This is a genomic window from Okeania sp. KiyG1, assembly GCF_014132355.1.
In the GTDB taxonomy this organism is placed as follows: domain Bacteria; phylum Cyanobacteriota; class Cyanobacteriia; order Cyanobacteriales; family Microcoleaceae; genus Okeania.
Genome location: NZ_BLZO01000109.1, coordinates 115,343 through 155,819, shown reverse-complemented (window position 1 = coordinate 155,819; position 40,477 = coordinate 115,343). Strand labels below are relative to the sequence as shown.

Genomic DNA, 40,477 nt, shown 5'->3' with positions numbered 1-40,477 from the left:
TGAGTATAGCAAGACATCTAACACAAACCAGGTTTCTATCTTCAATCATTGTCAAATTTTTCTCAATTCTCTTCCCTATTAGATATCTCCAAAAATCAAAAATAAAATCAACAGGACTTACGCAGAGACTCTACATATAGAATATAGAGAGGGCGAATGCCATTCGCCCCTACAGATGGTTGTTTCAAAGTCAATTTGCGTAACTCCTGTTACTTTTAACTTTTAACTTTTGACTTTTGACTTCCACAGATATCTGTACCAGGCAAAATACAAACAGATAGAAAGTACAAGCAGCAACAGAGATAGAATTAGGAAATTATCCCAACGTTTCATCATAAACATAATTCCCGTGAGACACAAAACTATTTGCCAGGGAATTGCGATCGCAGTTGCCAGCAAATCTCGCCTGTTCTCTAATGCAATATTGACCGTGAGATTGCGGGGAATATTAACAGCGATCGGCTTCCAGAAACCGAAGGGACGGGTGACAGTATAAAAATTCTCCAGAACTGACCGCTCTGTTGCCGGGGTTAACAGAGTGCCAACGATACATCCTGCCAAAGAACAACTGCTAGGAATTAGAAATTGGATAAATTCAGCAAGTTGCAGATTCGGGAAGGAAGGTAAGACGATCGCCTTAGTAACAATTGCGGCCACCATACCAGCAGCGATACCCGTGGCAAATCCATAACCATTAAACCGCCACCAATACCATCTTAACAGCAGAGGAACCGCTAGACCAGTGCCCAATCCCAGAGTCAACCATCCCCAAATTTCATTGATATTGGAGATACTGAAGCTAAATAGCAATCCCACCATAACTATGATAACCGATGCCCAACGACTTTGAGCCAGTAGTTTGCGGTTGTCAGCTTGCGGATTGAGATAAGCTTGATAAATATCCTTCACCCAGTAAGCAGCGCCACCATTAATTAAGGAGTCAAAAGTAGACATCCCGGCGGCGATAAAACAAGCTAATACCAATCCCTTGATTCCCACTGGTAGGTAAGTAGCAATAACTGTTGGCAACACCAGTTCCGGGTCGGGAATTACTTGGTTAGTAATACCGTAATTGATGCCCAGGATTGCAAAAGCAGTTACTAAAGGCCAGCGAAAGGAAAGCAAGAATATCCACCACAGAGACATTAACCCCACTTCCCGGTCGCTTTTAGCAGCAAAATAGCGCTGCATCATATAACCACCGATACCGCCAAACCCTTCCATCAATACTTTCAGCAGATAGAAACAAAGGATAGCGCCGAACAAATTGAAACGACCATAGTCTCCGGGTAAGTCTACTTCCATGGAGGGGAATATACTACTCCACTCGCTAAAATTCCACTCGTGCAATTGCTCGGTTCCTGGAATGGAAATGGCAAATGTCTCCGGGAGAGGAGGAAGTTGCAGAGCGATCGCGCAGATATAGATGATAGCTACAAAAATCAAAACACCTTGAAATAGGTCTGTTAACACCACCCCATAAAAACCGCTAAGGACAGTGTATATCAATGCCAGGAAGATAATTAAAATAGAGGCTATGCGGGCATCGACAGTAATAAATTCTCCTAAGAATTTGCCCCCACCGATGGCAAAGTAACTAATCCTACCAATAGTCAAGATAATAGCAGCAACAGCACTAACTATCCGGGCGATATTTCCTTCCCGTCCCACACCAAAACGCAAATGCATCCATTCCGCTAAAGTCATAACTTGGGCGCGGCGGTTCCACTTGCCCATAAAAATCATGAACATTGCTAGAATTAAGGCAATGCCACCCCGGAGTTCCAGAAAAAATCCCTTCGTTCCCAAGGCGTAGACTAAGGCTGTTATCAACATTGTCCCGGCAATGTCCGTATTGGAAGCCATCCCGGATGCCCCCAATACCCACCAAGGCATATTCCGATCGCCCAGAAAGTAAGAGTCTATGCCACCGGATGCTTTGCGCTGGAGAAATATGCCAAACAGGACAATCGCCAGCAGGTAGATGACGACAATAGTGTAATCAATTAAATGCATAAACTACTCAACTTTCCTTATCAGTACCATTGATTCTATTATATTATGTCTGGTTGATTACTTATAAATAAGGAGTCATATCAAATCCGGTAGCGTCGGTGTAATTAGATGGGGAGATGGGGGGATGGGGGGATGGGGGATGGGGGATGGGAACCCACCCCTAACCCCTCCGAGGAGGGGAATATGGAGAAATATTTGGTAATCGTTGAAGATGGAACATTTTTTACGTGCCGAATTAAACGGATTTGATATCAGGAGTCAGGAGGGAAGAAAGAAGAAGAAAGAGAAAGTTTTTTGATCGCGCTCTTCTGCGTATATAATATTAATTTCGGTTAAACCGCAATTATCTAATTACTTTGAAAATTACCTTCAGTAGGTCGGAGCGTATCTCGCAACCCAACAAATGCAACAAGAGTTGAACAGATACAACAAGTGTTGTTGGGTTTCTTTAACCTCAACCAAACCTACAAATTGCTAATTACTTTGAAAATTACCTTCAGTAGGTTGGGTTAAGCGTATCTCGCAACTCAACAAATGCAACAAGAGTTGAACAGATACAACAAGTGTTGTTGGGTTTCTTTAACCTCAACCAAACCTACAAATTGCTAATTATATCATGTCCGGATAATTAGTTATAAAAAACTTTCTCCTTCAACTCCAGTTCTTCTTCTTCTTTCTTTCCTCTTTCCTCCTGACTCCTGACTTCCCCTCCACCGGAGGGGTTAGGGGTGGGTTGACTCCTGAGGACTCCGTAGTTATTTATTTATCACTGTTCAACCGGACATGATATTACTTTGAAAATTACCTTCAGTAGGTTGGGTTAAGCGTATCTCGCAACCCAACAAATGCAACAAGCGTTGAACAGATACAACAAGTGTTGTTGGGGTTCTTTAACCTCAACCAAACCTACAAATTGCTAATTACTTTGAAAATTACCTTCAGTAGGTTGGGTTAAGCGTATCTCGCAACCCAACAAATGCAACAAGCGTTGAACAGATACAACAAGTGTTGTTGGGGTTCTTTAACCTCAACCAAACCTACAAATTGCTAATTACTTTGAAAATTACCTTCAGTAGGTCGGGTTAAGCGTATCTCGCAACCCAACAAATGCAACAAGAGTTGAACAGATACAACAAGTGTTGTTGGGTTTCTTTAACCTCAATCAAACCTACAAATTGCTAATTATATCATGTCCGGATAATTAGTTATAAAAAAACTTTCTCCTTCAACTCCAGTTCTTCCTCTTCCTTCCCCTCCTGGGAGGGGTTAGGGGTGGGTTGACTCCTGAGGACTCCGTAGTTATTTATTTATCACTGTTCAACCGGACATGATATTACTTTGAAAATTACCTTCAGTAGGTTGGGTTAAGCGTATCTCGCAACCCAACAAATGCAACAAGCGTTGAACAGATACAACAAGTGTTGTTGGGTTTCTTTAACCTCAACCAAACCTACAAATTGCTAATTACTTTGAAAATTACCTTCAGTAGGTTGGGTTAAGCGTATCTCGCAACCCAACAAATGCAACAAGAGTTGAACAGATACAACAAGCGTTGTTGGGTTTCTTTAACCTCAACCAAACCTACAAATTGCTAATTACTTTGAAAATTACCTTCAGTAGGTTGGGTTAAGCGTATCTCGCAACCCAACAAATGCAACAAGTGTTGAACAGATACAACAAGTGTTGTTGAGTTTCCGTAAACGTCAAACCAACCTACAAATTGCTAATTACTTTGAAAATTACCTTCAGTAGGTTGGGTTAAGCGTATCTCGCAACCCAACAAATGCAACAAGCGTTGAACAGATACAACAAGCGTTGTTGGGTTTCTTTAACCTCAACCAAACCTACAAAGTTCCAATTCACGAAAACGTTTAACGCATACTTTGTTTTTTCTCAGCTTTTAAGTCACGACTACCCACAGCAGCTAATTCTGCATCCATCAAAGTTTTTCCTGTTGCTGCCAGATAAACATCATCCAAACTTGGTCGCGCTTGAGCAATACCAAAAATTGGTAAACCTGCACCCCGCAATAACTGTTGAATTTCGATCAAAGCATCACTTTGGGGTGTCACCACTAAGTTTAAAGAATTACCCTGAGCAGCATTAACAATAACTTCTTGAACTATTGGTAAATTTCCTAGTAATGCTTTTACTTTTTCTGCTTCTTCAGTAGAAGAAAATTCCCTAACACGGAGAGTGATGCGATCGCCTCCCACCCTGTCTTTAAGTTCAAAAGGAGTACCCGAAGCAATAACCACACCTTGGTCAATAATAGCTACCCTATCTGCCAAAGCATCGACTTCTTCCAGATAGTGACTGGTAATCAAAACTGTTGTACCTGAGTCTCGTAACTGACGCAAAAAATCCCAAGCTGCTATCCGACTATCAATATCTAAACCCACTGTCGGTTCATCCAGAACTAAAACATCTGGTTGATGCAATAAACCTGCTGCTAAGTCTAGACGTTTGCGGATACCGCCAGAGTAAGTGCCTGTTTTTATCTGCCCAATCTTCTATACCCAAGAGGGCGATCGCTCCTTCGATTCTTTCTTTTGCCAATTTGCCTGGAATATGGTATATAGCTGCTTGTAGTTCCAGTAGTTCTCGGCCTGTCAGTACCTTGTCGATGGCCACTTCCTGAGCAACATAGCCAAGACGTTGTCTAGCTATTCTCGGTTGGTCAACTACTGAAATACCAGATACTTCTAAACGTCCAGCGTCTGGTGTAATTAAAGTACACAGAGCGCGTAGAGTTGTTGTTTTACCTGCACCATTAGGGCCAAGTAAACCAAATATTTCTCCAGGTTCTATCTGAAAAGAAACGTCCTTAACTGCTGTAACTGAACCATAACTTTTCTGAAGGTTTTCGATTAAAACTGCTGGTACCATGATTATTAGTAAATATAAAGTTTTCTTTGATAATTGTAATTGTTTATTTTATTCTTGGCAGAAAACCAGAAGTATAGCAGTGGAAAGAAAGGGCGCGGACATATCAAAAGCTTAAAACTCAGACGCAAAATTGTCCTTCTTCATTCAGCCATATTATGTTTGACCTGAGACACAGAAAAGCTTTTGTCACTGTTGCCAGATGAGCTGTTGCCTGTTGCCTATTTCCCAGTTCCCTTTTCCCTGCGATAAAATTGATGGTAGCTTCTCATAAATAGTAAATAGTTATGACCAAAAAATAAGGTCAATAGCCTCCTCTTTTAAGAGGATAAAAGCGGTCGTTTGCTTTTGCTTTTGCTTTTGCTTTTGCTTTTGCTTTTGCTTCGCAAAGCTGGCGCAACGCAAAGCTGGCGCAACGCAAAGCTGGCGCAACGCAAAGCTGGCGCAACGCAACGCTGACGCGAAACGCGCATCTCGGAACGGAGTTCTATCTTCGTAGCTTCCCGTAGGGTGGCATGGCTCCGAAACCTGCGCCATATCCAATGGACCAAGAGAAACTAAAGTTCAATATTTCAAGCCTCTGACTTTAACTAGAGGTACTGTTAACGCAGTTCCTCCGATAGGAGGCTAACTGATAACTGATAACTGATAACTGAAATGACCATAGATATTAAAGCCTTTTTTCAGGGAACAAACCCTGGCATTCCTCTGTTTATAGATAATGTAGAAATTGACAAGAAATACTACATTGACTTCTCGACCGTGCGTGGAGGAAAAGTTATAGAAAAATTAAAAAATACTATTACTCTCTGGTCTTCAGACCAACCTACTTGTCAGCTATTCACCGGACATATTGGTTGTGGTAAGTCTACAGAATTATGGCAACTCAAGCAACAGTTAGAAACAGAAGGCTTTCATGTTGTCTATTTTGAGTCTGACAAAAACCTGGAAATGGGAGATGTAGATGTAGGCGATATTTTTCTAACTATTGCACAACAGGTTAGCAGAAGTTTGGAGAAGTTGGAAAAACTTAACTTGGAGGAACCAAAAGGATTAAAAGGTCTACTTCAGGGAGCAGCCAAATTATTGCAGACAGAAATTGAACTCTCCGCAGAAGCTAATATTCCTGGTGTGGGTAAAGTGGCAGCTAGCAGTGAAGGTTCATTTTCAGCAGAAGTCGGTTTGCCTGGAGTTGGTCAAGTCAAAGCTGATGAAAAAGGATTAGAATTTGTAGCTTTAGGAATTGGTAAAATTACTGCCCAGGCAAAAGCTAGTCCCGAACTTCGTAGTAAACTTAGAGAATATCTCGGGCCCCGCACCAGCGGAATTATTGAAACTATTAACAAAGAATTGCTCGAACCCGCTAACGAAAAGCTGAAACAGTATGGCAAAAAAGGATTAGTGGTTATCGTTGACAACCTGGAAAAAGTTGATAGTTCACCTAAACCTTGGGGGCGACCTCAACCAGAATATCTATTTGTTGACCGGGGCGAACAACTGATGAGTCTCCATTGTCATCTGATTTATACTCTTCCTATGGCACTGAGGTTTTCCAATGACTACGCCACATTAACTCAAAGATTTAAGAGAGACCCTCAAATATTGCCAATGGTGGCCACACAGTTGCGCGATGGTAGTGAATGTGTTGAAGGAATGAACTTAATGCGACAGTTAGTGTTGGCAAGGGCATTTCCAGAATTAGACCCACAGCAACGTTTGGCAAAAGTTACCGAAATATTTGATAGTCAGGAAACCTTAGACTACTTATGTCGTTTTAGTGGTGGCCATGTGAGGAATGTATTGCGAATAGTTAATGAGGCTATTATGGAAGAAGGGGATATTCCCATCTCCCGCGCTAGTGTTGCCAATGTAATTAAAACTTATCGCAATCAACGACTTTTAGCTGTAGATGACCATGAGTGGGAATTATTGCGCCAAGTTGCTCAGACAAAAAAAGTAACGGGAGATGATGGATACCAAATTTTAATTCGGAGTATGTTTGTTTATGAGTATCAAGATGAACTTGGCCCTTGGTTTGATATTAATCCTATGTTGAAAGATGCGCCGGAGTTAAATAGGGTTTGCTGAAAAAGTCTTTTTTAAGGAGTAGGGGACCCACCCCTAACCCCTCCGGTGGAGGGGAAAAGGGGAGTAGGGGAGTAGGGGAGCGGGGAGTAGGGGAGTAGGGGAGTAGGGGAGTAGGGGAGTAATTTTTTTGCCCAACTCAGCAGCGAAAATACTAACTTTTTGAGCATTAAGAGCTGAAACAGGCATACTTTTTGCCGACAGAAAAAGGCTAAAACCTTTATATGTAAACGCTTTGACATTTAATAATAAAACCCTAAATATAAGGGAGTAGAGGGCGTAGGTTGGGTTGAGGCACCCCCCCGTTAGCGGAGCTTATCCGTAGGATAAACCCAACTTTAGGGTATGAAAAAGAATTTTTGGCGTTGCTGATTCTGGGTATGATTTGATAATTTTGGATTTTGGATTTTGGATTTTGGATGGTTTGAACTACTTGTTAATATTAACTGTTTCCTCCATACCTATAAACCTACTTTCATACCTTAATTCAGCAATGCCGAATTTTTTTATAATAGACATCTCCAAAAATTACAAATAAAATCAATTATTATCAGGACTTACGTATTAGGAACGAGTTTTCGGCGTTTGAGATTGCTTTCCTCCGGAATGCTCCGCAAACGCTGTCGCTCGCAATGACAGAAATACGATGTTTTGCCTAAGTCCTGATTATCATAAATTTTCAATTATTTCTCTCTGTTCCCTCTTTTTCTGGGGATGTCTAATTTTGAGCATTAATTAACTATATTTAAAAATTTATGCCTAGTTACAGGAAGTTAATCATCAAAAATTATTGCAGAAATTAATCCGAGGCATGGAAATGTCTCAAGGACAATTTCGCCTATTTCTGGCACAGTGCAATAATTTGAACCAGCGCGATCGCCTAATTTCACAACTCCGGGAATCTTTTTCTGAAGACTTAGCAAAGTTGCAGTTGGATGAGTCTGTCGATGAACTTTATGCAACTATCAGAAAACAGTTAGGAGACCAACAACCAGATGCTCTGATGGTTTGGGGTTTAGAGTCTGTCAGGGATATTGATAAATTGCTCGTATCAATGGGGTTAGTGCGCGAAGAGTTTAGGAAAAATTGTCCCTATCCCATAGTTTTATGGATAGACGCAGAAATTTCTCGTAAATTTATTCGGTTAATTCCTGACTTTGAAAATTGGTCAAGTCTGACCGTTTTTGAAACTGCCACTCAGGAATTAATTGATTTTATTCAGCAGACCAGTGAGAGTGTTTATCAGAAAGTTTTAGAAAGTGGGACAGGAATATTTTTAGATGATACTGCTCTTGGTCTGGGAGAGTCTGCTTATCAAGAGTTGGTGGGCGCAAGGCAAGAATTGTTAAACCGAGAAGTTACCTTAGAGATTGAATTAGAAGCAAATTTGGAATTTGTTTTAGGTAGGGCAACTGATAATTCTACCGAAATAGCACTAGAGCATTATCAACATAGTCTCGAACTTTGGCAACAAATTAACAACTCGGTGCGAGTAGCTCACACTTATTATTATCTGGGGTTATGGTGGCGTAGTTATGCACTTAGGTGTCGCGTTGAGAAAAATATGGCTTGTGAGAGAGCTTGTTCATATTTTCAGCAGTCGGTAGAAGGCTTTGAGACAGTTAACCGCCCAGACTTAGTTGCTAAATTTATCAATGCTTGGGGAGAAGTTTTGCAAACTTTAGGGCGTTGGGATGAGTTAGAAACTGTTGCCAAGAGAGCAATAGAATTACATCAAACCTATTCCCAGGCATTTCGTGAAGCTCGTGCTTATGGTTTTCTAGCAGAATTTGAACTGGCAAAAAATCATTATAGACAAGCAAAAAAACTTGCTCAAAATGCCATAGAAATTTTTAACAAAACTCTAGATGCTGTATCTCCTCCTAGCTCAGAAAAAGACGAAATTACTTTAGATTGGGAGCGCTATTCTCATCTAGGAAAATATTTATTTACTCTAGCAAAAGCCGAAAAAAAATTAGGTAAATTTGAAGCATCAATAGCCAATTTTGAACAAGCAAAAAATACGACTAAACCTGAATACAGAACTGAATTTTATATTCATATTCTCACAGAATTACGAAAAATATATTACCAACAAAAGGCATATTTAACAGCTTTTAAACTGAAGCAAGAACGACAAAAAATAGAACAACAATTTGGGTTTGTAGCATTTATCGGTGCAAATCGTTTGGGGTATAGAAAACCAAATACTAACCAGGCTTTACCTCAACTTAATAGACGAAAAATTACTCAAGAAATTTCTGCATCTGGGCGTCAATTTAATGTAGAAGAATTGCTAGAAAGAATTAGTCGTCCTGACTATAAACTGATAGTGATTCATGGACAATCAGGAGTTGGTAAAAGTTCGATTTTGCAGGCTGGATTAATACCTGTTTTAGAAAAAAAATCAATTGATACCCGTAACGTAGTAGTGGTTTTGCAGCGAGTTTATGTTAATTGGATTTCAGAATTGGGGGGAAATTTAGCTAAAAAACTCAAAACAATTCCCCAATTAGCAGTTAATTCACAAATGCTTAATTCGACTGAGGCAATTTTTTATCAGCTACGAAATAATGCTGAATTCAATCTACTGACGGTTATTATTTTCGATCAATTTGAGGAATTTTTCTTTGTTAATTCAGAGCCAGGGCAGAAAAGAGAGTTTGCTCAGTTTCTGCAAGAATGTTTGGAAATTCCTTTTGTGAAAATTGTTTTATCCCTGCGAGAGGATTATATTCATTATTTATTAGAATTTAATTATTTAGCTAACTTAGAAACAATAAACAATGATATTTTAAGTAAAAATATTCGTTATGAATTGAGAAATTTTTCCCAGAATCAGGCAAAATCAGTAATTAAAGAATTAACCGAAAACTCTCAATTTAAAATAGATTCAAAATTGACAGAAAAATTGGTAGAAGACTTAGACAAGGAGACAGAAGATATTCGTCCGATTGAGTTACAAATTATGGGGGCACAACTACAGACAGAGAATATTACCACTGTGGAAAAATATCAAGAATTAGGAGATTATCCCAAGGCAGAATTAGTAAATCGATATTTAGCATCAGTAGTGAAAGACTGTGGTGAAGAAAATGAAAAATTGGCTTGGTTGGTGTTGATATTGTTAACCGATGAAAATAATACTCGACCACTAAAAACTCAGGCTGAATTGGTAAAAGAAAGTGAGTTTCAAGAGAAAGAGTTAGAGTTAGTATTAAAGATTTTTGTCAAGTCTAGTTTAGTATTTTTGTTACGGGAAAAACCAGCAAATCGTTATCAGTTAGTGCATGATTATTTAGTTGCTTTTATTCGACAAAGGAAAGGCCCTGAAATATTAGAAGAACTGAAACAGGAAAAGTCAAAACGACAGCAGTTGCAGAAGCGGGTAGTTAGAGTTTCCGTTGGTGCTGCATTGGGGATGGCAGTATTGGCAGGAGGTATGACAATATTTGGTTTGTGGGCTAAAAAGGAAAGTATACGAGCAGAAAGACAGACTATTATTACTACGGCAAATGAGTCCAGAGCCTTATCAATGTCAGGCGATCAATTGGATGGGTTGATGACTGCTATGAAAGCTATACAAAAACAAGTAGATGGTGAATTTGATCTAACTGGTAAAGAGGGTAGCAAGATTAGAAATGTTCTCCGAGTAGCAGTTTACAAACGTAACAAAGAAGAAGAATTTAGAGACTTTAACAATCTCCAGGGGCATAAACATTGGGTCGTGGGTGTAGCATTTAGCTCCGATGGAGAGACTATTGCCACTGCTAGTCGTGACAACACAGTGAAATTGTGGAACCGTCAGGGAGATTTATTGCAGACTCTGCTAGGCCATACGGAGTGGGTAAATAGTGTAGCATTGAGCAATGATGGGGAGATTATTGCCACTGCTAGTGATGACAAAACAGTGAAATTGTGGAACCATCAGGGAGACTTATTGCAGACTCTAGTGGGGCATGAGGATCATGTCTTGGGTGTAGCATTTAGTCCCGATGGAGAGACTATTGCTTCTGCTAGTGCTGACAACACGGTGAAATTATGGAGCCAAAAGGGGCAACTGTTCGAGACTCTAACTGGGCATAAGGATAAGGTCAGGGGTATAGTATTTAGTCCTGATGGAGAGACTATTGCCACTGCTAGTGTTGACAACACGGTGAAATTATGGAGCCAAAAGGGACAACTGTTGCAGACTCTAACTGGGCATAATGATCAGGTCAGGGATGTAGCATTTAGTCCTGATGGAAAAACTATTGCTACTGTTAGTGCTGACAAAACAGTGAAATTGTGGAGCCAAAAGGGGAAGTTGTGGCCAATTCCTTTGAGGCAGTCGTGGCAGTTATTGCAGACTCTGAGGGGGCATAAAAATTGGGTCTACTCTGTAGCATTTAGCCCTGATGGAAAAACTATTGCTACTGTTAGTGCTGACAAAACCATGAAATTGTGGAACCAAAAGGGGCGGTTGTTGCAGACTTTGCAGGGGCATGATGATTCGGTCATGGGTGTAGCATTTAGTCCTGATGGAGAGACTATTGCTTCTGCCAGTCGTGACAATACAGTGACATTGTGGAAGCAAAAGGAACAGTTATTGCAGACTTTGCAGGGGCATGATGATTTGGTCATAGGTGTAGCATTTAGTCCTGATGGAGAGGTTATTGCTTCTGCCAGTCATGACAATACAGTGAAATTGTGGAACCGTCAGGGGAAATTATTGCAGACTTTAAACGGCCATGATAATTGGGTCAATGGTGTAGCATTTAGTCCTGATGGAGAGATTATTGCTTCTGCTAGTAGTGACAAAACAGTAAAATTGTGGAACCGTCAGGGGAAATTATTGCAGACTTTAAACGGCCATAATAATTGGGTTAATGGTGTAGCATTTAGTCCCGATGGAGAGATTATTGCTTCTGCCAGTAGTGATAAAACAGTGAAATTGTGGAACCGTCAGGGACAGTTGTTGCAGACTCTAACTGGGCATGAGTATTCAGTCTTTAGTGTAGCATTGAGCAATGATGGGGAGACTATTGCTTCTACGAGTAGTGACAAAACAGTGAAATTGTGGAACCTTAAGAGAAAGGAGTTGCAGACTCTCACCCACCATCAGAATTGGGTCAATGGTGTAGCATTTAGTCCCGATGGAGGGATTATTGCTTCTGCCAGTAGTGACAAAACAGTAAAATTGTGGAACCGTCAGGGACAGTTGTTGCAGACTCTAACTGGGCATGAGTATTCAGTCTTTGGCGTAGCATTTAGCCCGGATGGGGAGACTATTGCTTCTACGAGTACTGACGATACAGTGAAATTGTGGAACCTTCAGGGACAGTTGTTGCAGACTTTAACCGGACATGAGAATGAGATATATAGTGTAGCATTTAGTCCGGATGGAGAGATTATTGCTACCGCTAGTGCTGACAATACAGTGAAATTGTGGACTTGGCGCATAGAAGATTTAACCAAGCATGGTTGCAAGTGGTTAGAGGATTACCTGACTTCCCATCCCCAAGAGTTAGAGGAACTTGAAATTTGCCAAACCTACGGACGCAAGAAAGTAGCCTCTCGTAGTTGGGTGATGGAGGGAGAGAAGTTGGCAAGAGAGGGGAAGGTTAACGAAGCAGTTGTCACATTTAAGAAAGCACTAACATGGAACCCCGACCTCAACCTCAAGCCAAAAGTTCTTGCAGAATCATTATTTAAGGCAGAAAAGCTGATGGAGGAAGTTATAGAAGAAGCAACAGTAGAAAAGTATGAAGAAGCAATAGCAAAACTAGACAAGCTAGCATTCATGCCTACTCTGCAAAATATTGCTAAGGCTAAAGCTAGATATCAGGCAGTAAATGCGTTTTTGGCTAAAGGGATGAAGCTTGTGAAAGAGGGTAAAGTTAAGGAAGCAATTAACTCTTACAAACAAGCAGAAAAAATCTACTCTACTCAAATTCCTGCTCATAATTGGGGTACACTTTGTTGGTATGGCAGTGTTTATAACAAAGCTGCTGATGTTATGTTTGCCTGTGAGAAAGCAGTCACCCTTGACCCTGAAAATGGCTCTATTGTTGATAGTCGGGGACTTGCTAGGGCATTAACTGGGGATATTGAAGGAGCGATCGCAGATTTTCAGGTATATGTTGAATGGATTGATGATCAGAAGAAAAAAGCGCAACGGCAAGAATGGATAAAAATACTTCAGGCAGGTGAAAACCCATTTACTGATGAGGTGTTGGAGAGTTTTAGAAATTATACCAATTTGAAAAAAGAATGCTACAAAAAGGAAGACTTCGATGAGATATGCTTAAAAATAGTTATTCCAGTTCATTTTAGATAGTTAGGGTTTGCTGATTAAATCTCAAAGTATTAACTGATATCATGTCCGGTTGAATAATTAGACTTTGGTGGAAGGAAGGCAGGAGGCAGGAGGCAGGAGGCAGAAGGTTTTCTACCATTGTCACCTTGATTTTATACACAAACGATGCTACCGGACATGATATGATATTGGTTTTAGCATTTTTCCGTTCTGAAAAAGTACCTAGTTTTTGGCTATTGTTGTCTCAAAATGGTAAAGTTTTGACCCTGACAATGCCGAAAATTTGACCGTAGCAGATAGTTTAAACTGTTCCCTGTTCCCTATTCCCTGTTCCCTTTCTTCACTAACAGACTTTTTCAGCAAACCCTAGTTATTTATAAGGTGTCTTTATCTCCCCTACTTCCCTACTCCCCACTCCCCTACTCCCCACTCCCTACTCCCTACTCCCCTACTCCCTACTCCCCTATTCCCCGTTCCCTATTCCCTGCGATACAATGTAGCAAGTAGCTTCTCATAAATAATTATGCCTTTAGATCCCAAAGCTTTTTTTCAGGCAACAGACCCTGGCATTCCTCTGTTTATAGACAATGCAGAAATTGACAATAGATACTATATTGACTTCTCGACTGTGCGTGGAGGACAAGTTATTAAGAAATTACAAAAGACCATTCTCTGGTCTTCAGGCCGACCTACTTGTCAACTATTTACTGGACATATTGGTTGTGGTAAATCTACAGAATTGTGGCGGCTCAAGCAACAGTTGGAAATAGAAGGCTTTCATGTTGTCTACGTTGAGTCTGACAAAAACCTAGAAATGGGAGATGTAGATGTAGGTGATATCCTTCTAACTATTGTCCAACAAGTCAGTGAAAGTTTAGAGGACTTGAAAAATTTTAAGATAAATGAACCCAACAGACTGAAAGGTATACTCCAGGGAGCTGCCAAATTATTGCAGACAGAAATTGAAATATCTAAGATTGAACTCTCTTTTGGAATTGGCAAAATAACTACCGAGGCCAAAGCTAGCCCTGAAGTTCGTAGTAAACTCAGAGAATATCTCGGACCCCGCACCAGTGGCATTATTGAAACTATTAACCAAGAATTGTTTGAACCTGCTAACGAAAAGCTGAAACAGTATGACAAAAATGGATTAGTCGTCATTGTTGATAACCTTGATAAGGTTGATAATACTCTTAAATATCAGAACAAAACTCAACCAGAATATCTATTTGTAGATCGAGGGGAGCATTGACTTAATCAAATAATAACGATATAATAGGTTAATAAGCATACTTTTAGACAGGCTGCGCTAACCCGTACATGAAATCCATTAGAACCAAACTCAAATTAAATAATAAGCAGAAAACTCTGATGGCTCAACACGCTGGCTACTCTCGATGGTGCTATAACTGGGGTTTAAGTTTGTGGAATGCTGCTTACAAGGATGGTTTCAAGCCAAATGCTCGTAAGCTTAGAGATGTGTTTACCAATCACACAAAACCTCTTTATCCCTGGATGAAAAACTTGTCGTCTAAAGTTTATCAATATGCTTTCATCAACTTATCTGAAGCGTTTAAAAGGTTCTTTAAAGGATTAGGTAAATATCCAAGATTTAAGAAGAAAGGTAGGTCTGATTCATTCACAATAGATAATTGTGGAAAACCAATAGAATTAAATGGATGGAATCATAAATTACCTTTTATTGGTATGGTCAAAACTTATGAACCAATTGAAGCTACAACTCAAAAAATAACTATTAGCAGACAAGCTTCGGATTGGTACTTAAGCTGTAGTTATGAATTTACTCCGACTGCAACTTCAAAAACTACAGAAGTTGTAGGTGTAGATTTAGGAATTAAGACACTAGCAACACTAAGTACTGGTGAAATATTCAAGAGTGTGAAGCCTTACCGTCAAGCCCAAAACAGACTAGCTAAGTTACAACGACAACTGAGTAGGAAAGTTAAGCATTCAAACAATTGGTACAAAGTTGTAATTAAGTTGGCAAAGCAGCATAGACAAGTAGCTAATATCCGTAAAGATGCACTTGATAAGTTGACAACATACTTAGCCAAAGTGCGACTCGTTCCTGTTAGGAGCCTCTAGAAACTAGAGGGGTATGAACAGGGTTCAAAGAGCAATTAAGCTCAATGAATAACTGAGTCACGGATGTGGGTGAAAGTCCCACCTGCCAAGGGAAGGCAGACTCCCGACCTGGCCACACCGAGCTAGACCTTTCCACTAGCAGAGTGAAGCTGGCAACAGGCCCCAACCAGAGCGTATAGTGGTAGGCACACTGGGGGTAATGGGGAGACGGCATGGGTACCGGGGCGGAATGTCCTGAAAAAGCGCCTCAAAGTACGGCAAGAACCACCTCTTATCTCTTGACCGCACACGAGGAAATCCCGCGTAATATTTTGGCATTAGACGCATCCCTGGGAATCGTGTAGGCGAATTGGACAGCCCTAAACCGTCAAAATAATCTGTAACTCGGAACGAGGAAAAACGGCAAGTGAGTCTGACTAAAATAGGTTATTTAGTTAGTAGGAGGGAAGCTCGGAATTCTCACTTGACGGGTAGGATGGGGGAACAGAATTGCCCCCGGCAGTCGAGAAACGGTAGTTGGATAGGTGATGATGCTTAGACACCTAGAGTGAAGCTCGCTGAAACTATGCGTACAGGGCAGAAGCTTTTAACCTGTAATTGCCTTGCTCGTTAGTCGAATGCAAAGCGACCCGGAAGCAGAAGCTCCAAGGCGGTAGGATTAGACACTCCTTGAAAACAATAGTGGAAGATTAGGAATCACTGGACTCTGACCAAGTTTAGTCTTAATCAAAGGATTTTGTATCTCACATGATACGTTGCCATAGACTGCTAGGAGCCTTGTGCGGTGAAAGTCGCACGCAGGGTTTTGAAGTAGAGGTGCGGGCGGTAATACGCCACATCGACTATAACAACCACGGCACTGTTGTGATTGAGGATTTGAATGTGAGTGGAATGTTAGCTAACCATAAGCTAGCTAAGTCAATTGCAGACCAAGGGTTTTATGAATTTCGCAGACAGCTTGAGTACAAGTGCCAATGGTACGGTTCTGAGTTAGTGGTAGTAGACAGGTTTTTTCCATCTTCTAAGACTTGTTCTAACTGTGGTCACGTCCAAGATATGTCATTAAGCCTGAGAACTTATGACTGCCCTGAATGTGGAATATCTATAGACCGTGATTTGAATGCAAGTATAAATTTAAGAAATGCGGTCGGCTTGACCGTCAATGCCTGTGGATGAGTAACCGCCGACGGCCTCAGTAGAAGCAGGAAGTAAACATTAAAATGTCACTAATTATGACGTTTTATATCAGTTTTATGAAGCAGCAGCAGATAATTCTACAAAAAAACCACTAGAGCATGATCAACGCAGTCTCGAACTTTGGCAACAACTGAATCAGGCTGTGCGAGTTGCTCACATTCATTATTATCTAGGCTCGTGGTGGCGCAGTTATGGAGTTTGGCATCGAGCTGAACAAGAAAAATCTTACAATCTCGCTTGTTCCTATCTTCAGCAGTCGGTAGAAACCTTTGAGAAAGTTAAGCCCCCTGACTTGGTTGCCAAGTTTATCAATGCTTGGGGAGTGGTTTTACAATATTTGCAGCGTTGGAATCAGTTAGAGAATGTCGCCAATAGAGCAATTAAATTACATCAAGCTTATTCTTACCAATTCCGGGAAGCACAGGCAAATGGTTTTATGGCAGAAGTTAAACTAGCAAAAAATGACTACACAGAAGCAAAAAAGTATGCTCAAAAAGCTCTCAAAATTTGTAACAATACCTTGAAGAATGCGTCTCATTCTACTTCAGATAAAGACAAAATAATTTTAGATTGGGAACGTTCATATCATAAAGTTTGGTACTTATTTTCTTTGGGAAAAGCAAATAAATGTTTAGGTAACATCAAAGGAGCTATAGAAACTCTAAACACAGCGCTCGCAGAAGAAAAAGTTGAATACGACCCAAAACTTTATTTTTCTATATACAAAGAATTACAAGAAATTTATTTAGAAAAAAGAATACTTGAAAGCTTTTGAATACAAACAAAGTCAAAAAAAGATTGAACAGGAATTTGGGTTTCAGGCATTCATTGGCGCGAATCGTTTGAGGCATAGAAAGCAAAATATTAATCCGACTTTTCCTAAGTTCAATCCCAAAAATTCTACTCAAGAAACTTCGGAAACTGGAAGGCAGTTTGATGTAGAAGAACTGTTGAAAAGACTGAGGGATAATCAACGTAAATTAATAGTTGTTTATGGACAATCAGGAGTTGGTAAAAGTTCCATGTTGCAGGCAGGATTAATTCCTGCTTTAGAGCAAAAATTAATTGATACCCGTCATGTAGTGCTTGTTTTGCAGCGAGTTTATGTTGAATGGGTTTCAAGGTTGGGAAAAAATTTAGCAGAACAACTACAAAAAACTAAAAAATTAGCAGTTAATTCAGATACTCTTAATTCAACTGAGGCAATTTTAGCTCAGTTACAAAATAACGATAAATTAAATCTACCAACAGTTATAATTTTTGACCAATTTGAGGAATTTTTCTTTGAAAATACTGAACCAGGGAAGAAACGAGAATTTGCTCAATTTCTCCAAGACTGTTTGAATATTCACTTGACGAAAATTATTTTATCTCTGCGAGAAGATTATATTCATCATTTATTAGAATTTAATCGTTTAGGAGATTTGGAGGTAATTAACAATGATATTTTAAGTAAAGATATTCTCTATTACTTGGGTAATTTTTCCCAGGAACAGGGAAAATCAGTTATTCAAGAATTAACAAAAAACTCTCAATTTAAAATAGATGAAAATCTGACGGAAAAGTTGGTAAAAGACTTAGCCCAAGAGACAGAAGATATTCGTCCGATTGAGTTACAAATTGTCGGGTCACAATTGCAGACAGAGAATATTACTACTATAGAAAAATATCAAGAATTAGGAGATAATCCCAAGGCAGAATTAGTAGAGCGATATTTAGCAGAAGTAGTGAAATACTGTGGTGAAGAAAATGAAAAATCGGCTTGGTTGGTGTTGATGTTGTTGACCGATGAAAATAATACTCGCCCACTGAAAACTCAGGCGGAGTTGGTGAAAGAAAGTGAGTTTAAAGTGAAAGAGTTAGAGTTAGTATTAAATATTTTTGTCGAGTCTGGTTTGGTATTTTTGTCGCCAGAAAAACCAGCAAATCGTTATCAGTTAGTACATGATTATTTAGTTGCTTTTATTCGGCAAAGGAAAGGCCCTGAAATATTAGAAGAACTGAAACAGGAAAAGTCAAAACGACAGCAGTTGCAGAAGCGGGTAGTTAGAGTTTCGGTTGGTGCTGCATTGGGGATGGCAGTATTGGCAGGAGGGATGACAATATTTGCCTTGGAGGAACACAAGGAAAGTAGAAGAGCAGAAAGGCAAACTATTATTGCTGAAGCAAATGAGTCTAGAGGGTTGTCTATTTCGGGTGAGCGGTGGGATGGCCTGATGACTGCTATGGAGGCTAGGCAAAAACAAATTGATGATCAATTTGAGCCAACGGATAAAGCTAGCAAGATTACAAATGCTCTCCGAGTAGCAGTTTATCAACGCAACAAAGAGGAGAAGTTTAGAGAGCGTAACCGCCTTGAAGGGCATGAAAATAGGGTCTTGAGTGTAGCATTTAGTCCGGATGGAGAGACTATTGCTTCTGCAAGTGATGACAAAACAGTGAAGTTGTGGGACCTTCAGGGGAAATTATTGCAGACTATAACCGGGCATGAGAATTATGTCTATGGTGTAGCCTTTAGCCCGGACGGGGAGACTATTGCTTCTGCAAGTCGTGATAAAACGGTGAAGTTGTGGGACCTTCAGGGGAAATTATTGCAGACTATAACCGGGCATGAGAATTGGGTCAATGCTATAGAATTTAGTCCTGGTGGAGAGACTATTGCTTCTGCAAGTGATGACAAAACAGTGAAGTTGGAGAAAAACTCGAGCAAGCAGTTGCTAAATTTGAGAAAGCACTAAAATGGAATCCCGACCTCAACCTGAACCCAAAAATTATCGCAACATCATTAGCTGAGGTAGAAAAGCTGATGGAGGAAGGTACGAAATTAGCAAGAGAAGGAAAAACTGAGGAAGCAGTAGAAAAGTATCAACGAGCAAAAGAACTTGACAAAGTGGCATACATTCCTAATCTAAAAAATATCGATCCAGAAGCTAAAGCAAAATATGAGGCTTCCGATGCAATGTTGGATAAAGGGAGCGAGCTTGTGGAAGAGGGTAAAGTTAAGGAAGCAATTTCCTCCTACAAACAAGCAGAAAAAATCGATCCCACTCAAATTTCTGCTAGTAATTGGAATACACTCTGTTGGAATGGCAGTCTTTACAAACAAGCCGCTAATGTGATGTTTGCTTGTGAGAAAGCAGTCGCCCTTAGCCCAAAAGATGGCAATATTACTGATAGTCGCGGACTTGCCAGGGCATTAACAGGGAATATTGAAGGAGCGATCGCAGATTTTCAGGTATTTGTAGAATGGACTGATGATGAGGAGGATAAAGCTCAACGCCAAGAATGGATCGAAGCGCTCCAGGCAGGTGAAAACCCCTTTACTGATGAGGTGTTGGAGAAACTGAAGGATTAGGCGTAGGTTGGGTTGAAGCAAGTTTAGTGCAGTTTACCCAATTTTGTCGTGCGGAATGTAGGTTTTAAGTATTCAACCGGACATGATATAACTTCTTCAATTAAGCTGCTAATATTTGTTCCACAGTTAATGTTAACTATGGAAAAGTTCGGGATACTATTTTATCTTTACCTTGATATAAATTAGTTTGATAAACTCCATTTTCATCGAGTAAACAAACCATAATACTCGGCTGTTTCGGGTTGCCTAAAATATCGCGACTACCCACGGCTAAATAATCGACAATCCAATATTCAATAATTCTCAAACGTTGATATTCATCTCGTTTATCAATATAGTCATCTTCCCAATTTGTAGATACAATTTCTACAGCCAACTGAAGCGGTTCGGTAAGTGCAGAATAAGCTCTTGGATTAGCTGACCAAATTGTTTTATCAACCACACTTACATCAGGATGACGACCTTGCTCTTTGCCATCTTTGCGAAAAGTTCTAATAATTATTCTGCCAGAAACAAAATAATTGAGATTCAGGCGCTTTACTTCATCCTTCATCAAGTCGGTAATCAACTCAGCGATAGTTTCATGTCTTCTGGTTGGTAATATTCTTATTATTTCTCCATTAACAAATTCATAACGTCCCTCTGCATCAGGGAGATTTTCCAGGAATTGTTCAAAAGTAAGTTGTGGTTTTATTGGTGTTGTAGTCATGGTTAGTTATTTGAGAAAAGTTTTTTGATACTGAGTTTTGCCCCCCTAGCCCCCCAACTTTGGGAATTTTGCCCCCTAGCCCCCAACTTTGGGAATTTTGCCCCCTAGCCCCCAAATTTGGGAATTTTGCCCCCTAGCCCCCCAAATTTGGGAATTTTGCCCCCTAGCCCCCAAATTTGGGGGAACAAGAATCAATTTGCTATCTTTAAGTCCCCCAAAATTGGGGGATGCGCGGGGGCGTAGACCAGAACCAAACAATCGCGCATTCATACTTCAATTAAGCAACGCCGTTTTTTGATACTGAATTTTGCCCCCTAGCCCCCCAAATTTGGGAATTTTGCCCCCTAGCCCCCCAACTTTGGGGGAACAAGAATCAATTTGCTATCTTTAAGTCCCCCAAAATTGGGGGATGCGCGGGGGCGTAGACCAGAACCAAACAATCGCGCATTCATACTTCAATATAAGCAACGCCGTTTTTTGATACTGAATTTTGCCCCCTAGCCCCCAAATTTGGGAATTTTGCCCCCTAGCCCCCAAATTTGGGGGAACAAGAATCAATTTGCTATCTTTAAGTCCCCCAAAATTGGGGGATGCGCGGGGGCTTGGATGTAGCAAAGACTTCTCAGACAACCTCTAAGGGAATAGCAGAAAATAAATTATCCCAATTTTTGTACTTAGTAGCCGTGTAAAAATAACTTGAACAATTTAAGCTATTGTTCTCGGCTTAATCATATAATTCCATTCACCATGAAAAAAGTCTGGCTCAATTCTAATGGCATTAAATTCTTCGCGACTTACTTTAATTCCTGTTTCGTAAAAATTTTCGTCTAGGTGAGCAACTACATTCAATCCTTGTGTGGTAGTAGTATTGTTAATAAGATTAATCACGACTTGCAAGCTACTTAGGGGTCTGCCACGCCAGTTTTGGGTGATCTGGCAAAACAAGCGATGTTCAATTTTGTTCCATTTACTGGTACCGGGAGGGAAATGACACACATGAATAGTTCGATTAATCTCGTCAGCAAATTCTTGTAGTTCTAACTTCCATAGTCGGGAGCGATAACTATTACTACCACCACAGTCAGCTGTAATCATTATCTTTTGACTATCTGGATAAAGTTCTTCACCCATTGAGTACCACCAATGGCGAATCGACTCCACTGCAAAGCAGGCTGTGTCGTGGTCAATGCCAACATTCACCCATCCAGTATTCAAAGTTAAGTCATAAATTCCATAGGGAATTGCTTTACCCAATTTCGGGTCAGCAAAGTCGTGCATTCGTACTTCTATTGGTTGTCCATGAACACACCATTCATGACCAGAGTTCTTAAAATCCCCAATTAATTCTTTTTCTTGGTATCAACAGAAATGACTGGTTGATTTTCAGATTGGAAATATCTAACTTGTTGAGCAATATGTAAAAACTGAGCATCTCGATCTGGGTGAGATGAGCGATCGCGAGTCTTACGATTTGATTGTAGGCTGTAACCAAGAGACTCCAGTAAATTATAAACACTTTTAGGGCTGATTCTGTGTCCCCCTTGATTCAATCCTGCTGCTAATTTAGCTACACTTTTTGAGGTCCATTTCAGAGGAGATTCTGGGTCTCCTAAAGTCGCGGGTTCAATCAGTAATTCCAAATCTGTTAACAGAGTTGGGTCTTTTTCCTCTAGTAGTTTACGGCCACCACCAAATTCACGAATTCGATCGCTGTAGTCCGATCTTGTTGTTCCATCTGATTTACAGAGATTATCTATACCAGCATGAATTGTTGTCCGCGAAAGTCCAGTTGCTTTGGCCACCAAGGTGAGACCTCCCCAACCCAGGCTTTGAGCTTCAATAGCTGCCCATATACGTCGTGTTTTTTCGTTTAAGTAAGGCCACAACAATTCATACTTGTCTTGAATAGTTTTGACTACAGAGTTATCAGACATATTACCCAACAATAAACGTGATACTTTTATTATTTAGCTTTGGAGGTAATTTGTTCAAGTTATTTTTACACGGCTCCTTAGATCGTTAACTAACTAATCTCTACTCCCTTACTTTTTCAATTTCTTCCCTACTCCCTTTTTCCCCTCCTGGGAGGGGTTAGGGTGGGTTTCTACTCCCTTACTTTCATAAAAAATAAATATTGTGGTTGGGTTAATCTAACTGCGCAACCCAACCTACAGTTTTATAAACTAATTACAAGAATCAAATTTTCTTTTTCTCTGCATTTTGCTTATTTCTGTGACTAGCAATACGAGCCGCTCCGCTATCCACAGGACCACCAGCAATAGGAATCACCTGATACTTGCGCTCTTGTTCTAAGTTTTTTAGTTTGGTATAATCAACCCAGTGAATACAATTTACAGGACAAGTGTCGATCGCTTCTTGGATTAATTCTTCAGAGTCACCATCTTGCTGAAAAACTCTCGCTCGCCCATGATCTGCTTCTATATAAAAAGTATTATGGGCAACATGAGCGCAGTGTTTACAACCGATACAGGTAATTTCATCAACGTAAACTCCCTTTTGTCGCAACATCCCACCAAGTTCGGGTTCAAAACCTGAACGTTCGGGAGTATTGCGTAACACTCCACCAAGTTCCGGTTCAAAACCTGAACGTTCTGTGTTAGACTCAGGAGGTGATGGAGAAAAATCTAGCATTAGACCTCTGGCAAAAATAAATGGTGTTGCTGAATCAGTGTATAATATTAGTCTTAATTACTTAGGAGTCAACCCACCCCTAACCCCTCCGGTGGAGGGGGAAGACCGAGTCAGGAGGGAAGAAAGAAGAATAGACATCATTACTTAGGAGTCAACTCACCCCTAACCCCTCCGGTGGAGGGGGAAGACCGAGTCAGGAGGAAAGAAAAAGAATAGACATCTCCAATAATAAAAAATAAAATCAATGGCGTTGCTGAATTGAAGTATCATGAATGCGATTGTTTGGTTCTGTTCAAGCCCCCTAAATCCCCCGTTCAACAAAAAGCGCAGCAACATCTGGCTTCCCCCTTTTCAAGGGGGACGGGAGGGGATCACGGGGACTTTTAGAGTTTTCTTCCCCCAAAATTGGGGAGCTAGGGGGGCAAAATCAAACCCATAATCAGCAACGCCAAATCAATTATCACACTAGATATATCAATTCTTTCCCCCTACTGCCTTCTGCCTTCTACCTTCTGCCTTCTGCCTTTTAAGAACTCCAACGCTGAACAACTAGACGAATAGAGCCATCTTTGTTTTTTTGCTGTTCGGTAACTTGAAATCCTTGTTTAGTAGTTTCATTAACTACAGTGCTGTAAGCATAGCGCTGAGTCACCATACTGATAAACCGATCTACAGACCATGCTTGTTGCCAAAATTGTAGATCCGCTACCAATTCATATTCATTACCATTCCAGGCAAACCCCAGGTCATACCCATTATTTTGTTCTACAACTACTTCAGCAGTGCTAGTTTGTCCACGATAACCACGAACTTCTGTAGGACCAGATTTCCAGTCAATACCTAAATCTGTGAGAGCGGACTGCAAAGACTTCAAGTTACGAATTTGAGTTTTGATTTGACTAAAGTGTGACATAGTTATTTAAAAAGAAATAAATTGAACTCAACAAAAAAAAGAATTTTACCAGTTGCTGAAAGAAGAAACTTGCGTTGTAGCAGTCTCAGACTGATGCTGCTGTTGAGCAAAGTATTCAGAAGTTGATTCTTGAGTGAGAATAATTCCTAATTCTTCTTCTATTGCCTTAGTTACTTCTGTACAGGATGTACCGACAATGCCAGTAACTTTTTCCTGTACTCGACCATCTGGATAAATTATGAACTCTAAAGTTTCCATGTTCATAGCTAAATATTATGAACAACAGTTGTAGGACTATATGCTGACATCAATTGTTTGAAAGTGATGTCTGCTGAAATTGCTTCTTAGTTAAATGACTTTTTTAATCTAAATCAATTTTTACTAATTGATAGATTACGAGTCATTACTTAACAAAAGTTAATATAATCAGAAGCAATAAATCAGTTATTTGTTAAGTTTGACGTATATTTCTCAAACCGTCAACATATTGGACCAAGTTATGGAAGTGACGTTGGTAGATAAGTAGTTGTTTAGAATTTAAACTTTCAACTTATTTTAATATTTAAGCTCAAAGTTATTGACAAATATCACCTAAGCTGTTATGGCAAAACGGTCGATCCCTATTATCCTTAACTGTTCTAATCAATATTTTTGGATCTGTGGGTCAATTATTGCTTTTCAAGTTGAAGAAGGAAGAAGAAAGAAGAAAGGAAGAAAAAGGAAAAAATGGATGGGGACTCAAGTCCCAACAAGTTTGTAAACACCGTATAGACGGTAGGGAATTAAACCCAAAATCAAAAGATAATTGGAGAAATGTTCAAAATTATTGTGATGGTAAACTTAAGAATTTAAAGGCACAAAATAGAAGGAAAGAAGTTTTTTTGTGTTTTCTTAGTTGAGATAAATAGTTTAAATAAAATACAGATTATTATGTAGATTTAATTGACATAAATTACTGCCTGAAAATTAATAATCAATCGTAATGAATTTAAAATAAACTCTGTAATATGTGGAATAGCTTTGATTTATTATCGACTTGAGTAAAACTATTAATTATTTAGCTTCATTCAATTATTAATAATTACCGATAAATTCTGGTCTAAAGCTTCCCCTTTTAGAGATGATTTATAAAGTAAATATTAAGAGGCTGAATTTATCACTATACTTAGGTTTTGTTCGTTATCGTCCTGTAGACCTCAAATTCCTGAAACCTTGGTGATGTAAGACTTTTAGCTAAGTTTATAAATCAGCTCTTACAATTGGTTGGGGTTTGAGTCCCCATCCACTTTTTTTTCCTTCCTTCTTCTTCCTTCTTCTTTCTTCCTTCTTCAATTTCGTTTTCCACAGTAACGCCCCATAACCGATAATAAAGGTCTGTCCAATTAAATCAAACGCTATGAATATAATGCAAACTCCAAGTTCAAAAAATCAAATTCGTGTAGGTGTTTTAGGTTTCGGTGGCCTGGGTCAAGCTGCTGCTAGGGTACTTGCTCCCAAACAAGAAATGCTCTGGGTTGCTGCTGCTGACCAAAAAGGTTATGCCTACAACACTCAAGGATTAAATCCTGACCAATGTATGACCATGTACAATACTCAGGGGTCTTTAGGTCATTTAGAATCTGGTGGCGTTTTAAGTAGTCACAGTATTGAGGAACTAATCAAAGTTGCTGATACTGTAGATGGTTATTTTCTGGCCTTACCAAACTTGCCTAATACTTTTATGGCAAGTGTTGCGAAACAGTTTATTGCTGCTGGTTGGCGGGGTGTATTGGTGGATGCCATTAAGCGTACCAGTGCTGTTGAACAATTATTGGCCTTGAAAGATGAGCTACAAGCTGCGGGTATTACTTATATGACTGGTTGTGGCGCAACTCCTGGTTTATTAACTGCAGCAGCGGCTATTGCAGCTCAGAGTTATGCTGAAATTCATAGTGTGAATATTACTTTTGGAGTGGGTATTGCTAATTGGGAAGCTTACCGAGCTACAATTCGTGAGGATATTGGCCATTTGCCTGGATATGATGTGGAAAAAGCTAAGGCGATGACTGATGCTGAAGTTGAGGCTTTGTTGGAGGAGACCAATGGTCTGTTGAAGTTGGAAAATATGGAACACGCTGACGATATTATGTTGGAGTTGGCGGGAATTTGCGATCGCGACCGGGTAAGTGTGGGAGGTATTGTTGATACTCGCAACCCGAAAAAGCCTTTGAGTACGAATGTTCAGGTGACTGGTCGCACTTTTGAGGGCAAAATTTCTACACATACTTTTACATTGGGGGATGAGACAAGCATGGCGGCTAATGTTTGTGGTCCGGCATTTGGCTATTTGAAAGCTGGAGTTGCCTTATATCAAAGAGGTCTTTATGGTTTGTTTACTGCTGCGGAAGTTATGCCACAATTTGTGCGGTAGTTTAAGATAATTAGGACTTGCGCAGTACAACGTATTTTCCTCATTGCGACATTGCGACCGACAGGGAAGCAATGTCAAACCCTAATTTTTTCGTACCTCATGGGTAAGTCCTGATAATTCAAAAATCAAATTATCAAACAGGATTGGGTCGCGCAACCCCCCCTTTTAAGCTATCCCTTATAAGGAACTCCTGAAAACCTTGTGTGACCTACCCCTCGCCCCTCCCCCTCCGGTGGAGGGGAAGGGGAGTAGGGAGCAGGGGAGAAGGGAGAAAGAATCATAGTAGATAGGAAAAACTACTTAAGTTATCAAAAAAATCTACTTTTTAATACCATTTTCAAAAAATACTTTTACAGTACTTTATTCTGTTGGTAGGAGTTTTGAGATTAATACTGTAGCGACCTTTTTTGAATTTGGTATAATTCACTTTTTCTCTGGCAAAAATCTTTGAAAGTCTACTACATAACTTGTCGATTGTGTCAAGTTTTATGTTAAGAAAGATGTTGGTAAAGCATAGCCTTTTAAGGCAGGGCTGTTTCAAAGTATCGTAAGTTAACGATTTAAGGAGAACAGGAGATGAGGGGGTAGGGGAATAGGAAAATTTACCACGCATTTGCCTAAATTTGCCGATTTTTTAGTGTTGGAGTATGGTTAAACTCTGGCTAAATATCTAATTCAATTGGCTCAAATTACAACAATTCGTATTTTTGACCTTCAAGGATAATTGAGAAATTTTGCCTAAATCCTGACTATGTGTGCCAAAATTTACCATTTATACCCATATTTCTATCTCTTTCTCTGTTTTTCGCTCTTATTGAAACAGCCCTGCCCCTTTTAAGGGGAAATGTTTTTGGAGGCTTGCTCAAAACCCCTACTTCCCCTCCCCTCCACGGTCGGGGTTAGGGGTGGGTTAACTTCTGACTTCTGACTTTTGACTTCTGACTTCGTTAAGGGGGCTGAGGAAAAATTCCCCAAAAAAATGTAGGGACGTTCCATGAAACGTTCCTACAAGCGCTTTAAAAAAGGTGTATGTGAGGCTTAATGAGATGTTTTATTAATTGTGGCTCTGACAAAAAGAAGCCTATGGACAAAGGTAAACCTAAGCCCAAATCAATTAATAATTTTTCGATCTATTATAAACTTATTCAAAAGAATTCTCAACTACAATTGATACAGATTTCAACTAATTTACCCGATATATTCAAGATTAGATAGGGTTGATAGAAAAATTCCTGTCTATTCGGGGGTTATTTGAAGAGTAGTCTCTAATTATTAATAGGGCGAATACCATTCGCCCCTACAGTTAAAGAAATAATTGCTGATTTTATTGCAACTACTTCTTATTTAGCTGAAAACGAGACTAATCTATATGAGGAATTTTAAGCAGGAAAATTCTACAAATAACTTGTATTAATCACCGAAAACCATCAAAAATCTGGGTCGAGCTAGTGAGATTTTTTGACTCACCAGATTTAATGAATTTTACCAAAACTGATCGGGAGTGTTGATCATGGCAAAAATTGGCATATTTTATGGTAGCACATCAGGTGTAACTGAAGAAATCGCTGAAGCATTGCGCGACAAATTCGGGGAAGAAATTTGCGATCTTTATAGTATGGAAGAAGATTTCGACGAATATAGTCAACTTCTTGATTACGATTATTTATTATTGGGTTGTTCGACCTGGGGTGCTGGGGAAGTACAGAATGATTGGCGCGAACCACTGTTTGAGATGGATATTGAAAAACCAGATTTTACTGGAAAGACTATTGCTTTGTTTGGCGCTGGGGATCAAGTTGGTCATGGGAAGCATTTTGTTGGCGCGCTGCAAATTATGTGTGACCAGTTCGAGAAACTTGGTGCAACTATAGTAGGAGATTTTCCTATTGAGGGTTACAGTTTTGAACATTCTTCAGCGGTGCGTAATGATAAATTTGTGGGTTTGCCTATTGATGAGGTTAATCAAAGTGAGTTAACTGAAGAGAGAATTACACAGTGGGTTGAAGCGTTACGCCCCATTTTTGTAGGCACGAAAAGTGCTGTGTTGATACCTGCTTAGATATTGAAATTTGAAGGTTGATATTAAATCTGGCTAACCATCTACGCTAAAGTTGTTACGAGTTGTTTGAATCAATTCCTAAATTTGAGATATTTTTCGACTCTAGTAATGGCAACTGTTTAGCCGGGAATAGTAACATCTATCGCATCGTGTAAAAATTTGTTTTGTTTGCATCCATCTAAGTTCATCTCCTTTTGGAGTTGGGGAATATTCCTCAACTTTTTTTTTGGATATTCATGTCTGCATCAAAGTGGATTATTTATTCTTGTTGATGGTCAGGGGAAAGTATGGTTTTTTGTGTTGAATAAAAAGTCATGCATGGGGCGAACAACTTCCACTATATAAATTATCTCACAACTTTTTGGAAGATGCAAGGCAAAAAAAACTTTGCGCCTATTGAGCTTCACAAAATGATAATTTGGAGGCTGAAACGATTATTTTCTGTATTTCTGGGGGTAAATACAGAAACCAAAAACTTATCTAAAGTTCATCAAACTTACTCATAATTATAGCTATCAAACTAAAATTAGTAATTTTGCTCAGTTGTCTATTCATTGAGTCGTTATCAGCTACAATTAGGATATGAAGCTAGTTGAACGTCATGTTATTACCAAATCACATTATTTGTGGTCAGAAATAGACCACAAGGCTTTTTGTCGAAAAATTTATTCAATTTAGCTAACTATTATTATCGCCAACATTTCTTTGAAAACAAAAAGAAACTAAGCTTTAATCAACTGTATCACCAGGTATCTAAAAGTGAAGATTATCAAGCTTTACCTACAAAAGTAAGTAAGCAAATAATCATTGATATTAGACTCAGCTTGGAGTAGTTATTTTGCAGCCTTAAAAGCCTGGCAAAAACAGCCAAATAAATTTTTAGGGAAACCAAAAATCCCCAAATATAAACATAAGACAAAAGGCCGAAATATTCTGCCCTATCCAGATGAATCAATTTATAAAAAAGCCTTAAAAAAAGGAATTTGTCACCTGTCTATGAGTGAAATAAAAATCCCCACTTCACAGACAGAAATAATAGAAGCAAGAATCGTCCCAAAAAGTAGCTGTTATCTAATAGAAATAGTCTATGAAAAACAGGAGGAAATAACAAATAATCAACAAATAGCAGGAATAGATTTAGGAGTAAATAACTTAATAGCTGTAACGACAAATCAAACAGGAATATCACCTATTTTGATTAAAGGCAGACCATTAAAAGCAATTAACACCTTTTATAATAAACAGCGCTCTTGTTTACAATCTCAATTAAATAGCCACAATCAAAGTAATTCTCATCGGTTAAAAAAATTAACTCACAAAAGAAATTGTCGAGTAGAAAACTATCTCCATACAGCAAGTAAAAGAGTAATAGACTGGTGTGTAAACCATGAAATAGGAACCTTAATTATTGGGCATAATCAGACTTGGAAACAAGAGATAAAATTAGGTAAAAAGAACAATCAACAATTTGTGAACATCCCTCACTATAGGTTAATAGAGATGTTAACATATAAAGCCCAACTAAGAGGAATAAAAGTAATAATTACAGAAGAATCCTATACATCTCAATCAAGCTGCTTAGATGGGGATAATTTACCAAAATATGGAGATAAAAAACCGAAATTTAGTGGAAAAAGAGTAACGAGGGGATTGTATAAAACCAGGGAAAATAAATTATTAAATGCAGATGTAAATGGGTCATTTAATATAATTAGAAAAGTAATTCCTGATGTCTTGGACCAAGGAATAAAGGGTTTGCCGTTTAACCCTGTAGTGGTTGATCCACTTGCGTTTGACTAGACTTTCAGACCTTCTCGTTCAGTTTGAGTAAGTTTAGTTGAGCGGTGAGCCTAGCATTCTATAGAAACCCTGTTTGTCTTTTTGTCAAAGTGGATAGTTTTCTTTTGATGATGGTCAGGAGAAAATCCGGTTTTTGCGTTGAATAAAAAGTCATGTGTAGGGGCGAACGACTCCCAATATATAAATTATCTCACAATTTTTTGGGAGATGCAAGACAAAAAAAACTTGCGCCACCTTTCTTGGAGCTTCATAAAATGATGAATTGGAGGCTGAGGCGATTATTTTTTCTATTTCTGGGGTGAATTTTGTGAGGTTTCTATAGAGATAGAGGTTGAAAAATCAAGGTTAGACCATGAAAAATTCGGTAGTTTATCAAGCAATAGCAGTTTGATTAGATGATAGGAGCCATGCTTGTAGTTGATCGATTAAAGCTTGAGTGTGATGATAAGCTATCATATCCCCTCCATCGCAGAAACATTTTGCTGCAGCTTGCCAGTCTTCAATTGCTGCTTGATAAAGTCCCTGGTGGTGGTGTAATAGTCCTCGGTTTAAATAAGCTTGAGCTTCATGGGGATTAAGTTGTAGAGTCTTGCTAAAATCTTCCATTGCTCCTTCTATATTTCCCATCTTGCTACAGACACAACCTCGGTTTAAATAAGCTCTGGAGTTATTAGCATCAATATTAATAGCATAAGAAAAATCTGCCATTGCCTTGTGCATTTTTTTTGACATTAAATATGCTAAACCTCGCTCGTTATAGATATCTGCTTGATTAAAATTATTGTCTTGCTTGGTATTTGCTAAAGCTAGGTTATAGTCAACTACAGCTTTCTGATAATTTTTCAGTTCAAAATTAGCTAAACCTCGATTGTATAAAGCACGAAAATCATTATGATTTTGATTAAGGACTTTGGTATATTCTGCAATAGCTTGTTGGTAATTACCAATTTTGTAGTAGGCTAAACCTAGATTAAGATTTGCTTCTAGATTTTCTGGGTTGAGTTTAATAGCTTGGGTACAGTCAGCGATCGCTTGCTGGTACTTTTCCTGTTGAAGATAGACTAAACATCTATTACTATAAGCACTGGCAAAGTTAGAATTAAGCTCTATTGCTTTGGTGAAATTATGAACTGCTTCTTCATAGTTTTTATCTTGAGTATTAGCTATACCTTCGGTGAAAAATTTTTTATAAATTCCGCTCTGTGAGATAGCAGTTGCAGTTTTCATTGGTGGGGAGAATGAAAAAAAGATTACTGCAAAAACTATGCCAATGCTTAATAGAAATCGATAAAAGTTGTTCATAATATCTGTGAAGATTGATAATAGTTATTGGCGATAATAAGCTATGGCTTTTACATTAAATGCTAATCAGCCTCCAATAGTTTTTATTACAACTGATTATTCGAGTTCTATCTAAATTTATTATATTTATTTCAATATTAGGCGTTGGTGAATTTAGCTATGATTTTAGTGCTTAGGGAATAGGGAATAGGGAATAGGGAATAGGGAATAGGGAATAGGTAGAGACTTTGAATACAAAGTCCCTACAGATTATTTCGTTTACGGGTTGCTCGGGAGCAAGTAATGAAAGGAGTATTCATAATTATTATGTTGATTACGGTTAGTCCAAATATCTTAATTCTTATGTTGATTCACTAACGCCCAATATTAATATTGGGGTAAAATTATAGAGCTAACTCAACAGTTTCTTTCGCTCTAAATTTTCACCCCAACTAACTATTAAAGAAAAATTTATGAAGACGAGAAAATTTTCAATTGTGAAGTAGAAAATTATTCTCGCTATTGACACTCTCACCGTTAAATCAAAGATTATAACGGGAGATTCTTGTTTCCCAGATTCGTAAGCTTGGTAACAAATCAAACAAGTTGAGTTGTACCCCCGCTACTACCATCTCCACAAGCTTTCTTGCTCCGTCTTTACGCTGAGGAAACATCAGCGCAGGCGGTGCGCTTTTCTCTAACCGTGTGCCCCACGGCTATTAATTACGATAACTGATGCTGGATTAATTTGCAAGCCCTCAATTAACTTACTACTTTGAAATTCATCTCGCCGTTAAATCAGCGCGATTATAACGGGAGTCCTCTTTCAACATTTTTGATAGTTTAATGAATTACATACACAGAAAACTGGTGCATCTGTGTAGACTTTTGATACTTTTTGAAGATGGTCAGAACTTTCTGAGAAACATAAGCAATTTTTGACTAACCAATAATTACCTTGTGTTTACGGCAGTTGATATTAACCGAACAAGTCCAGTCCAACTTATTTCAAGATGAAGCTAATTTTTTACCTAAATTATTTCCATTTATCAGCTTGATCTAGAACATAAGCTGCAACATCTTCAATGTCCTTAGGTTTGAGACGACCTTTGAAAGCTGGCATTCCTCCATTACCATTTGTTACTTGATAGGCGATCGCTTCTACACCTTTTGCTTCAAAGTCCTTAAGGTATTTTACTAAGGCTTCCTTTTTCAGATTTTTCATTGGCATGATTGTATTCTTACCTCCCAAATGGCAAGCGTTACAATTAGCTCCAAATATCTGCTTTCCATGAGCTAAGTCTGCAGCTAAAGCGGGGGGTTGTACAGCAACAACAAAGAAAGCTATGGCCAATACCACAATTGATAGTAATTTTTTCAATTTAGTTCTCCTCTCTGAATACAAATACAGAAAATTATTAAATCTGCGTTGTAGATTGTAAATTGCACCTTTATATTAAGTCAAACGACAGCTTGTCAAACATAAAAATAAAATTAATCACGATCGAATAGTTTTGAATGCTACATTTTTAATTTGTACTGATGCTTTAATGTGCTTTATAGTAGAAGGAACTAAGGAAGAAGAAAGAAGGAATAAGGAAAATTCTTAACGATGTCTGAGTTTTGAACTTTTGAACTGCCCTCACCTTTCCTGCCACTGCTTTATTAATAATAAAAATAATTATTCTCCCTCTAAAATATCTAAATCACAAGAATTAATTGTGGAATTTATTAACACTTGTGGCAGAGAAATTTTTAGCTAAACCGCCGATTCATCTCACACCATAATTTTAAAGAAAAGTGTGAGATGAATAGGTGGCCAATTGAATGGGTTCGATGCCCATTCAATTTGCATACTATCCCAGCAGAAGCTTTCGCCCTAGTTGAAAAACTTGTATGATTATCTTGCAATAGCCCTGGAAATTTTCCACCATGCGCACTGGCTACCAATATAAATTAAGGCCCAACAAAGAACAAATAGCCATCATAGAAATGTGGTTGGAATTGTTGCGTCGGCAGTACAACTATCGGTTAGGCGAGCGGTTCTCATGGTGGTCAGAAAATCGCTGTCCGGTTAACGCTTGTCCCTTGGTGGTGCCAATTCCTCAACTCAGAGATAATCCAGATTATTACTCTCAAAAAAAAGATTTGGTCAATACCAAAGACAAGTTTCCTGAGTACAAGTTGATACATTCTCAGGTTTTACAGGATTGCATAAAACGGGTAAAACTTGCCTTTGATAGATGGTTTAAGGCAGACAAAAATGGACATAAATTAGGGAAACCAAGGTTTAAGGGAAAAGGGCGTTACCGCAGTTTTACTTATCCTCAAATCAAGCAAGACTGCATTCAAGAAAACAAGATCAACTTGCCCAAAATAGGCAAGATAAAGTTGATTCAACATCGGCCGTTACCTGATGGTTTTCACTCTTAAACTGTGACGATTAGTCGTAAAGCAGATGGTTATTATCTGACTTTATCCCTAGAAGAAAAATCAGTTCCAGCTTTGAGTTGTGAAGTTGAACCTACATTAAAAAACACTCTGGGAATTGATATGGGACTGAAGGAATTCTTAGTAACAAGTGAAGGAGAATCTGTTCCCATCCCTCAATACTATCGCTCTTCTCAGCAGCGATTAAAGATTCTACAGAAACGTTTATCTCGAAAGAAAAAAGGAAGTAAAAGGTGGCTCAAAGCTCTTCTAGCTGTAGCTAAACAACATAAAAAGGTTGCCGATAAACGTAAAGATTTTCATTTCAAAACAGCCAATGAATTGTTATCAAAAGCAGAAGTTATCGCCCATGTAGACGCGGAGCGCGGCGTGCCGGAGGCAAACTTAAACATTAAAGGGCTAACAAAGACTCGTTTGAGTAAATCAATTAACGATGCTGGATGGGGACAATTCCTGTCTATTTTAAATGTCAAAGCTGTTAGCGCAGCTCCTCCGCAGGAGGCAAATGCTGGACAGAAGACTATAGCAGTAAACCCCAAAAATACTAGCCAAGATTGCTCAAATTGTGGTGAAAAAGTCGATAAAGAATTAAACATGCGAACTCATTGTTGCCCACATTGCGGTATTGTAATAGACCGCGATTTGAACGCGGCGATCAATATCAAAAATAGGGCGGCAGGGCATTCCGTCCTTAAAGCACGCGCTTGCCCGACGGGATACCGGGGCTGCGAAACGAGAAGCCCACACTATAGCGCCTGCTTAGTGTGGGAGTATGTCACTAATTTGCACAAGAACAAGTATTCTTGTGATTACCTTGATAAACTACAGTAAAGCAAATTTAAAGTAGTTTCTCACACTTAAGTTCTGCGATTATTCTACAACCATATGGCCCACCATTCCTGCTCCACGGTGAGGAGTACAGAAAAATTCGTAATCACCAGACTCAGCATCTGCTGGAATATTTACATCAAAGCTTTCTCCAGCTTTATAGGCCAAGTTTTTGTGGGAAAGTGATTTGGCTAGATCTGAATCTGGTGAGTTACCAGAATTGAACATTACATTATGAGGTGCGAGCATACCATTTTTAAATGTAACTGTATCACCTGGTTTAACAGCTATTTTCCTGGGACTAAATTGTAGTCCACCAGCACCCATTGTTACTTCATAGTTTGCGGCTTGTGCTGGATGAGAAAATACTAGACTACCAATAACTAGCATTGCTACAGAAGCTAGTAGTGCTACAGACTTAGAAAGTGAAGAAATAAAACGCATTTTTACTCCTGTTTTTTTAAGATGATTATGTATTCACGGGTCATTATACAATAGATATCTCCGAAAAAACCTGAAACCCTGATTATCTCAGGGTGAAAATCTAATTTCTGGAGATTTTTAATCGTAAAACGACAGATTGTCATACTTAAATAATTTACCAGAAAAAAGGATAAATTTTACCTACTGTGTTGTCAAAATCTAAGAAATAAAAAATAATGAGTTCTTTACCAGATCACCGTCCACAACAAATGTCTTTAGGCCCTCTGGAAACAGAGATTTTGAATATTGTTTGGAAATTAGGTTGTGCCACAGTTAAACAGGTACATGAAAATATTCTGGCTGACCCTGACCGAGAACTAGCTTATACTTCAGTAACTACAGTGCTACGTCGCCTGACTCAAAAGGGTTGGTTAGTTTGTGATGAAAGTGAGCGTGCTTTTGTGTGGCGACCTTTAATTTCTCGTCGAGAAGCTCAAATGTTAAAAGCGCATCAACAATTAAATAAATTTCTGGAAGTGGGAAACCCAGATTTGGTGGCCTCTTTTGCGGATAGTCTAGATTCTGCTAGTATCAAACAAATAGAAGCGATCGCCGAAAAGCTAAAAGCTATACGCAAAGTTAGGGAGGAGAAACCATAATGCACCTCATTATTATTTTGGCAGCTATTGGCCTATCTTATGGTCTCAGAAAAGCTGACTTTTTTGCTCCATCTAATTGGGGCCAACGTTGGGAGCGATCGCTGCTGTTATTTATTTCTCCTCCCATAATATTGATTACAACGGCCATTGCAGTTATTTGTATGGGTCATCAAGGAGAAATGCTTGGACTATCTACTGGATGGTTTAGTTATTTATTGGCCTGGAGCTTTTGTGGATGGACAGCTATTTTAGGTTTGATTTTAGGTTATCAAGGTTGGCGGTCTGTACAAAAGGTGAATAATTATCCTCAGATAATTATTGAGGGTAAATCAGTGCGTTTACTGGATAATCCTATTTTATTTAGTGCCCAAATAGGCTTTTGGAATTCTCAGTTAGTAGTTAGTAAAGGACTTGTAGAAAGATTAAATTCCGATCAACTTTATGCAGTTTTAAATCACGAACAAGCACATTATTATTATCGAGATAATTTTTGTTTTTTTTGGTTAGGTTGGTTAGGAAAAATTGCGCCTTTTTTACCAAAGACTGAAATGTTGTGGCATGAACTTTTGACTCTTCGAGAAGTTCGTGCCGATCGGTGGGCAAGAAAACAAGTTGATGGATTATTATTGGCGGAGACTTTGTTGTTAATGGTGAGCGATCGTTTAACTCAGACAGCTAATTTTGCTGCGGCATTTAGTTGTACCACTCCCCCTAACCGTTTGACGGAAAGAATTGATGCGTTGTTAGCGGAACCAGATTTTTCTATACAACAAAATAATTACTGGTTTTGGAGTTGGGTATTGTTAAATTTTTTCCCTTTAATAACTATGTTATTTCATCAATAGAAGAAGGAGTAATTTCAGTTATCAGTTATCAGTTATCAGTTATCAGGAGTAGGAAGGAGGAATAATTGTTATAGCAGAGAACAGGGAACAGGGAACGGTGGGAAATATTTTCCTGTCTTACGGTTTATTCTCATTCTATGTACTAACGAACCCATTATTTGCTATAGAGTAATTAGGGCTTGCTAATTAAATATCAAACCATTGACAGGTAGAGGTTGTAGCATTTTTTTGTTTCAAAAAGTGCCAGCTTTTCAGTGGAAAAAACTCAAAAAGCTAGTATTTTGGGACGATTATAGCAGAAAAATCAAGAGACAATTTTTCCGACTACCTCCTCTATAATTTCCATTTCTCCTGACTCCTGACTCCTACCCCTACCAAAAGACTTTAATTCAGTAAACCCTAATTAGATTGATATCAGAGAAGAAAAAAAGAATCTCAATTTAAATCTCAATCAAAACGTGAAGCGCCAGAATTTAGAGGGTCGTTAAAAACCCCCTAAATTTCTTGATAAATTTTCATCTTTAGCCTTTTTTAACCCAGAGATATGTGGCACTACACAATTAGGTTAGGGCAATACTAAATGGTGAAAGTAAGTCAGAGATTACTTTTGACTGTCTTTAGTGCGTCTTACATTCTGTTGACGTAGCCTTTCCGCAGGAAATAGAAACCTCGCCAATTAGCACTCGCTTTTGTAGGGGCGAATGGCCATTCGCCCCTACTGACTTTTGACTTTTGAATTTTGAATTTTGATATCTAAGCTGCTGACAAGAAATATTGCTGTCTTTTCTGATGCTGTAAATTATGCATGTGTTCAAACAATTTCCAACAATATTCTTCAGAAAGTCCACAAGTTATAGCTCCTCTAAGTACAACATTAAGATACCAATCGTTAGGAGCTAATTCCTGGGGTAATTTATCTATAACAGTATAGGTACAAACCTCGCTATATAATTTCCCCTGACTATACACCTTAATTATTTCTGGTCGATAACCACCGCAGTGAATTTGTTTAATAAAATCGAATTTTACAGTTTCTCTTTCATCTAGGCGAGGGCGTAACCTTAAAGGTAAATGATAAAGCACTCCTTCTACATTAGAATTCGGGTCTTTTACTACATCTAATGCTCCACAATTACGCTTTTCTGAATAACGATAAAATCCAATTCTATATCCTTTAAGTGTAGCCGGACCGATGACGTAAGGATGGGTATTTTCTCCCAAGGTTCGTTTTAAGTCTACAGGACACATACAAGATCCATAGGCAAAGTAGTAAAACTTTTTCTCTGTAGAAGTCTGCTTGTTCATCTTAGTTATTGATTTGAAACTCTGAGTTAATAGATGTCTAGAAAAACAGATTTTATTCGAGCTTATACATTCAATTGTGCAGAATGTTTGATAGTTTTTTCTGTTAGATTTTGCACAATATAGCGTTTTTATCTAGGATGGACTGTGGGGAGTGGGGGAGTGGGGGATTGGGGGAGTGGGGAGTAGGGGAGTAGGGAGTGAGGGAGTGGGGAGTAGGGGAGTAGGGAGTGGGGAGTGGGGGAGTAGTCATTTCAGTCTTACCGAATAATTAATGATTAATAATTAATAATTAATAATTAAATAATTCTGGTTTAAAGTCTCCCCTTTTAAGGGGAAAAAAAGTGCTAGGATATTTCCTTATATTCAATTCCATAACGGTTAAAACCTGAGGTAATTATCAATTATCCATTATCAATTATCAATTAATGAATTCTTCCTTCTGCCATAATTAGATTATTCCCATAAGCGACGACCAGAGGAACCTTTAAGTTTTTGATGGGTATCTTTCAACAAACTCGGTATATCTAAATTTTCTGGACACCTGGGTAAACATTCGCCACATTCAGTACATCGACTTCCTTTATTACCTGGAAACCAATGACCTGCATTTTCAAACATCCCATATCGATACTTACCGAATTCCGTCATATCATAAGCTACAGTCAAATTTCTTAATCTCAAAACTTCTGGAATGTGAATATTTTCTGGGCATGGCAAACAAGCATAACATTGACTACATTTTTCTGTGCCTAACCTTGTTAAAGCCTGAGTTTCCAAACGCTGAAATATTTCAATTTCTTGAGGAGTGAGAGGTTGTGTGCGATCGCTAAGACTCAAAGGCCATTCTAATTCTTGTGGCCTAGCAGCACCCACACTGAGGGTTGTTATTCTTGGGTCACTTAACAAAAATCGATAATTTAATTCTAATGGAGAAAAAGGTTGACATAATTTCTCAAGGGTAGGAGATGGTGTATATAATTGCCCACCTTTATCTGCTGGAGAAATAATAAAAATGCCCATATCTTTTTGTTTAGCTAACTCTATTGCAGGAGCATTACGTTGGAAAAAGTAGTAGTAATGTAAGTTAATAAATTGGAAAAAGTCAGTATTAATAGTTGCTAAGATTACATCTAAAGGGCCATGAGTAGAAAAACCAATGTGTCTAACTCGCCCATCATCAAGCATTTTATGTATTGCTTTAATTCCATGAAGGGTAATTTCTAAATGTTCCCAAGTGTTAATGCCGTGAATAGCCAAAAAGTCTAAATAGTCTGTATTTAGGTTTTCTAGAGATTCATTTATATAGCGCTCTATCAAACCGACATCTTTTGTGGGTGTAATTTTTGTAGTGATATAAAGTTGGGTACGCTGCAGCTCACAGACCAACGCCGCACCCAAATATTTTTCACTTTTACCATAACCTCTAGCTGTTTCTATATGGTTAATTCCCATATTCACAGCTTGCTTGATCGTTTCTACAGCATTTTCCTGAGATACCAAGTATCGCATAGTTCCCAAAGAAAAAACTGAGAGGTTTAAGTTCGTTTTGCCAAACCTGCGGTAGTGCACCTATATACTTTAGTTTTTAGTTTTGCTATTTAGTGGTCGCTTCTCCCTAGGTATTTTAATATAGCAGTTCGCCTATAATGCCTATAAGTTTAAGTGAATCAAACAATATAATAGAATCTGCCATAGGCAATACCTGAGTCCTAACTAATATTTATTAGTTGGCCAAGGTTATTTCAGTTATCAGCACCTCTAGCTGTTTGCGCAGCATGACCTAGGAAAGCATTGGGATGGAAAATATGAAATCTTCCTTTTTTATCCTCTTAAAAGAGCAGACTTCAGACCCAAATTTTTCGGTTCAAATAAACTTTCAGAAAGTTTTCAGCTAAATAAATCTTCTTTTACTTTTGCATTTTCAATTCTATTAAAATAGTATTATGATAATCCACCAGTGCTAGAACCACCACGTTTGATTAAATCTTCAGGGCGAAGTTTTGATATAAAGTCCCTAAAAGCTTGCCTTTCTGCCTCATCTGCATCTCGGTCTACTGGAATTGAGGCATCTGCTACAACTTCTTCCATTACCCAGATGGGACTATTTGTACGGAGAGCAATAGCGATCGCATCACTGGGCCTAGCATCAATTTCTTTTTTAGTTTCTCCTTGCTTCATAATCAGCGCCGCATAGAAGGT

The 40,477-nt window shown here is 38.8% G+C and carries 32 protein-coding genes and 1 pseudogene (1 of these 33 only partly in view); 20 read left to right on the top strand and 13 right to left on the bottom strand.

Annotated elements, in window-relative coordinates; genetic code table 11:
• Positions 1-222: 222 nt before the first annotated feature.
• Entirely contained in the window at positions 223-2,016 is a 1,794-nt protein-coding gene (locus tag SAGCYANO_RS26055) for a sodium:solute symporter family protein (RefSeq protein ID WP_202222737.1), read from the bottom strand.
• Between the two features lie 108 nt (positions 2,017-2,124).
• Between SAGCYANO_RS26055 and SAGCYANO_RS26050 the strand changes: the two genes are divergently transcribed.
• Positions 2,125-2,265, top strand: a complete 141-nt coding sequence (locus tag SAGCYANO_RS26050; protein ID WP_202222736.1) for a hypothetical protein — start codon at positions 2,125-2,127, stop codon at positions 2,263-2,265.
• A gap of 1,622 nt (positions 2,266-3,887) precedes the next feature.
• On the opposite strand, the pseudogene SAGCYANO_RS26045 reads toward SAGCYANO_RS26050, so the two are convergent.
• Positions 3,888-4,905 (bottom strand): annotated as a pseudogene (locus SAGCYANO_RS26045) (ATP-binding cassette domain-containing protein).
• A 654-nt stretch (positions 4,906-5,559) separates the two neighbouring features.
• Between SAGCYANO_RS26045 and SAGCYANO_RS26035 the strand changes: the two are divergent.
• The 9 genes from SAGCYANO_RS26035 (at position 5,560) to SAGCYANO_RS45660 (ending at position 19,943) form a co-directional block, all read left to right on the top strand.
• Entirely contained in the window at positions 5,560-6,990 is a 1,431-nt protein-coding gene (locus SAGCYANO_RS26035; RefSeq protein WP_202222734.1) for an ATP-binding protein, read from the top strand.
• 787 nt (positions 6,991-7,777) lie between these two features.
• Positions 7,778-13,306, top strand: a complete 5,529-nt coding sequence (locus SAGCYANO_RS26030) for a hypothetical protein (protein ID WP_237396699.1) — start codon at positions 7,778-7,780, stop codon at positions 13,304-13,306.
• Between the two features lie 502 nt (positions 13,307-13,808).
• The gene (locus tag SAGCYANO_RS26020; protein WP_202222732.1) at positions 13,809-14,537 is read left to right on the top strand and encodes an ATP-binding protein; all 729 of its coding nucleotides are present in this window, start codon (positions 13,809-13,811) and stop codon (positions 14,535-14,537) included.
• A gap of 68 nt (positions 14,538-14,605) precedes the next feature.
• On the top strand, positions 14,606-15,391 hold the full coding sequence (locus SAGCYANO_RS26015; protein WP_255502706.1) for a transposase: 786 nt from the start codon (positions 14,606-14,608) through the stop codon (positions 15,389-15,391).
• 406 nt (positions 15,392-15,797) lie between these two features.
• Positions 15,798-15,929: a hypothetical protein gene (locus tag SAGCYANO_RS48060; RefSeq protein ID WP_255502463.1), complete on the top strand. Its 132-nt coding sequence runs from the start codon at positions 15,798-15,800 to the stop codon at positions 15,927-15,929.
• 209 nt (positions 15,930-16,138) lie between these two features.
• On the top strand, positions 16,139-16,567 hold the full coding sequence (locus SAGCYANO_RS26010) for an RNA-guided endonuclease TnpB family protein (protein WP_255502705.1): 429 nt from the start codon (positions 16,139-16,141) through the stop codon (positions 16,565-16,567).
• Between the two features lie 163 nt (positions 16,568-16,730).
• On the top strand, positions 16,731-17,363 hold the full coding sequence (locus tag SAGCYANO_RS45670; protein ID WP_237396698.1) for a tetratricopeptide repeat protein: 633 nt from the start codon (positions 16,731-16,733) through the stop codon (positions 17,361-17,363).
• Positions 17,350-19,326 (top strand): AAA family ATPase, encoded by a 1,977-nt coding sequence (locus tag SAGCYANO_RS45665; RefSeq protein ID WP_237396696.1) that lies wholly within the window; start codon positions 17,350-17,352, stop codon positions 19,324-19,326. Before SAGCYANO_RS45670 ends, SAGCYANO_RS45665 begins: the two co-directional genes overlap by 14 nt.
• Before the next feature lie 68 nt (positions 19,327-19,394).
• Complete coding sequence (locus tag SAGCYANO_RS45660) at positions 19,395-19,943, top strand: tetratricopeptide repeat protein (protein WP_237396695.1); 549 nt, start codon at positions 19,395-19,397, stop codon at positions 19,941-19,943.
• 136 nt (positions 19,944-20,079) lie between these two features.
• On the opposite strand, the gene SAGCYANO_RS26000 is transcribed toward SAGCYANO_RS45660, so the two are convergent.
• The 3 genes from SAGCYANO_RS26000 to SAGCYANO_RS25990 form a co-directional block, all read right to left on the bottom strand.
• Positions 20,080-20,652, bottom strand: a complete 573-nt coding sequence (locus SAGCYANO_RS26000; RefSeq protein ID WP_202222730.1) for a Uma2 family endonuclease — start codon at positions 20,650-20,652, stop codon at positions 20,080-20,082.
• A 705-nt stretch (positions 20,653-21,357) separates the two neighbouring features.
• A protein-coding gene (locus SAGCYANO_RS25995; RefSeq protein WP_202218595.1) for an ISAzo13 family transposase occupies positions 21,358-22,586 on the bottom strand; the annotation gives its coding sequence in 2 pieces (ribosomal slippage) (positions 21,358-22,004 and positions 22,004-22,586; 1,230 coding nt in all).
• Between the two features lie 262 nt (positions 22,587-22,848).
• Positions 22,849-23,304: a ferredoxin gene (locus SAGCYANO_RS25990; RefSeq protein WP_202222729.1), complete on the bottom strand. Its 456-nt coding sequence runs from the start codon at positions 23,302-23,304 to the stop codon at positions 22,849-22,851.
• Between SAGCYANO_RS25990 and SAGCYANO_RS25985 the strand changes: the two genes are divergently transcribed.
• Positions 23,222-23,452: a hypothetical protein gene (locus SAGCYANO_RS25985; RefSeq protein WP_202222748.1), complete on the top strand. Its 231-nt coding sequence runs from the start codon at positions 23,222-23,224 to the stop codon at positions 23,450-23,452. The two genes, SAGCYANO_RS25990 and SAGCYANO_RS25985, sit on opposite strands and share 83 nt — an antisense overlap.
• A gap of 378 nt (positions 23,453-23,830) precedes the next feature.
• Here the strand turns inward: SAGCYANO_RS25985 and SAGCYANO_RS25980 are convergent, their stop codons facing one another.
• Both SAGCYANO_RS25980 and SAGCYANO_RS25975 read right to left on the bottom strand, forming a co-directional pair.
• On the bottom strand, positions 23,831-24,217 hold the full coding sequence (locus SAGCYANO_RS25980) for a DUF1257 domain-containing protein (protein WP_202222728.1): 387 nt from the start codon (positions 24,215-24,217) through the stop codon (positions 23,831-23,833).
• Between the two features lie 45 nt (positions 24,218-24,262).
• Complete coding sequence (locus SAGCYANO_RS25975) at positions 24,263-24,475, bottom strand: DUF2997 domain-containing protein (RefSeq protein WP_202222745.1); 213 nt, start codon at positions 24,473-24,475, stop codon at positions 24,263-24,265.
• Positions 24,476-24,876: 401 nt separating this feature from the next.
• Here SAGCYANO_RS25975 and SAGCYANO_RS25970 point away from each other — a divergent pair, with 401 nt between their 5' ends.
• From SAGCYANO_RS25970 to SAGCYANO_RS25955, 5 genes are all read left to right on the top strand, one after another.
• Positions 24,877-25,116: a hypothetical protein gene (locus tag SAGCYANO_RS25970; RefSeq protein ID WP_202222727.1), complete on the top strand. Its 240-nt coding sequence runs from the start codon at positions 24,877-24,879 to the stop codon at positions 25,114-25,116.
• Between the two features lie 497 nt (positions 25,117-25,613).
• Positions 25,614-26,627, top strand: a complete 1,014-nt coding sequence (locus tag SAGCYANO_RS25965) for a saccharopine dehydrogenase-like oxidoreductase (RefSeq protein WP_202222726.1) — start codon at positions 25,614-25,616, stop codon at positions 26,625-26,627.
• A gap of 1,510 nt (positions 26,628-28,137) precedes the next feature.
• Positions 28,138-28,686, top strand: coding sequence for a flavodoxin (locus SAGCYANO_RS25960; RefSeq protein WP_202222725.1), 549 nt, complete (start codon positions 28,138-28,140; stop codon positions 28,684-28,686).
• Between the two features lie 626 nt (positions 28,687-29,312).
• On the top strand, positions 29,313-29,519 hold the full coding sequence (locus SAGCYANO_RS45655; RefSeq protein WP_237396693.1) for a hypothetical protein: 207 nt from the start codon (positions 29,313-29,315) through the stop codon (positions 29,517-29,519).
• On the top strand, positions 29,494-30,486 hold the full coding sequence (locus SAGCYANO_RS25955; protein WP_237396692.1) for a transposase: 993 nt from the start codon (positions 29,494-29,496) through the stop codon (positions 30,484-30,486). The genes SAGCYANO_RS45655 and SAGCYANO_RS25955 overlap by 26 nt, the downstream gene beginning before the upstream one ends.
• Before the next feature lie 372 nt (positions 30,487-30,858).
• On the opposite strand, the gene SAGCYANO_RS25950 is transcribed toward SAGCYANO_RS25955, so the two are convergent.
• Together SAGCYANO_RS25950 and petJ are read right to left on the bottom strand one after the other, a co-directional pair.
• Positions 30,859-31,713 (bottom strand): tetratricopeptide repeat protein, encoded by an 855-nt coding sequence (locus SAGCYANO_RS25950; RefSeq protein WP_202222724.1) that lies wholly within the window; start codon positions 31,711-31,713, stop codon positions 30,859-30,861.
• 1,090 nt (positions 31,714-32,803) lie between these two features.
• Positions 32,804-33,148, bottom strand: a complete 345-nt coding sequence (gene petJ / locus SAGCYANO_RS25945; protein WP_202222723.1) for a cytochrome c6 PetJ — start codon at positions 33,146-33,148, stop codon at positions 32,804-32,806.
• Positions 33,149-33,699: 551 nt separating this feature from the next.
• Here petJ and SAGCYANO_RS50655 point away from each other — a divergent pair.
• The gene (locus tag SAGCYANO_RS50655; RefSeq protein ID WP_375339992.1) at positions 33,700-34,200 is read left to right on the top strand and encodes an RNA-guided endonuclease InsQ/TnpB family protein; all 501 of its coding nucleotides are present in this window, start codon (positions 33,700-33,702) and stop codon (positions 34,198-34,200) included.
• Positions 34,201-34,203: 3 nt separating this feature from the next.
• Positions 34,204-35,049: an RNA-guided endonuclease InsQ/TnpB family protein gene (locus SAGCYANO_RS50650; protein WP_375339991.1), complete on the top strand. Its 846-nt coding sequence runs from the start codon at positions 34,204-34,206 to the stop codon at positions 35,047-35,049.
• Between the two features lie 39 nt (positions 35,050-35,088).
• Here the strand turns inward: SAGCYANO_RS50650 and petE are convergent, their stop codons facing one another.
• The gene (gene petE / locus SAGCYANO_RS25935) at positions 35,089-35,490 is read right to left on the bottom strand and encodes a plastocyanin (RefSeq protein ID WP_202222722.1); all 402 of its coding nucleotides are present in this window, start codon (positions 35,488-35,490) and stop codon (positions 35,089-35,091) included.
• A gap of 215 nt (positions 35,491-35,705) precedes the next feature.
• On the opposite strand from petE, the gene SAGCYANO_RS25930 reads away from it, so the two are divergent.
• Together SAGCYANO_RS25930 and SAGCYANO_RS25925 are read left to right on the top strand one after the other, a co-directional pair.
• Entirely contained in the window at positions 35,706-36,128 is a 423-nt protein-coding gene (locus tag SAGCYANO_RS25930) for a BlaI/MecI/CopY family transcriptional regulator (protein WP_202222721.1), read from the top strand.
• Positions 36,128-36,973 (top strand): M56 family metallopeptidase, encoded by an 846-nt coding sequence (locus SAGCYANO_RS25925; RefSeq protein WP_202222720.1) that lies wholly within the window; start codon positions 36,128-36,130, stop codon positions 36,971-36,973. The genes SAGCYANO_RS25930 and SAGCYANO_RS25925 overlap by 1 nt, the downstream gene beginning before the upstream one ends.
• A 753-nt stretch (positions 36,974-37,726) precedes the next feature.
• Here SAGCYANO_RS25925 and SAGCYANO_RS25920 read toward each other — a convergent pair.
• From SAGCYANO_RS25920 to SAGCYANO_RS25910, 3 genes are all read right to left on the bottom strand, one after another.
• Complete coding sequence (locus SAGCYANO_RS25920; RefSeq protein ID WP_202222719.1) at positions 37,727-38,278, bottom strand: gamma-glutamylcyclotransferase; 552 nt, start codon at positions 38,276-38,278, stop codon at positions 37,727-37,729.
• 453 nt (positions 38,279-38,731) lie between these two features.
• Positions 38,732-39,847 (bottom strand): aldo/keto reductase, encoded by a 1,116-nt coding sequence (locus tag SAGCYANO_RS25915; protein WP_202222718.1) that lies wholly within the window; start codon positions 39,845-39,847, stop codon positions 38,732-38,734.
• A gap of 372 nt (positions 39,848-40,219) precedes the next feature.
• Positions 40,220-40,477, bottom strand: partial view of a bifunctional nuclease family protein gene (locus SAGCYANO_RS25910; RefSeq protein WP_202222717.1) — the 3' portion only. Its footprint extends 249 nt past the window's final position; the window shows 258 of its 507 coding nt (coding positions 250-507); its start codon lies beyond the right edge, outside the window — the gene reads right to left on this strand; the stop codon is at positions 40,220-40,222.

Excerpts from the sequence above, each read along its gene's own strand:
- SAGCYANO_RS26055 (WP_202222737.1), bottom strand. The coding sequence starts at position 2,016 with ATGCATTTAATTGATTACACTATTGTCGTCATCTACCTGCTGGCGATT.
- SAGCYANO_RS26050 (WP_202222736.1), top strand. The coding sequence starts at position 2,125 with ATGGGGAGATGGGGGGATGGGGGGATGGGGGATGGGGGATGGGAACCC.
- SAGCYANO_RS26035 (WP_202222734.1), top strand. The coding sequence starts at position 5,560 with ATGACCATAGATATTAAAGCCTTTTTTCAGGGAACAAACCCTGGCATT.
- SAGCYANO_RS26020 (WP_202222732.1), top strand. The coding sequence starts at position 13,809 with ATGCCTTTAGATCCCAAAGCTTTTTTTCAGGCAACAGACCCTGGCATT.
- SAGCYANO_RS26015 (WP_255502706.1), top strand. The coding sequence starts at position 14,606 with ATGAAATCCATTAGAACCAAACTCAAATTAAATAATAAGCAGAAAACT.
- SAGCYANO_RS26010 (WP_255502705.1), top strand. The coding sequence starts at position 16,139 with ATGATACGTTGCCATAGACTGCTAGGAGCCTTGTGCGGTGAAAGTCGC.
- SAGCYANO_RS45660 (WP_237396695.1), top strand. The coding sequence starts at position 19,395 with ATGGAGGAAGGTACGAAATTAGCAAGAGAAGGAAAAACTGAGGAAGCA.
- SAGCYANO_RS26000 (WP_202222730.1), bottom strand. The coding sequence starts at position 20,652 with ATGACTACAACACCAATAAAACCACAACTTACTTTTGAACAATTCCTG.
- SAGCYANO_RS25990 (WP_202222729.1), bottom strand. The coding sequence starts at position 23,304 with ATGCTAGATTTTTCTCCATCACCTCCTGAGTCTAACACAGAACGTTCA.
- SAGCYANO_RS25980 (WP_202222728.1), bottom strand. The coding sequence starts at position 24,217 with ATGTCACACTTTAGTCAAATCAAAACTCAAATTCGTAACTTGAAGTCT.
- SAGCYANO_RS25975 (WP_202222745.1), bottom strand. The coding sequence starts at position 24,475 with ATGGAAACTTTAGAGTTCATAATTTATCCAGATGGTCGAGTACAGGAA.
- SAGCYANO_RS25965 (WP_202222726.1), top strand. The coding sequence starts at position 25,614 with ATGAATATAATGCAAACTCCAAGTTCAAAAAATCAAATTCGTGTAGGT.
- SAGCYANO_RS25960 (WP_202222725.1), top strand. The coding sequence starts at position 28,138 with ATGGCAAAAATTGGCATATTTTATGGTAGCACATCAGGTGTAACTGAA.
- SAGCYANO_RS25950 (WP_202222724.1), bottom strand. The coding sequence starts at position 31,713 with ATGAAAACTGCAACTGCTATCTCACAGAGCGGAATTTATAAAAAATTT.
- SAGCYANO_RS50655 (WP_375339992.1), top strand. The coding sequence starts at position 33,700 with ATGCGCACTGGCTACCAATATAAATTAAGGCCCAACAAAGAACAAATA.
- petE (WP_202222722.1), bottom strand. The coding sequence starts at position 35,490 with ATGCGTTTTATTTCTTCACTTTCTAAGTCTGTAGCACTACTAGCTTCT.
- SAGCYANO_RS25930 (WP_202222721.1), top strand. The coding sequence starts at position 35,706 with ATGAGTTCTTTACCAGATCACCGTCCACAACAAATGTCTTTAGGCCCT.
- SAGCYANO_RS25925 (WP_202222720.1), top strand. The coding sequence starts at position 36,128 with ATGCACCTCATTATTATTTTGGCAGCTATTGGCCTATCTTATGGTCTC.
- SAGCYANO_RS25920 (WP_202222719.1), bottom strand. The coding sequence starts at position 38,278 with ATGAACAAGCAGACTTCTACAGAGAAAAAGTTTTACTACTTTGCCTAT.